Origin of the sequence: Pontibacter populi, from assembly GCF_040278685.1 — a bacterium.
Classification (GTDB): domain Bacteria; phylum Bacteroidota; class Bacteroidia; order Cytophagales; family Hymenobacteraceae; genus Pontibacter; species Pontibacter populi.
On sequence record NZ_JBEOKT010000008.1, the window covers coordinates 1 to 57,671 of the forward strand.

General features: G+C 46.3%; 55 protein-coding genes, 1 tRNA gene and 1 rRNA gene (1 of these 57 running past the window's edge). 26 read left to right on the plus strand and 31 right to left on the minus strand.

The features are described 5' to 3' along the window. Window positions 1-75: ribosomal RNA gene (gene rrf / locus ABS362_RS19165) — 5S ribosomal RNA — on the plus strand; the annotation flags it as partial. A gap of 185 nt (window positions 76-260) precedes the next feature. Here rrf and ABS362_RS10500 read toward each other — a convergent pair. The 6 genes from ABS362_RS10500 to ABS362_RS10525 form a co-directional block, all read right to left on the minus strand. Further along, complete coding sequence (locus ABS362_RS10500; RefSeq protein WP_350412426.1) at window positions 261-977, minus strand: SAM-dependent methyltransferase; 717 nt, start codon at window positions 975-977, stop codon at window positions 261-263. A 108-nt stretch (window positions 978-1,085) separates the two neighbouring features. Then, a complete protein-coding gene (locus ABS362_RS10505; RefSeq protein ID WP_350412427.1) occupies window positions 1,086-1,856 on the minus strand; it encodes an alpha/beta fold hydrolase in 771 nt (256 codons plus the stop codon). Between the two features lie 77 nt (window positions 1,857-1,933). Beyond that, a complete protein-coding gene (locus tag ABS362_RS10510) occupies window positions 1,934-2,422 on the minus strand; it encodes a hypothetical protein (protein ID WP_350412428.1) in 489 nt (162 codons plus the stop codon). Window positions 2,423-2,426: 4 nt separating this feature from the next. Beyond that, window positions 2,427-3,479: a selenide, water dikinase SelD gene (gene selD, locus ABS362_RS10515; protein WP_350412429.1), complete on the minus strand. Its 1,053-nt coding sequence runs from the start codon at window positions 3,477-3,479 to the stop codon at window positions 2,427-2,429. A 2-nt stretch (window positions 3,480-3,481) separates the two neighbouring features. Next, complete coding sequence (gene mnmH / locus ABS362_RS10520) at window positions 3,482-4,510, minus strand: tRNA 2-selenouridine(34) synthase MnmH (protein WP_350412430.1); 1,029 nt, start codon at window positions 4,508-4,510, stop codon at window positions 3,482-3,484. A 6-nt stretch (window positions 4,511-4,516) separates the two neighbouring features. Next, complete coding sequence (locus tag ABS362_RS10525) at window positions 4,517-5,230, minus strand: pyridoxine 5'-phosphate synthase (protein WP_350412431.1); 714 nt, start codon at window positions 5,228-5,230, stop codon at window positions 4,517-4,519. A 168-nt stretch (window positions 5,231-5,398) separates the two neighbouring features. Here ABS362_RS10525 and ABS362_RS10530 point away from each other — a divergent pair, with 168 nt between their 5' ends. From ABS362_RS10530 to ABS362_RS10600, 15 genes are all read left to right on the plus strand, one after another. Then, window positions 5,399-5,860 (plus strand): GatB/YqeY domain-containing protein, encoded by a 462-nt coding sequence (locus ABS362_RS10530; protein ID WP_350412432.1) that lies wholly within the window; start codon window positions 5,399-5,401, stop codon window positions 5,858-5,860. An 87-nt stretch (window positions 5,861-5,947) separates the two neighbouring features. Beyond that, complete coding sequence (locus ABS362_RS10535; protein ID WP_350412433.1) at window positions 5,948-6,505, plus strand: CvpA family protein; 558 nt, start codon at window positions 5,948-5,950, stop codon at window positions 6,503-6,505. A gap of 37 nt (window positions 6,506-6,542) precedes the next feature. Beyond that, window positions 6,543-6,971, plus strand: a complete 429-nt coding sequence (locus ABS362_RS10540) for a PH domain-containing protein (protein WP_350412434.1) — start codon at window positions 6,543-6,545, stop codon at window positions 6,969-6,971. A gap of 34 nt (window positions 6,972-7,005) precedes the next feature. Then, window positions 7,006-7,575, plus strand: coding sequence for an anthranilate synthase component II (locus ABS362_RS10545; RefSeq protein ID WP_350412435.1), 570 nt, complete (start codon window positions 7,006-7,008; stop codon window positions 7,573-7,575). A 28-nt stretch (window positions 7,576-7,603) separates the two neighbouring features. Then, window positions 7,604-8,377, plus strand: coding sequence for an alpha/beta fold hydrolase (locus tag ABS362_RS10550; protein ID WP_350412436.1), 774 nt, complete (start codon window positions 7,604-7,606; stop codon window positions 8,375-8,377). After that, window positions 8,374-9,039: a CBS domain-containing protein gene (locus ABS362_RS10555; RefSeq protein WP_350412437.1), complete on the plus strand. Its 666-nt coding sequence runs from the start codon at window positions 8,374-8,376 to the stop codon at window positions 9,037-9,039. Before ABS362_RS10550 ends, ABS362_RS10555 begins: the two co-directional genes overlap by 4 nt. Before the next feature lie 3 nt (window positions 9,040-9,042). Beyond that, the gene (locus ABS362_RS10560) at window positions 9,043-10,428 is read left to right on the plus strand and encodes a POTRA domain-containing protein (protein WP_350412438.1); all 1,386 of its coding nucleotides are present in this window, start codon (window positions 9,043-9,045) and stop codon (window positions 10,426-10,428) included. Between the two features lie 10 nt (window positions 10,429-10,438). After that, a complete protein-coding gene (locus ABS362_RS10565) occupies window positions 10,439-11,326 on the plus strand; it encodes an NAD kinase (protein WP_350412439.1) in 888 nt (295 codons plus the stop codon). Between the two features lie 116 nt (window positions 11,327-11,442). Beyond that, window positions 11,443-12,441, plus strand: coding sequence for a DUF6089 family protein (locus ABS362_RS10570; RefSeq protein WP_350412440.1), 999 nt, complete (start codon window positions 11,443-11,445; stop codon window positions 12,439-12,441). 48 nt (window positions 12,442-12,489) lie between these two features. Further along, window positions 12,490-13,257: a type IX secretion system protein PorG gene (porG, locus tag ABS362_RS10575; protein WP_350412441.1), complete on the plus strand. Its 768-nt coding sequence runs from the start codon at window positions 12,490-12,492 to the stop codon at window positions 13,255-13,257. 60 nt (window positions 13,258-13,317) lie between these two features. Beyond that, window positions 13,318-14,061, plus strand: a complete 744-nt coding sequence (gene uppS, locus ABS362_RS10580; protein WP_350412442.1) for an undecaprenyl pyrophosphate synthase — start codon at window positions 13,318-13,320, stop codon at window positions 14,059-14,061. A 7-nt stretch (window positions 14,062-14,068) separates the two neighbouring features. Beyond that, the gene (gene bamA, locus ABS362_RS10585; RefSeq protein WP_350412443.1) at window positions 14,069-16,552 is read left to right on the plus strand and encodes an outer membrane protein assembly factor BamA; all 2,484 of its coding nucleotides are present in this window, start codon (window positions 14,069-14,071) and stop codon (window positions 16,550-16,552) included. 15 nt (window positions 16,553-16,567) lie between these two features. After that, window positions 16,568-17,230 (plus strand): OmpH/Skp family outer membrane protein, encoded by a 663-nt coding sequence (locus ABS362_RS10590; protein ID WP_350412444.1) that lies wholly within the window; start codon window positions 16,568-16,570, stop codon window positions 17,228-17,230. Window positions 17,231-17,260: 30 nt separating this feature from the next. Next, window positions 17,261-17,881: an OmpH/Skp family outer membrane protein gene (locus ABS362_RS10595; RefSeq protein WP_350412445.1), complete on the plus strand. Its 621-nt coding sequence runs from the start codon at window positions 17,261-17,263 to the stop codon at window positions 17,879-17,881. An 84-nt stretch (window positions 17,882-17,965) separates the two neighbouring features. Beyond that, window positions 17,966-19,003 carry an RluA family pseudouridine synthase gene (locus ABS362_RS10600; protein WP_350412446.1) on the plus strand — a complete coding sequence of 346 codons (1,038 nt, stop codon included), beginning with the start codon at window positions 17,966-17,968 and terminating at the stop codon, window positions 19,001-19,003. Window positions 19,004-19,043: 40 nt separating this feature from the next. Here the strand turns inward: ABS362_RS10600 and ABS362_RS10605 are convergent, their stop codons facing one another. From ABS362_RS10605 to ABS362_RS10620, 4 genes are all read right to left on the minus strand, one after another. After that, window positions 19,044-19,256 carry a hypothetical protein gene (locus tag ABS362_RS10605; RefSeq protein WP_350412447.1) on the minus strand — a complete coding sequence of 71 codons (213 nt, stop codon included), beginning with the start codon at window positions 19,254-19,256 and terminating at the stop codon, window positions 19,044-19,046. A gap of 23 nt (window positions 19,257-19,279) precedes the next feature. Continuing rightward, entirely contained in the window at window positions 19,280-19,999 is a 720-nt protein-coding gene (locus tag ABS362_RS10610) for a methyltransferase domain-containing protein (protein ID WP_350412448.1), read from the minus strand. Continuing rightward, window positions 19,980-21,101, minus strand: a complete 1,122-nt coding sequence (locus ABS362_RS10615; protein ID WP_350412449.1) for a type III polyketide synthase — start codon at window positions 21,099-21,101, stop codon at window positions 19,980-19,982. The genes ABS362_RS10610 and ABS362_RS10615 overlap by 20 nt, the downstream gene beginning before the upstream one ends. Window positions 21,102-21,194: 93 nt before the next feature. Then, the gene (locus ABS362_RS10620; protein WP_350412450.1) at window positions 21,195-22,328 is read right to left on the minus strand and encodes an NAD(P)/FAD-dependent oxidoreductase; all 1,134 of its coding nucleotides are present in this window, start codon (window positions 22,326-22,328) and stop codon (window positions 21,195-21,197) included. Between the two features lie 138 nt (window positions 22,329-22,466). Between ABS362_RS10620 and ABS362_RS10625 the strand changes: the two genes are divergently transcribed. The 3 genes from ABS362_RS10625 (at window position 22,467) to ABS362_RS10635 (ending at window position 24,574) form a co-directional block, all read left to right on the plus strand. Next, the gene (locus ABS362_RS10625) at window positions 22,467-22,841 is read left to right on the plus strand and encodes a T9SS type A sorting domain-containing protein (protein ID WP_350412451.1); all 375 of its coding nucleotides are present in this window, start codon (window positions 22,467-22,469) and stop codon (window positions 22,839-22,841) included. 122 nt (window positions 22,842-22,963) lie between these two features. After that, complete coding sequence (locus ABS362_RS10630) at window positions 22,964-23,983, plus strand: alkaline phosphatase D family protein (protein ID WP_350412452.1); 1,020 nt, start codon at window positions 22,964-22,966, stop codon at window positions 23,981-23,983. A gap of 132 nt (window positions 23,984-24,115) precedes the next feature. Then, window positions 24,116-24,574 (plus strand): DUF4890 domain-containing protein, encoded by a 459-nt coding sequence (locus ABS362_RS10635; RefSeq protein ID WP_350412453.1) that lies wholly within the window; start codon window positions 24,116-24,118, stop codon window positions 24,572-24,574. Window positions 24,575-24,651: 77 nt separating this feature from the next. On the opposite strand, the gene ABS362_RS10640 is transcribed toward ABS362_RS10635, so the two are convergent. From ABS362_RS10640 to ABS362_RS10675, 8 genes are all read right to left on the minus strand, one after another. Continuing rightward, complete coding sequence (locus ABS362_RS10640; protein WP_350412454.1) at window positions 24,652-24,996, minus strand: SH3 domain-containing protein; 345 nt, start codon at window positions 24,994-24,996, stop codon at window positions 24,652-24,654. Window positions 24,997-25,080: 84 nt separating this feature from the next. Then, a complete protein-coding gene (locus ABS362_RS10645; protein WP_350412455.1) occupies window positions 25,081-26,103 on the minus strand; it encodes an LLM class flavin-dependent oxidoreductase in 1,023 nt (340 codons plus the stop codon). Window positions 26,104-26,180: 77 nt separating this feature from the next. Then, window positions 26,181-26,705, minus strand: coding sequence for a DUF421 domain-containing protein (locus ABS362_RS10650; protein ID WP_350412456.1), 525 nt, complete (start codon window positions 26,703-26,705; stop codon window positions 26,181-26,183). 69 nt (window positions 26,706-26,774) lie between these two features. Further along, window positions 26,775-28,001 carry a DUF2254 domain-containing protein gene (locus ABS362_RS10655; RefSeq protein WP_350412457.1) on the minus strand — a complete coding sequence of 409 codons (1,227 nt, stop codon included), beginning with the start codon at window positions 27,999-28,001 and terminating at the stop codon, window positions 26,775-26,777. A 258-nt stretch (window positions 28,002-28,259) separates the two neighbouring features. Next, entirely contained in the window at window positions 28,260-28,712 is a 453-nt protein-coding gene (locus ABS362_RS10660; RefSeq protein ID WP_350412458.1) for a hypothetical protein, read from the minus strand. 216 nt (window positions 28,713-28,928) lie between these two features. Next, a tRNA-Arg gene (locus ABS362_RS10665) sits at window positions 28,929-29,000 on the minus strand. Window positions 29,001-29,106: 106 nt separating this feature from the next. Further along, entirely contained in the window at window positions 29,107-29,517 is a 411-nt protein-coding gene (locus ABS362_RS10670; protein WP_350412459.1) for a hypothetical protein, read from the minus strand. A gap of 82 nt (window positions 29,518-29,599) precedes the next feature. Continuing rightward, complete coding sequence (locus ABS362_RS10675) at window positions 29,600-30,790, minus strand: Pycsar system effector family protein (RefSeq protein ID WP_350412460.1); 1,191 nt, start codon at window positions 30,788-30,790, stop codon at window positions 29,600-29,602. 307 nt (window positions 30,791-31,097) lie between these two features. On the opposite strand from ABS362_RS10675, the gene ABS362_RS10680 reads away from it, so the two are divergent. Continuing rightward, the gene (locus ABS362_RS10680) at window positions 31,098-34,913 is read left to right on the plus strand and encodes a hypothetical protein (RefSeq protein WP_350412461.1); all 3,816 of its coding nucleotides are present in this window, start codon (window positions 31,098-31,100) and stop codon (window positions 34,911-34,913) included. A gap of 88 nt (window positions 34,914-35,001) precedes the next feature. Further along, entirely contained in the window at window positions 35,002-36,033 is a 1,032-nt protein-coding gene (locus tag ABS362_RS10685) for a DUF6268 family outer membrane beta-barrel protein (protein WP_350412462.1), read from the plus strand. A gap of 798 nt (window positions 36,034-36,831) precedes the next feature. On the opposite strand, the gene ppk1 is transcribed toward ABS362_RS10685, so the two are convergent. The 4 genes from ppk1 to ABS362_RS10705 form a co-directional block, all read right to left on the minus strand. Continuing rightward, complete coding sequence (ppk1, locus tag ABS362_RS10690) at window positions 36,832-38,925, minus strand: polyphosphate kinase 1 (protein WP_350412464.1); 2,094 nt, start codon at window positions 38,923-38,925, stop codon at window positions 36,832-36,834. A gap of 82 nt (window positions 38,926-39,007) precedes the next feature. Further along, window positions 39,008-39,502: a SixA phosphatase family protein gene (locus tag ABS362_RS10695; RefSeq protein ID WP_350412465.1), complete on the minus strand. Its 495-nt coding sequence runs from the start codon at window positions 39,500-39,502 to the stop codon at window positions 39,008-39,010. A gap of 884 nt (window positions 39,503-40,386) precedes the next feature. Further along, window positions 40,387-41,574, minus strand: coding sequence for a GTPase HflX (gene hflX, locus ABS362_RS10700; RefSeq protein ID WP_350412467.1), 1,188 nt, complete (start codon window positions 41,572-41,574; stop codon window positions 40,387-40,389). A gap of 3 nt (window positions 41,575-41,577) precedes the next feature. Further along, window positions 41,578-42,309 carry a SirB2 family protein gene (locus ABS362_RS10705; RefSeq protein ID WP_350412468.1) on the minus strand — a complete coding sequence of 244 codons (732 nt, stop codon included), beginning with the start codon at window positions 42,307-42,309 and terminating at the stop codon, window positions 41,578-41,580. Between the two features lie 151 nt (window positions 42,310-42,460). On the opposite strand from ABS362_RS10705, the gene ABS362_RS10710 reads away from it, so the two are divergent. Then, a complete protein-coding gene (locus ABS362_RS10710; RefSeq protein ID WP_350412469.1) occupies window positions 42,461-43,579 on the plus strand; it encodes a glycosyltransferase family 4 protein in 1,119 nt (372 codons plus the stop codon). A gap of 22 nt (window positions 43,580-43,601) precedes the next feature. Further along, on the plus strand, window positions 43,602-44,144 hold the full coding sequence (rfbC, locus tag ABS362_RS10715; protein WP_350412470.1) for a dTDP-4-dehydrorhamnose 3,5-epimerase: 543 nt from the start codon (window positions 43,602-43,604) through the stop codon (window positions 44,142-44,144). Between the two features lie 76 nt (window positions 44,145-44,220). Here rfbC and ABS362_RS10720 read toward each other — a convergent pair whose 3' ends face one another. Both ABS362_RS10720 and ABS362_RS10725 read right to left on the minus strand, forming a co-directional pair. Then, window positions 44,221-44,436 (minus strand): hypothetical protein, encoded by a 216-nt coding sequence (locus tag ABS362_RS10720; protein ID WP_350412472.1) that lies wholly within the window; start codon window positions 44,434-44,436, stop codon window positions 44,221-44,223. A gap of 10 nt (window positions 44,437-44,446) precedes the next feature. Further along, window positions 44,447-45,733: a UDP-N-acetylmuramoyl-tripeptide--D-alanyl-D-alanine ligase gene (locus ABS362_RS10725; protein ID WP_350412473.1), complete on the minus strand. Its 1,287-nt coding sequence runs from the start codon at window positions 45,731-45,733 to the stop codon at window positions 44,447-44,449. Window positions 45,734-45,860: 127 nt separating this feature from the next. Here ABS362_RS10725 and ABS362_RS10730 point away from each other — a divergent pair, with 127 nt between their 5' ends. Next, window positions 45,861-48,056, plus strand: a complete 2,196-nt coding sequence (locus ABS362_RS10730; protein WP_350412474.1) for a T9SS type A sorting domain-containing protein — start codon at window positions 45,861-45,863, stop codon at window positions 48,054-48,056. Continuing rightward, a complete protein-coding gene (locus ABS362_RS10735; protein ID WP_350412475.1) occupies window positions 48,056-48,454 on the plus strand; it encodes a hypothetical protein in 399 nt (132 codons plus the stop codon). Before ABS362_RS10730 ends, ABS362_RS10735 begins: the two co-directional genes overlap by 1 nt. Before the next feature lie 297 nt (window positions 48,455-48,751). Here the strand turns inward: ABS362_RS10735 and ABS362_RS10740 are convergent, their stop codons facing one another. The 3 genes from ABS362_RS10740 to ABS362_RS10750 form a co-directional block, all read right to left on the minus strand. Further along, window positions 48,752-49,528, minus strand: coding sequence for an amidohydrolase (locus tag ABS362_RS10740; protein WP_350412476.1), 777 nt, complete (start codon window positions 49,526-49,528; stop codon window positions 48,752-48,754). A gap of 118 nt (window positions 49,529-49,646) precedes the next feature. Then, window positions 49,647-50,795 carry a methionine aminotransferase gene (locus tag ABS362_RS10745; protein WP_350412477.1) on the minus strand — a complete coding sequence of 383 codons (1,149 nt, stop codon included), beginning with the start codon at window positions 50,793-50,795 and terminating at the stop codon, window positions 49,647-49,649. A gap of 55 nt (window positions 50,796-50,850) precedes the next feature. Beyond that, window positions 50,851-51,432 carry a uracil-DNA glycosylase family protein gene (locus tag ABS362_RS10750; RefSeq protein ID WP_350412479.1) on the minus strand — a complete coding sequence of 194 codons (582 nt, stop codon included), beginning with the start codon at window positions 51,430-51,432 and terminating at the stop codon, window positions 50,851-50,853. A gap of 183 nt (window positions 51,433-51,615) precedes the next feature. Here ABS362_RS10750 and ABS362_RS10755 point away from each other — a divergent pair, with 183 nt between their 5' ends. Beyond that, window positions 51,616-52,188: a hypothetical protein gene (locus tag ABS362_RS10755; protein ID WP_350412480.1), complete on the plus strand. Its 573-nt coding sequence runs from the start codon at window positions 51,616-51,618 to the stop codon at window positions 52,186-52,188. A gap of 45 nt (window positions 52,189-52,233) precedes the next feature. Here ABS362_RS10755 and ABS362_RS10760 read toward each other — a convergent pair whose 3' ends face one another. From ABS362_RS10760 to ABS362_RS10775, 4 genes are all read right to left on the minus strand, one after another. After that, window positions 52,234-52,665: a hypothetical protein gene (locus tag ABS362_RS10760; RefSeq protein WP_350412481.1), complete on the minus strand. Its 432-nt coding sequence runs from the start codon at window positions 52,663-52,665 to the stop codon at window positions 52,234-52,236. Window positions 52,666-52,830: 165 nt separating this feature from the next. After that, the gene (locus ABS362_RS10765) at window positions 52,831-53,619 is read right to left on the minus strand and encodes a hypothetical protein (RefSeq protein ID WP_350412482.1); all 789 of its coding nucleotides are present in this window, start codon (window positions 53,617-53,619) and stop codon (window positions 52,831-52,833) included. A gap of 155 nt (window positions 53,620-53,774) precedes the next feature. After that, window positions 53,775-54,182, minus strand: coding sequence for a response regulator (locus ABS362_RS10770; protein WP_350412483.1), 408 nt, complete (start codon window positions 54,180-54,182; stop codon window positions 53,775-53,777). Between the two features lie 26 nt (window positions 54,183-54,208). Continuing rightward, window positions 54,209-57,671: the 3' portion of a PAS domain-containing protein gene (locus ABS362_RS10775; RefSeq protein ID WP_350412484.1), read on the minus strand. It continues 740 nt past the right edge of the window; only the last 3,463 of its 4,203 coding nucleotides appear in the window; its start codon lies off the right edge, out of view; its stop codon occupies window positions 54,209-54,211.

The window sequence follows — 57,671 nt, forward strand, 5'->3', positions numbered from 1 at the left end:
CCCGAACAGAGAAGTTAAGCCCGGACGCGCCGATGGTACTGGGGTCACACCCGGGAGAGTAGGTGGCCGCCAACCCTATACCTAAGCCCTGTCCTTCTAAAGAGGACAGGGCTTTTGCGTTTGAGGAAATGTTAAAGGAGTTTAGAGTATTAACTTATGCTATTGATTGTTAAAATTGATAGACTATTTCACAGAACAATAAAAAATGGCCTAAGCTTTTAAAAGCTTAGGCCATTTTTTATTGTAAATAAATTTCTTCTTTACTTATAAATTAAGAAAACTGCAGGTTGTTTATGAATGTCAGGTAATTTGCCTTTCCACTGCTGTATAGTTTTAGTCTTAACATATTCGTGATCAGGAGAAGTGATATTTGCTGCAATACAAAGCTTTGTTTCAGGGTGAAGTATGCTTAACAGATCTTCCAGTAATTTATTATTACGATATGGGGTCTCCATAAATATTTGAGTCTGATTACGCTGTTGCATTTCTTTCTCTAATTGGCGAAGCGCTTGTAAACGTGGGCCTTTATCAATAGGCAGGTATCCATGAAAAGCAAATTGCTGACCATTAAACCCACTCGCCATTAAACTTAAAAGTATGGCTGACGGACCAGCAAAAGGAATTACTTTAATATTTTGCTGGTGTGCATATTTCACTACTTCTGCCCCTGGGTCTGCAATACCCGGGCAACCAGCTTCTGAGATTATACCTGCATCAATACCTTTCTCTACTAATGGATTTAAAGATGCTTGTACTTGTGCTGGAGTAGCGTCTTTGTCAATCTGAATAAAGTTAAGTTGTTCAATTACAAGTTCCGGGCAAATCATTTTTACAAAGCGGCGTGCTGTGCGCAGGTTCTCAACTATAAAGTAAGTTAAGTTTTGCACGGTATCTTTTACCTGCGGAGAGATAACCTTATCTGCTGTTCCTTCTGCGAGTATAGTTGGTATGAGGTATAAAGTGCCGGTCTTTTTCATAATGCAAAAGTATAAAGTATAATGGACTTGAAAACAGAAAGCTGCCACCGCTACTTTGCAATGACAGCTTTCATACATAACTTTTTAAAAGTACCGATGAGTGCTTAATTATTCTGCACTCAGGAAAGTTGTAACTAAGTCGTAAACTTGGTCCGGCGCTTCGGCGTGTACCCAATGGCCGGCCTGTGGTATAGTTTCTATTTCTACTAATGTAAATAGATGCTCTATATTACTATATATATCTTCCGGCAAAATGTAACGTGATCTGCCACCCTTTATAAACAGTGTATGCTTTTTGAATGGAATATCAGAAGTTATTGGTGCTGCAATCTTCTCGTAATTTTTCTCAATAGCATCCAGGTTCATGCGCCAGCCAAAGGTGTTGTCCTCTTTGCGATACAGGTTCTTCATTAAGAATAAACGCACCTCATCTTCCTTTATAGTTTTTGCTAATTGTTCATCTACGTCACTTCGGCTTTTTACATTGTTGATGTCCAGGCCTTGTAAAGCATCTATGATCTCGTCGTGATGCGGTGGGTAGGCTTTGGGTGCGATGTCTACAACTATTAGTTTGGTAATGCGAGTCGGATATTTAAGAGCGTAGTTCATCGCTACTTTCCCACCCATTGAATGGCCCATAATAGCTGGCGTAGGAATTTGTAAGTCATCTACCAGTCGTAGTACATCTTCGGCCATGGCATCATAATCATGCTGTTCGGAATGTGGTGAGCGACCGTGGTTGCGAAGATCGACAAGGAATACGTTGTAATGTTCTGCCAGGCGTTTTGCTAAAGTTGCCCAATTATCTAACGTGCCAAACAAACCGTGCAGAATTAGCAGCGGCTGTCCATGACCCATTTCTTTATAGTGTAGTTTCATTTTGTCAATTAACAGTAAATAATAAATCCTTACGGTTGAATAGTAAGAATGATTAGGATCAATTAGACCATCCCGGATTAAGCTTTTGCCATTCCCCTATAGCTATTAGTAATGTTGCGAACTTTGTCTACGCCAGCTCTCTCGGATAAATAAATAACAAAATCTGCCACCTTATTCTGTTTAGCAAGCTCTGATAAGTCAAGAACCAGTTTACTTGTGTTGTAATTTACTATAGCCACTTCTGAGGTTCGTAGTGAAACAAGTAGTGCCGCAATTCCTGCAAAAGCTGGAATAACAGGAACGACTATTTCTTCAATGTAAATTCTTCCCTGTTCGTCTGATATAAAGAAATCAAATATAATATAAGAGTAAAATAGAGAGAAGACTAGACAACCAAGTCCAAATAAAAGTAATAAAAGCCAGTTTTTGATCACCTTCCCACGTTTAAACTCTATTGAAGCAATATCTGAAAACGGAATGGACTTATAGTTATATCTACTCCGCAGAAGGTGTATGCCATCATTGTTTATACCAAACTGCTCTGTAAAATGTATGTACTTGTCCATATTCCTACATTACTCTGATTAACTTCTGATTATTTAACTTTTCCTTCAGAACCCCCAACGGCTGAAGGTCTAAGTTATACTTTGCAAACAGCTGTAACACTTCTTCGCGGCCAGCAGGATCAACAGCGACTAATAAGCCTCCACTAGTTTGCGGATCGCAGAGCAGGTGTTTCTGATCTGGGGTAAGGTCTGCTATTTTGTGGCCGTAGCTGTCGAAGTTGCGGTGCGTGCCGCCCGGTATCGCTTTTTGTGCCAGGTACTCCAATGCTTCCGGTATTACAGGTACTTTATCAAAGTATACTTCAGCAGTTAAGTTGCTGCCTTCGCACATTTCGGACAAGTGGCCGAGCAAACCGAAACCTGTTACGTCGGTCATGGCTTTTACCTGTGGCAGTTGGCCTAAGTCAGCGCCTATCTTGTTTAACTGCATCATTTGCTGTGGTGCAAGTTGTGCATGCTCTGGTTTAAGTATTGCTTTTTTTTGGGCAGTGGTAAGTATGCCTACACCAATGGGTTTGGTTAGGTATAGTTCGCAGCCTGCGGTGGCTGTGTCGTTACGTTTCAGGTTGGGGATGTCGAGCATGCCGGTTACTGCTAAACCAAAAATAGGCTCAGGGCTGTCGATACTGTGACCGCCGGCTAACGGTATACCTGCTTCGTGGCAGATACTGCGGCTACCTTCAATTACACGCTTGGCAACTTCCGGAGCTAGTTTATCTATAGGCCAGCCAAGCACTGCAATTGCCATCATCGGGTTTCCGCCCATCGCATAGATATCCGAAATAGCATTAGCCGACGCGATACGACCGAAATCATAAGCATCATCCACGATCGGCATAAAAAAGTCGGTAGTGCTGATAACAGCGCGGCCATTGCCAATGTCGTACACAGCGGCATCGTCGCGGGATGAGTTGCCTACCAGCAGCTTATCGTTCTCAGGGTAGGTGATATCAGAATGAAGTATAGCATCGAGAACCTTTGGGGCAATTTTGCAGCCGCAACCGGCACCGTGGCTATACTGGGTAAGTTTTATATCTTGTGTGGATGTCTCTTCCATGGTTAAATCAGTTTGTTGGTTTGTGCAAAGGTTAGTATCTGCTGTGCGTTCTCTTCAGGGTCTATACTTTGCAATGGCAGCGTAAGCACCTGCTTTTTTGTGTTAAGCTGAAAATGATAAGCTTTGTCGTAATAGGTAAGCGCGATCTCTACCATCTTTTCCATATCGCCGGTGGCAATAGCATCCAGGGCTTCTTGTGTAGCTAAGCCTCCAAGTCGTTTCTTAATTCGAAGTATAGCTGCTTCCAGTATGGCTTTATCGGTGCGGCAATATTCGTGGGCCAGCTTTTGTACGCGCAGGTGTTTGGGTACATCGATAACTATAGTTGGCTGCTCCTGCATAGAAGTATAAAATGCATGCGGAAGTGTTATGCGGCCAATGGTTATACTTTCATCTTCGAGCCAAAGCGGTTTTTGCGTGTCCAGTTTCATCAGTTCAGAGCCAAGCAGATTCTCAAAATGCTCTGTAGTTGGCTGTGCCGGCATGCCTATACTTCCGAAAGAAGACCCTTTATGGTTTGCCAGTCCTTCCAGATCTATAGTTTGCTGACCGGACTGTTGCAGGTAAGGCAGGAGATCGGTTTTACCGCTGCCCGTAAAGCCGCTAAGTATAAGGATAGACCTTGGTTTAGCAAACTGCTCCTGTATAAAATGGCGGTAAGCTTTGTAGCCGCCCTGCAGCAAATGCACTTTAAAACCGGCAAAGCTCAGGAGCCAGGCCATGGCCCCGCTTCGCATACCGCCGCGCCAGCAATGCAGCAGTACTTCTTTATCCGGGGCAATTTTAGTAGCTTCTTTTACAAACTGAGACATCTTGGGCCCGAACAAGTCCAGACCTAATAACACTGCCGGATCGTGGCCCTGTTGCTTGTAAGATGTACCAACTATAGCCCGTTCTTCATCAGAGAAAATAGGGAAACTTTGCGCTTGAAGTATGTGGCCAGCTTCGTACTCTTTGGGTGCGCGCGCATCCAGTACAGGCAGCTTTTCAGCTTTCTGCAGAAACTCTTCTATCGTGATGGAGTTTATCAAAGTCGGTTATTTAAGCTGGCGCAGGTATAGCTGTATCGTGTTCTCCAAGCCAAGGTATAGCGCGTCGCAGATAAGGGCATGACCTATACTTACTTCAAGCAAGCCCGGTAGGTTCTCTTTCAAGTATTTAAGGTTGTCCAAGTCCAGGTCGTGGCCGGCATTAAGACCAATACCCAATTCCTGTGCTCTAAGAGCCGCTTTTAAATAAGGTGCTAGGGCTGCTTCGCGGTTGGTGTGGTAGTGGCGGGCGTAATCTTCGGTGTATAGTTCTACGCGGTCGGTGCCAACTATAGCTGCACCTTCAATCATGCTTTCTAGCGGGTCCACGAAAATAGATGTTCGGATTCCCAGGCCTTTCATCTCTGAAATGATATCCGTCAGGAAGTCTTTGTGCTTTATGGTATCCCAGCCGGCATTCGATGTAATCGCATCTGGTGCATCGGGCACTAAAGTTACCTGCTCCGGTTTTACGTCTTTTACAAGTTTCAGGAAGTCCGGAGTTGGGTTGCCTTCTATGTTAAATTCGGTAGTAACAATTGGCTTAAGGTCGTATACATCCTGGTAACGGATATGGCGCTCGTCGGGGCGGGGGTGCACTGTTATACCCTGCGCTCCGAAACGCTCGCAATCCTTTGCCGCCTGCACTACATTTGGCCTGTCGCCGCCACGGGCATTCCGTAGCGTAGCTATTTTGTTTATATTTACACTCAGTTTGGTCATGTTGCTGGTTGGCCGGTTATACTCCCGGCTATAGTTATTATAAACGAGATGACTAAATTAATGGAAATTTAAATAAGATGTTATGCCCGGTGCGTTGCCGCAATAGCAAAAGCTCCGTAGAAGTAGCATAAGACTTGTGCTGATACATACTATAAAACATTAGAAACTATGACCTTAAAAGAAAGAGTAGAAGGCGATATAAAGCAGGCGATGCTGGCGAAAGATAAACCACGTTTGCAGGCTTTAAGAAGTATTAAATCGCTGATACTGCTGGCTGAAACCGAAAAAGGCGGCAGCGAAGGCTTAACTCAGGACACTGAATTAAAACTGCTGACGAAAGCAGCAAAGCAACGCCGCGAATCGGCAGAAGTATATGCGCAGCAAAACCGTGAAGACCTGGCGCAGATCGAGCTTGGTGAACTTGTTGTAATTGAAGAATACCTGCCAAAGCAACTGGATGAAGGCGACCTGCGCTCAAGATTGCTGGAAATCATTCAGCGTGTAGGCGCAACCGGACCATCGGATCTGGGTCGTGTAATGGGAGTAGCATCTAAAGAGCTGGCTGGGCAGGCAGATGGCCGTGCTATTTCTTCGGCGGTAGGTGCCTTACTTAACAACACCGATTTTTAAACTGGAAGTACAAGTATAGCCCACTTTATAGTTGGCACACTATATTGATTATAGTTATATTAGCGCTGCTGCATTGGCTTTACACCTGTGCAGCAGCGTTTGTATTTATACTTATACTTTGCCATTGTGAGTACCTTCGATTATTTCCTGATCATTCCTATTTTGTTTGGTGCATTTATGGGCTACCGAAAAGGTTTGCTCCTGGAGTTTATGTCGCTATTTGCTTTGGTGGTAGCTATAGTTGGCGGACTAAAGCTGCTGAATGTGGCATTACCTATAGTTAGAGATTTTGTTGGCGATGTGGGTGGCGTGCTGCCTTACCTGACTTTCCTGATCGTTTTCATCGGGATCATATTGCTGGTTTACCTGCTAGGCTTCATCCTGAAAAAAATTATCGACTTTACACCCTTTGGCTTTTTCGATAATTTCCTGGGAGCTGTACTTGGTGCTATAAAGTGGTGCTTTGCCATCAGCCTGTTACTCTACGTGTCCGAAATGGCCGGCATCAGCATCACCACCGAAACCGCTGCTGAATCTATAGTTTACCCGGTGGTATTAAAAGCTACGCCTTACGCCTTGGATATCCTGAGTTATGTGCTTCCGTTTGTTAAGACGTTGATTTCTTCGTTGAAGGGGTTCTTTTAGGAGGATTAGTTATAGTTGTAACAATGCATAAGCTTCAATGAAAGTATACAAGGCAAAACGTAAAGGCCCTGTTCCCTACATGATAGCGGTTCTTGTGTTATTGCCGCTCGTGGTTTATAGTTTAGATGTAGAGGCTTTTTCGGAGCGGCCGTACATGCTTCTGCCTTTGCTGGTTCCACTGGTACTGCTTTTGTCGATATTCTTTGGCACCTGGTATAAGATAGGCGATGGAAAGCTAAAGTACAGATCCGGATTTATTTGGGGCGAAATCAACATCAGCGACATCAGGCAGCTTATAGTTGGGGATACCATGTGGTCGGGCCTTAAGCCAGCAATGGCAAGTAAAGGCATTATTGTGAAGTATTACCGCTATGATGAAATTTATATTGCCCCTGAAAACAATGAGGAGTTAATTGAAGATCTGAAGGTGCTAAACCCAAGTATAGAAGTTGTTTATAAGAAGTAAAATATTCCCTCATCTCCAAATCTCCAAATTACACATGCTTCTCCTGCTCGATAACTTTGATTCGTTTACCTATAACCTGGTAGATTACTTTGGGCAGTTGGGTGTGGAAGCGCATGTGGTTCGGAACGATGTGCCATTGTCGGAGATAAAGAAGCTGCCAATTGAAGCTATAGTTCTGTCGCCGGGGCCGGGAACACCGAAGGGGGCAGGTGTGCTGATGGATGTGATACACGAATACCACGAGCGTGTGCCAATGCTGGGAATCTGTTTAGGGCACCAAGCGCTGGGCGAGTTCTTTGGGGCAAAGCTGGAAAAAGGCGAGAAACCGATGCATGGCAAGATCTCAGAAATAATCTGCGAGCCCGATCCGATCTTTAAAGACCTGCCAGCAAAAATGCCGGTTGTGCGGTATCATTCGCTGGTTTTGCGGCACACGCCTCCAACTATAGTTCCGCTGGCGCATACGGCTACAGGCGAACTGATGGCATTTAAACATAACTCGTTGCCACTGTATGCGTTACAATTTCATCCGGAAGCAGCGCTTACTACTTATGGCTTAGAAATGCTTCGAAATTGGGTTAGTATTGCTAATATTGCAGTATAATTAATATCTTTTGTATAGTTTACCCCTTATGGATCTACAAGTAAGACAAGAAGGCGAATTTCAGTATATTGATGAAGGACAGGGTGAGGTATTATTGTTGCTTCACGGATTGTTTGGGGCGCTGAGTAACTGGAAAGGTGTTGTAGACCATTTTTCGCAGAACTATCGTGTGGTTATTCCACTGATGCCGATCTATGAAATGGCCTTGCACAAAGCCGGCGTACCCGGTCTGATGCATTTTGTAGAAGACTTTGTGAAGTTTAAAAAGCTGGATGATCTTACCTTGTTAGGTAACTCGCTTGGCGGACACGTAGCCCTGGTGTATACCTTAAACAACCCCACAAAAGTAAAGCGTTTGGTACTAACTGGCAGCTCCGGTTTATTCGAAGACTCGATGGGTGGCTCGTTTCCGAAGCGTGGTAACTATGAGTATGTGAAAGAGCGCGTTGCCTACACGTTCTATAATCCTGAAACGGCAACTAAAGAACTGGTAGACGAAGTATTCAATATCACGAACAGCAATGCCAAGTGTCTGCGCATTATCGCGATTGCAAAATCGGCGCAGCGCCACAACATGGCCAAAGATATTACAAACATTAAAGTGCCTACCCTGTTAATTTGGGGACTGAACGATACCATTACTCCACCGCTGGTGGCACATGAGTTTAACAGGCTCATGCCAAATTCGGAACTATACTTTATAGATAAATGCGGCCACGCGCCGATGATGGAACATCCGGAGAAGTTTAATAGTATCTTAGAGAAATATTTAAGTAAAACTCCCGTAGAACAGACTACATGATAGCAGAAGAACTCATCAACCAAATGATACCACCGCTTAAACTCTATGATACTGTAGAGAAGGCGTTGCGTTGGATGGATGAGTTTCGGGTAAATGACCTGCCGGTGGTAAGCAACCGCAAATACCTGGGCATGGTTACCGAGCAAAACTTAGTGGATTTGCTGGACCGCAACCAGACCCTTAAAGATGTTGAACTGGAACACCCGGATGTGCATGTCATGCACTTTCAGCATTTTTATGATGTGATGGAAGCTGCTATCAAAAATAAAGTGCAGGTAGTGCCCGTGCTCGATGAGATACAGGAGTACATGGGTATTATAACTATAAACGATACACTGGCTGCTTTCGGGCAGATGTCGGCGTTACAGGGGCAGGGTAGTATACTGGTACTAAGTATGCCCGAGCGCGATTATAGTTTAAGCCAGATCAGTCGACTGATTGAAGAAGAAAATACCAAAATTCTGAGTGCGTATGTGTCGCCGGATGAACTGGATCCTTACAGTATAAAACTCACCCTTAAACTAAACGCTACCGATCTTTCGCGCATCATAGCTACTCTCGAGCGTTTCGAGTACCGTATTACCGCCCAGTTTCACGATAGTAGCACCTTCGATATCGGAAAGGACCGGCTGGATATGTTATTTAAGTACCTGGACATATAGCCGGTGCTGCGTTACGGTCTGCTTCTGGGTCTGCTTTTTAGCTGTATAGTTGCAGTTGCATCGCCATGTATAGTTCCGGTAGCCGTTATCCAGGAAGTAAAGTTACAGGGCAACGAAGTAACTAAAGACTTTGTACTGCTGCGCGAACTCACTTTTAACATTGGCGACTCCGTTCAAACTGAAAACCTGGAAAACCTGCTCGAAGAAAACCGGAAGCGTATCTATAATCTCCGCCTGTTCCATGCTGTAAACTATAGTTATACCTGCGACAATGGTCAGGTTGTAGTTACATATCAGGTAAAGGAGCGGGCCTACTTATTTCCTATTCCCATCTTCGATTTTGCTGACCGTAATTTTAATGCCTGGCTCGAGAAAAAAGACCTGCGCCGTATAGATTATGGCTTTATGTTAACCCGACGAAACTTCAGGGGTCGTAACGAAGATGTGCGCCTTCGCCTACAACATGGCTTTAACCGCCGGATTGAACTGTCTTACCGGGTGCCCTACCTGGCAGGCAGCCAGAATCTGGGGTATGAAGTTAGCGTAGCCGACTACCGCAGCCATACTATAAGCTACGACATCCGTAATAACCGCCAGTATTTTTATGAACAGGAAGAGGGGATGCCGATAAAGCGCACAGGTATAGGTGCTGCAGTTATTCACAGGCAAAGTGTTCAACGGCAATCGGCACTAAGGCTTTCCTATTACTACGAAGAGGTCTCAGATACTATCTCTAAGCTCAACCCGGATTACTTTAACACCAACTATACCAACCGAAACTATATCCGGCTGGACCTTACCCGGGTAATAAACCAGCGCAATACATTCGCGTACCCTTTAAGCGGCAGTTATTTCGATATTGGCATAGGCCATGCTTTTTTCCTGAACAATACCGGAACCGGTTTTACCACTGCCCGTGCCAAGTATGTAAACTATAGCGCATTGCCTCATAGGTTTTATTATACCATAGGCGCAGAAGTGCAGGCAAGGTTGGGGAGTAATTTTGCGGTCACCGATAATACGGCGCTGGGCTACAGGTCGCTGGTGCGTGGCTATGAACTATACGTGGTAGGTGGACAGCATTATGGGCTTTTTAAACAGGGGTTTTCCAAAGAGTTATTCAATTTAAAAGGCATCCATCTTAAATTTATCCGTAACCCAAAACTGAACACGATACCTTTGGCTTTATACCTGAATGCCTTTACCGATGCCGGCTATACCATAGATAACACGTACGGAGACCAGAATCCTTTAACAAACCGGCTGCTGATCGGTGGTGGTATTGGGGTGCATGTGGTAACATTTTACGATATTGTGCTGCGCGGGGAGTACACAGCCAACCGCGAAGGCAACCGTGGTTTATATCTGAACATGGGTTATCCTTTTTAAAGACTTGCTTATGAAGATTGCTATACTCGGAAAACCATTCAGCGAGCAGATCGCACCATTTATTCAGAAACTATTTGATGAGCTGTTGCGCCGCAATACTGACCTTATGCTGGTGGAGCACTTCCAACTATACCTGCAAAACACCTTGGATATACCCGGCGATATACCAACGTTTAAACGAGGCGATGACCTGACCGGGGTAGATGTAGTACTTAGTATTGGCGGTGATGGTACCCTGTTGGATACGGTTACTTATGTAGGCGCACAGCAAATTCCGATACTAGGCATAAACACTGGCCGCTTAGGCTTTTTAGCTACCATTTCGTACGATAGTATTAATGTTGCTTTAGACGCACTCTATAAAGGCCATTACACCTTAGACGACCGCGCACTAATACGGGTAGATTCCGATCAGGAGATTTTTGATGGCATTAACTTCGGATTAAATGAGTTTAGCGTACTAAAACGCGATAGTTCATCTATGATAGCCGTGCATACGTATATTGATGGTGAATATTTGAACTCTTACTGGGCGGATGGGTTGGTGGTAGCCACACCTACCGGATCCACAGGTTACTCGCTGAGTGCCGGAGGTCCGTTAGTGCTGCCACAGACCAACAATTTTGTCATTTCACCCGTATGTCCGCACAACCTGAATGTGCGACCCATGATCGTGTCAGACAGGAGCGTGATCTCTTTTGAAGTGGAAGGCCGTAGCAGCAGCTATCTTGCCTCTCTCGATTCCAGGTCAGTGCCCGTTGATATGAATGTCCAGTTAGCAGTTCGTAGAGAGAACTTCGTGGCCAGATTAGTAAAGTTACATCATGTTAACTTCTTATCTACGCTTCGTAGTAAACTCAATTGGGGTATGGATAACAGAAATCTCTTCCAGAAGTGATGTAGATTAAATATATGTAATATTATTTCTTTAATAATACATAATCTTTATTTTTGTCTTTGTAACTTAAGGAGAGGTATCTGTAAGTAACAGGAACTCACATAGCGTTTATTAATATGAGAAAACTTTGTACCCTTGTTCTGCTGCTTACTATAACCATGACCCTGGTGTCTACGGATGCAGAGGCTCAACGCTTTACGCTGAGAAAGCGGTACGCATCTGTTGGAGTGCACCTCGGTGCTATGAACTACTTCGGTGATATTGTACCTGAGCCGGATTTTACCAGTCTTCGCTTTAAGTCAACAAGACCAAACATTGGTATCAGTTATACGTATCGCTATTTTCCTCGTATTTCGGTGCGTGGTAGTTTTCATTGGGGACGTATACTTGGAGATGATATCAAAAGTGCTGCCCTCAACGAATCTGAGAACGCAGGACGTTACAGACGTAACCTGTCTTTCCGTAACGATATTAAAGAGCTGAGCGCAGTTGCTATAGTTGACCTTTTCGAGAACCGCCAAACATACCGTCGTCGTCCTGATTTTGTGCCATATGGTTTTGTAGGTATAGCTGTACTGCACCATAATCCTAAAGCATACTACGAAACAGGTTCACATCCAGGCTTAGTCGGCGATCAGGATATACCAACAGGCTGGTACGAGTTGCAGCCACTAGGCACAGAAGGACAACATGTTGAAGGAGGAGGTAACCCTGAACCCTATAAACGCGTTCAGGTTTCTATTCCGTTTGGTTTAGGTGTACGCTACAAAGTAGACAGATATTGGGATGTGAGCTTTGAAGTAGGCTGGAGAAAAACATTTACAGATTACCTGGATGATGCAAGTTCTGCCTATGTTGATAAATCTACCTTGTTAAGTTCTACAAATAATAGTCCTAATCGTCAGGCATCAGCTATTTTCTCTGACCGCAGTGCGGAAGGAGAATTTATACCAGTTGCAGACCCGAGCGGAACACCATATAAACACTTGAATGGTTACGGAACACCTGCAAACACACGTCGGGGCGATAAAACGGACAAAGACTGGTACATCGTTTCGGGCGTAAACATTAACTATATTTTAACACCTAGAATCAGAAGCCCTAAGTTTAGATAATAGAACACAGTACTGTGCGTTGTTACCTAAACTCTGTTTAGCGAATACATGACTTTACATAGAATCCAACTGGCACTCCTTATTTGTGTAATGCTGCAAATAGGGAGTGCTTTTTTTAGCACACAAGCTTACGCTCAGTACAAAGTATCTACCAGCGAAATAGGAGTAGGTATAGGTGGTGCCAACTACAAAGGTGAACTTGCCCCGGAATACCGTTTCCTGAATAACCAGCCGGCGCTTACAGTCTTTTACCGCAGAGACCTTACAAACACGTTTACAGCAAGAGGCGGGGTTATGCTCAGCCATCGTATTGTTGATGATAACACCATAGGTGACGGCGTGCAGGATCTTCCGCTTCCGGATTACAGGCAGGCAGAGTTACGCCTGAGTTTAGCCGAAGTATCGGTGGTAATGGAATATAATTTCCTTGATTATTATGACCTTTCACAAAAGGTAAGATTATCGCCTTACTTCTTTGCCGGTTTTGCAGGGCTTATCTATAACAAGAAGCTGACAACAGACAACCCAAGCCTTCCAAACCTGGACAAGCCTTTCGATACAGACCTTACAGTAAGTGTGCCTTTTGGTGTAGGTGTAAAATATGCCCTGAGCAAACACTGGAACCTGGGGCTGGAGTTTGGTACCCGCATTCTATTTAATGATAACATGGATTTTCTGTCGGAAGCAGATGGAAAGCATGTAGCCAATCCTTACGATAAAGACTGGTATTACTATAATGGCATCAGCATTTCCTACACTTTTTACAGAGCAAATTGCCCACCACCATACAGACGTCAGCCTGGTATATTAGATTAGCCATTTAATTTTTAATTAATTTATCTTGCTTTTTGTAACTTGCAAGGAAATTGTGGTTAAATGGAGCTTAAGGAGAAAGTAGATATAAACAATTTACCCAAGCACATTGCCGTTATAATGGACGGTAACGGGCGCTGGGCTAAGCAAAGAGGTGGTTTACGCATTTTCGGGCACAAGAGCGCTATTACGGCTGTGCGCGAAACAGTAGAGGCCGCCGCCGAACTTGGAGTACAATACCTTACGCTTTATGCTTTCTCAACAGAGAACTGGTCAAGGCCAGCCAGTGAAGTATCTGCGCTTATGCAGTTGCTGGTAACCACGATCCGGAAGGAAACTGCCACACTGAACAAGAATAACATACGCTTACAAACTATAGGTGATACCGAAAGTCTTCCGAAAAGCTGCCAGCAGGAACTTATGGAAGCTATAGAAATGACCAGTGGTAATTCGCGCATGACCTTGGTGTTGGCACTTAGCTATAGTGGCCGCTGGGAAATAGCGCAAGCTATGCGCAAGCTGGCAACCAAAGTAGAAAAAGGAGAGCTGAAGGCCACAGAAATTACGGAAGGTATGATAGCTGAAAACCTAGGGACGGCCGGTATGCCAGACCCGGAACTGCTTATACGTACCAGTGGCGAAATGCGGATCAGTAACTTTTTGTTGTGGCAGTTGGCTTATACCGAACTATACATAACAGAACTGCTTTGGCCGGACTTCCGGAAAGAGCATTTATACGAAGCAATAATATCTTACCAACGTCGCGAAAGGCGCTTCGGAAAGACCAGTGAACAACTAATCAAGTAAAATATTAATGACAAGATGCATCTGGGTGCTGTTTTTCCTGCTTCTGGCAGGCACAGCCTCTTCCCAAGTTCTTAACAACGCTACGCAGACAAACCCTGTTGATTACATGCAGCCGCGCCAGTATAAAATTGGCGGTATTACTGTAAGTGGAGCCAATTTTCTAGATCCGAATGCCCTTATCGGTGTAACAGGCCTGCAGGTTGGTGATGAGATTACAGTGCCAGGTGAAGATATCAGCCAGGCCATCCAGAAACTTTGGGCACAAGGTATTATTGGTGATGTGGATGTAAGCATCACAAAAATAGAAGGCGAATTGATATTCCTGGACTTTAACCTGAAGGAGCGACCACGTCTTTCACGCTTTACTTTTTCTGGCATTAATAAATCGCAGCAGGAAGCCCTGAGCGAAAAGATAAGCCTGCAGCGTGGAAGAACTGTAAACGATGCTACCCTGAACAGCACACGTACAGTCATTAAAAACTACTTTGCTGAGAAGAGCTACCTGAATGCTAAGGTAAGCATGACCCAGCGCCCTGATTCGCTTCTGCCGAACAGCGTGGTGCTTAACATCAAGATCGACAAAGGAGATAAAGTAAAGATCGGCGAAATTGAGATTGTGGGCAACGAAGCTTTTTCGGATAGAAAACTGGAAAAGCAGTTGAAGAAGACAAAGGAAAAAAGCATTCGTAACACGTTTTCTTCGTCTAAATTCCAGCGCTCAGAATACGAGAACGATAAGCAATTGCTATTGGATTTCTATAACTCTGAAGGCTACCGCGATGCTATTATAGTTTCTGACTCTGTTTACAGAATAAGCGATGACAGGCTGGGTATCAGAATAACAGTAGATGAAGGCAACCGCTATTATTACCGTAATATTACCTGGAAAGGCAACTACCTGTATGATGATGAATACCTGACTAAAGTGCTGGGCATCGAAAAAGGTGATGTTTACGACCGCCAGGAGCTTGATAAGCGCCTTACATTTAACCCGACAGGTATCGACGTATCAGCACTTTACCAAAATGATGGTTACCTGTTCCAGAGTATTGACCCTGTTGAAGTTCGTATTGATGGTGACTCGATAGACCTGGAAATGCGTGTGTACGAAGGTCCGCAGGCAACTATAAAGAATGTGGTTGTTACCGGTAATACCAAGACTAGTGAGCACGTGATCAGAAGAGAATTGCGTACACTGCCTGGCGAAAAGTATAGCCGCGAAGACCTGATCAGAACAAGAAACGAACTGGCTGCCTTAGGATATTTCGATCCGGAATCTATTGGCTTGCAGCCGATTCCGAACCAGGCAGATGGTACTGTAGATATTCATTACTCTGTAGTGGAAAGACCAAACGACCAGATCAGCTTATCTGGTGGCTGGGGTGGGCCTATTGGTGCCGTTGGTACAGTTGGTTTAACACTAAATAACTTCTCTACCCGTAAATTCTGGGATCTGGATGAGTGGACTCCGGTACCAAGCGGTGATGGCCAGCGCCTATCTTTAAACCTGCAGGCAAACGGTAAGTATTACCAGTCCTATTCGTTGTCGTTTACAGAGCCATGGTTAGGTGGCCGCAAACCAAACTCTTTATCGGTGAGCTTGTTTAAAACAGTTTATCGTCGTCCGGCTATTATGGAAGAAGAGTCGAAACTGGATGTGAACGGTGCATCTGTTACGCTTGGCAGAAGACTACAGTGGCCTGATAACTATTTCAACATAAGCCACTCTTTATCTTACAGCCGCTATACACTTAACAACTACCAGCAGCTGTTCCGCGATTTTACAGACGGTAGCTCTAACAGTATATCATTTATAAACACACTTTCACGTTATAGTATAGATAACCCGACGTTCCCGACACGTGGTTCGCAGTTATCGTTAAGCGTAAATTTAACACCGCCTTATTCGCTATTTAAAGAAGATGCAGGCAAGTATGAGTACATAGAATTCAACAAATGGATGTTTGATGCATCGTACTTTATAAACTTGGCAGGAAAATTGGTATTGAATACCAGAGCGCACTTTGGTTTCCTGGGCAAGTATAGCTCCGATGCAACTATAGGTCCGTTTGAACGCTTTAAAGTAGGTGGTGCAGGTCTTGGTGGTGGTAACGTGTTTGTAGGTACCGAGTACATTGGCTTACGTGGTTACGACGACGAGAGCATTGTAAATGAGAATGATCCTAACTTGCTGCAGGCAGGTGGTATTGCGTATAACAAGTTTGTAATAGAAATGCGTCAGCTTATATCGCCAAGCCCGGCTGCAACTATTTATGGTTTAGCGTTTTTAGAGGCAGGTAACAACTTTGGCTCTTACGAGAACTATAATCCGTTTAAGTTGTACCGCTCGGTGGGTGTAGGTGCCAGAATATTTATGCCGGCATTTGGCTTGTTAGGCTTTGACTATGGTTGGAGACTGGATGATGTGCCAGGTCAGCCGGATGCAAAACCAGGCATGTTCCACTTTATTATTGGCCAGCAGCTGCGCTAATTAAAAGGAATCAGTATGAAGAAATTTTTGTTCATCTTATTGGCAGGCTTTTTTCTGACCCATGTTTCCATTGCTCAGAAGATTGGGTATATTGATTCGAACTTTATACTTAGCAAAATGCCTGCTTACAACAAAGTACAGCAGGAGATGGACAAATATGCTGAGACCTGGCAGAAAGAGATAGAAGTGCTGCAGCAACAGGCTGATAAGCTGAAACAGGAATACCGTGCCGAAGAAGTGCTGCTTACTGAAGAAATGAAGAAGAAGCGCCAGGCCGAGATCAGTAAAAAAGAAACAGAAGTGCGGGATTACCAGCGCAAGGTTTTTGGCTACGAAGGCATGATGTTTAAGCGCCGCCAGGACCTGATGCGACCGATACAGGATGAAGTTTTTACAGCTGTAGAAAAAGTATCTAAATCGAAGCAGATCGCGATAATGTTTGACAAGTCCGGTGACCTGGTGATGATCTATACCAACCCGATACACGACTATACAGAATATGTGTTGGAAGAACTGGGGCTGGCATCTGATAAAGCAAATGCAAAAGGCAAACAACCTGCCGACACGCTGAAAGAGAATCCGGGTGATTTGCCGGCAGTAGGAGAAGAACAAAAGGAAGAGCCGCAACCGGCAGCACAACCTAAAAAACCAGCAACTAAAAAGAAGCCTAACAACTAACCTTTATACTTATTATTAATTAACCAACCAATGATGAACAAAATCAAAACCTTAGTAGTAGCGTTTTTACTGATCAGCTTTGCGTCTTTCGCACAAAGCAGCGACCAGCCCCTGAAGATTGGTTATACTAACGTTGAATACATTTTACTGCAGCTTCCTGAGAGCAAGCAGATAGAGTCGTCGCTTAAAGACCATAGCACACAGCTGGAAAACCAGCTGAAAGGCAAGTATGCTGACTACGAAGCTAAACTACAGGCTTACGAAAAAGGTGCTGCTACTATGGATAAAACTATCCGCGAAGACAAAGAGAAAGAACTGATGAGCCTGAACACTTCTATCCAGGAGTTTCAGCGTAACGCACAGCAGTCGCTTCAGCAGAAAGAAAAGTCTTTAGTTGACCCGGTTATCGCTAAGATCGACAAGGCTATTAAAGATGTAGCAAAAGAGAATGGTTATACTTACGTTATCAGCAACCAGGCGCTACTGGCAGGTCCTGAGGATGGCGATATCTCTCCGCTTGTACTTAAAAAATTAGGTGTTGACCCAACTAAAGCGAAGGCTGCTGAGCCAGCTGCTGCTAAACCAGCAACTACACCAGCTAAGACGCCTGCTAAAACACCAGCAAAATCTAACACCAAGAAGAAAAACTAATAACGTATTTTCTTATAGTTTTGAAAGCCGATGTGATAAACTTCGGCTTTCTTTTTATTTATAGTCTATAGTAGCACAATACCCGTGGCAGATTACGAAGAACAGGATATAACAGCAGAAGATTCGGACGAACTATACGAGCACCATCGCATTGTGGTGGATAAAGGGCAGGCCCTGCTCCGCATCGATAAATTTCTGATGGACAGGCTGGCAAATGTTACCCGCAACAAACTGCAGGAAGCCATTCGTGCAGAATCGGTGCAGGTGAATGATAAGCCGGTTAAGGTTAGTTATAAAGTAAAGCCGCTGGATGTTATAACTATAACGCTGGCTGAGCCTCCGCGCGATACGGATATTGTGCCGGAGAATATCCCGCTAACTATAGTTTATGAGGATGAGGAGTTGCTGCTGGTAAACAAAGCTGCCGGCATGGTAGTGCATCCTGCTTATAACAACTGGACGGGCACCCTGGTAAATGCGCTTACTTATTATCTGCAAAACCTGCCAACAAGCCGCAATGGCGAAGGCCGTCCGGGCCTGGTGCACCGCATCGATAAAGATACTTCCGGGTTACTGGTAATCGCTAAAACCGAATATGCCATGGCTTTTCTGGCGCGTCAGTTTTATGAACATACTATAGAAAGGACTTATTATGCTTTGGTATGGGGAATACCAAAGTCTGATTCCGGAACTATAACCGGGCATGTGGGGCGCAGCGCTAAAGACCGCAAGGTGATGACGGTTTACCCGGATGGATCTTACGGCAAGCATGCTGTGACGCATTATAAGGTGCTCAGACGCTTTAAATATGTGTCGTTGGTGCAATGTAACCTCGAGACCGGAAGAACGCACCAGATACGCGCGCACATGAAATACATAGGTCACCCGCTTTTCTCGGATGCTACCTATGGAGGCGATAAGATTGTATATGGCACACCAAAGGGCACATACAAAGCTTTTGTAGATAACGCCATGAAACTGATGCCCCGGCAGGCGCTACATGCCAAATCACTGGGCTTTATTCATCCGGTAACCAAACAGGAACTGCATTTTAATTCAGAGCTTCCCGAAGACTTTACAGCTGTGCTGGAGAAATGGGAATTGTATGAGAATGAGTCGTAGAACTATAGTTGTGACATTAAATAATTAACAATCAAATAATTTAATGTCGCTTCCCAAGTTTATCGTCTTCGTCAACAGTTTTCTGGCCGGGGATGATCAGGCGTAATACAAGATAAACTACAGGAGCTAAGGCAAGGATCAGGATAACCATCAGAATTACTTTCAGCGCCTTTACAAAAACGGAGATGATGATAGCAGAAAGTATGATGGAGATGATAAAAAGTACCCAGAAGTTGATGGTTTGCCGGCTCATGTTTAGAGGAGTTGGTTTATAGTTTATACTTGAGTTTCGGGGATTGGTTTGTTTAGCACCAATTGCCACCTGAACGCCCACATCCAGCGCAAACTATAGTTGGTAATACCAGCCTGGTCCAGCAACTGCTGTAGTTCACCTCTCTTAAAAGCCCGCCAAACCGAAAGCGGAGCATCGTTCTGCACTAACCTGGATCCTGAAAAAAGCTTTGTAATGTATTTAATGGAGTAATAAGCAAACCAGTGGCGATGCAGATCATTGACGATAACAGCAACCTTAGCCTGGCTGTATAGTTGCCGGAATAACTGCACCAACTGCTTATCGGTGAAATGATGGCAGAAAAGGCTGCAAACTATAATATCGTACTGTTGCTGGGCAAATTCTGATGAAAAGACGTCGTGCTGGGCTATGGTGATGTTGTTATAGTTGCGGCAATGCTCCCGGGCATAGTTTACCATAAAATTATTGGCATCTATTCCGGTTAGCTCAACAGCAACACTTTTGCGTTTTGCCCATTTGGCTATAGTTGTAAGCGTATCCCCGCCGCCGCACCCGATGTCAGCTATAGTTACAGGTTGGTTTTTATAGTTGTTAGTTAGCTTATCCAGCGCATCCAGCACTACTTTGTGGCCGCCCAGCCAGTTGTTAATTATCTCCAGTTCCCGCAGGTTTTTCCGCAGTTCCTCCCCGCTCAGGGTAAGGTCATCCATTAACTCAGGTTGGTTACTCCGCAGCGCCAGCATAATGTACTTTTAGTAACATCGATTCCAGGGTAAGGCCGGGGCCAAAGGCAAAGCTCAGTACCGGCTCATCTTTCTCATCACGTGTCAGGTTATCCATCAGCGCCTTCAGTACAAACAGCACCGTTGCCGACGACATATTTCCGAACTCTCGGAGTACCTGGTAAGCATAGCGGTTATCGTCGCGGGTCATGCCCAATTCCTGTTCTATTACTTCCAGTATGCGGCGACCACCCGGATGAATAGCGTATAGTTTAACTTCTGCTAATGTGGTTTTCAGGCCTTGCAGTAAACTATCAGTCAGTTGTTTTATACCGGATTTGATAAGGTCAGGCACGTAGGAGGAAAGCGTCATCTCAAAGCCGGTATTACCAATGTGCCAGGCCATGTCGCGCTTGCCGGCCGGGGCCAGGTCGCAGTGGAAAGACTGTAGTTCCAGGCTTATTTCGTTACACGGTTTTCCTTGCATCAGTACGGCTGCGGCGCCATCTCCAAACAGGGCATTCGATATCAGGTGGTCCTCTTCGGGGTTGTTCTGGAAATGGATGGTGCAGATCTCGGTACAAACTAACAGCACATTCGCATCAGAGTTGGCTTTACAGATCGCATCGGCAAGTTTTATAGCGTTAAAGGCGGCATAGCAACCCATAAAGTTTACGGCAGTGCGCTGCACCGTAGCCGGCAGTTCAAGTCGCTCTACCAGCTCAATGTCCAGGCCGGGCGCATACATGCCGGTGCAGCTAACCGTTATCAGGTGCGTGATGTCGGAGAGAACTATAGTTGGGGTTTGTTCTAAACAATTACGTACTGCTTTTTCAGACAAGTCGACAGCGTGATGTTTGTACACATCCATGCGCTGCTGCACCGTCGGGAAAGGCGCTAAAGTTGGGGTATTCGGGTAAAACGTGAAATCTCCGTTCTGGCGGGTATAATCCTGTAACACACTGTAGCGCTGCCCAATGCCCGACACACGGTAGAGTGCTTTTAATTTCCGGGTGTCCTGCTCATCGAACTGTAAGGCACTAGCCATAAAGTCGGCTACCTGCATCTGCGGTATTACATGTGGAGGGTTGGCCGTTCCGATGGCGCAAATGTAGCTTTTCATGCAGGTTTCAGGTGATAGATATACAGTACGGTTGTATAGTTGCCTGTTGTACGAATGCCTGTGCACATTAGATATAATGCTACCAAACTATAGTTAGAAAGGTACGCCGTGAGTCTTGCGCATTAACAGTTGTAGGGCAGCAGGTAATCGTCTCAGAGTTTTTATAGTTACTTCAGAAAGAACAGGGTGGCCGAACAAATGTTGTATCGTTCTGCCTGCCTGCAGCCGGTTGGCAAATTGCTTTTTCCAGGCGTGGCTATAGTTGGCTTCGAGTTGCTGCCGGTCATGGCCGTTCTTAAGATATTGCCATGTGTGCTCTGCTGCCAGTTTGCCGCCGTGTATGGCCATAGCCATGCCGTTTCCGCAAAGTGGCGTTATCATGCCGGCTGCGTCGCCGCACATCAGCATATGATCTTCAATACAGGTTTTGGTTGCAAACGATATTTCATTGATCACCTCGGGATGGGCGTATAAAAATTCAGCTTCGGCAAATATCCGGCGCAGGTGTGGATTTTGGTGAAGTACAGCCTGTTCCATAGCAGCTATAGTTCCGTGCTGTTTCAGGTTTTGGCGGGTAGTAAGGTAGCAAAAGCAGTAGGTGTCGTTCTCTATAGCCGAGATGCCCGCGTATCCATCTTTAAAGTTATGTAGTGCAATTACGTCTTTTGACTGACTATACCTTAAGTGATATTTTACGCCGATGTACGGGGAGCGCTTTGTGAAAAAACTGCGATTCAGCTGCCGGTCTAAGGTAGCACGTTTGCCGTAGGCCCCTAACACTATAGTTGCCGTCAGTTGCTCCCCATTACTTAACCTCAAAAGAAATCTGTCTTTCTCGAAAACAACATCCTGCACTGCTGTGTTAAGTTTAAAAGTAACCCCTTTTGCCTCAGATAGTTGGTATAAGTAATTGTCTAATGTGTATCTGCTGATGCCAAAGCCGCCAAGGTCCAGGTTTGCCTCTAAACTATAGCCGGAAGGGGCGGTAAGCAGAAAGCGGTTGATGTGGGCAGGTTGCAGTTGATCGAGGTCGGCGCCAAGGCTTTTTAGGTAAGGTAGCACCTCGTTGGATACATACTCGCCGCAGACACGATGGAAAGGATATGTTTTTTTCTCGATAAGCAGCACCTGTATACCCTGCTGAGCCAGGAAAAGCGCGCTGGTAAGCCCGGCAAGGCCTCCGCCAACAACTATAACAGGCCAGTGAGGTATATTTGTTTTATGCAATATGGCAGGTGCTAAAATTTGGTGAATAACCCCTTTTTATAGGGTATAATGCAATAACTATTTAAAAGCTTGTTCGTTTTAATAAATGGAACGACTTTTGTAATTCCTTTACGTAGAAATACTTGTTAACGACTCTCTATGAAACAATTTTTACTTACGATTTTAGTGTCTTTCTCACTGGTTGCAGTGCAGGCGCAGGAACAACCGGCCGCGCAGAAGCCTGAGAAAGAGAAAACACTTACAGTAAACCAGGACGATAAGGATTTTACTATATATCCGAACCCTAGTAATGGGGTATTTACGGTATCGCTTGCCAATATGACTTCACGAAAAGCAGATCTGCGGATTATGAATGTTATCGGCAACGAAATCTATCATGAAACGATAACCCGGGAAAATTCAGTACTTTCTACTACCGTAGACCTTAGCCGCTATTCCAAAGCGAAAGGTTTATATTATGTAAAACTCGAAACTGATAATTTTAGTGTGGTGCGTCGCGTAATAGTGCGATAAAAACAACTATAACAAAACAGAAGCGGCAGTCTCTTAAAACGGGGCTGCCGCTTTTTTTGTGCCTGTTAAGCAATTAACCCTGCGTTTCCCTAAATTTACCACTTACCAATATTTCAGATCAGATGCAACGTTTTACCAACCTGTTCCGCTTTTTACCGCTGCTGTTCTTGCTGGCCACCGCCTGTAAAGAACCTTTCGAAGCAACCAAAGTTAAGCCTGTTGATACCATAGCGTTCGGGTCATGTAATCGCCAGGATCTGCCGCAGGTTATTTGGCCGGCTATAAACCAGAACAACCCCGATGTGTGGATATGGCTGGGCGATAACATTTATGGCGATTCTGAGAACATGGATGTGCTGAAACAGAAATATGATATGGTGCTGCAGGAGCCGGGCTACCAGGAACTCAGGTCAAAAGCCAACATTGTGGGAACCTGGGACGACCACGACTATGGCCTGAACGATGGCGGTAAAGAATTTAAAATGCGGGAGCAAAGCCAGCAGCTTTTCTGGGATTTTATAGGTGAGCCCGCCAACAGCCCGCGCCGCAACCAGCAGGGAGTTTATAGTTCGCATACGTATGGCCCCGAAGGCAAACAGGTAAAAGTTATTTTGCTGGATAGCCGCTACCACCGCGATTCGCTGGCCCGCATAAACAAAGTATACCAGACCAACTATACCGGCGATGTGCTGGGCGAAGAACAATGGAAGTGGCTCGAAAACGAACTACGCAACAGCAAAGCACAGGTCAACATTATAGGCAACGGCATACAGGTGCTCCCCGAAGAACAGGTTTTTGAGAAATGGGCCAACTTCCCGGCATCACGCCAACGATTGCTTAACCTAATTGTGGCTACCAAAGCGCCGGGGGTTATACTTTTAAGTGGAGACCGCCATATTGCTGAGATATCTAAAACCGAGCTACCTGGTATGAGCTACCCGCTTTACGAGATTACCAGCAGCGGCATGACACACGTGTACAGTGGCAACAACGCAGAGCCAAACAAGTACCGCGTAGGCGAGCTGGTCAATCAGCTTAACTTCGGGGAGTTGCGGTTTAACTGGAATGATAAGGTACAGGTAGAGATGCTGGTAAGAGGAAAGAATAACGAAGTGTTTCTGCGGGAGAGCGTTGTGTATTAAGTACTTCTGAAAAACCTATAGTTACAGGCGGCTAGCTTTAAAAAGTTGGCCGCCTTTTTGTTATAGTGCAGATAGCATGTTAAACCTTACGGTCTAGCAGTTGTCAAACTATAAAATTTAAAACGAATAAACATGAAGACTAACATCATCCTTAAAAAACTCTTTGTATTAGGCTTAGGTGTTTTCCTTTCGGTAGGAGCCATGGCACAAACTCAGCAGCAGGGCACCCCTAAAAAGCAAATGACGCCGGCCGAGCGCCAGGAAAAAATGCTGGAGAACTATAAAAAGAACCTGAACCTGACCGATGCGCAGGCTAAAAAACTGAAAGCCATTCAGGAAGACAGAGTGAAAGACATGCAGGCCATCCGTAACGACCAGAACCTGACCCGCGATGCAAAACGCGAGAAAATGCAGGCGTTACAGGCAAGCCATCAGCAGGAAATTGTAGCTATTTTAAATGCCGAGCAAAAGCAGAAGTTTGCAGAAATGCAAGCCAAAAAAGAAGCCCGTAAAAGCGAAATGAAAGGTAAGCGCGGTGAACACCGTAAAGGTGGCAAAATGCAGCAGCACAGAATGCAGCGAGGCAGCTAAGCTTTTTTAACTGAGCAGTAGCTTATAGATTACATTTGTAAAAAGCCTCCCGGATCAACATCCGGGAGGCTTTTGTTTTACAGTTGCTCTGGCAAAATGGCTTTTGAGATATAGCCCGTGTACGTTTCAGCATTTTTCCCTATCCGAACCTTAACAAACAGTGCATCTGCCGTATCTAAAAGATGTACCTGCTGTGCCGTGTCGAAATAAGCCAGCGTTGGGCTATTAAAGTCTGGCTCGCTGTATAGTTCACCTGCTATCAAAGGCTTTGTTACGGCCAGTACATCAGCAGGTAACGACACTGGTTCGCTGTTTTCGTTGGCTATAGTTTCCTCTGCAGAGTCGTGGTTTTCCGCATCAGGTTGGCAGGCTATGCAGGCTATAGTTACAGCAATAAATAGTACGTTAAAAAGTTTCTGCATAGCGGGTAAGTAGTAATGGCGTGAACTATAGCGTTTATCAAACTATGGTGTAATTACGCTGCTATACCTGTAAGAGTTAATCAGTTAGCCTCTCGTACCTTTCTTAAGCTCAGATATTATCTCATAAGAGCGCAGGCGGGCTGCATGGTCGTAAATATGCGAGGTTATCATCACTTCATCTACCCCGGTGCTTTCCACAAACTTATCTATTTCTGATTTTACTGTAGCAGGGCTCCCGATAAAACTATACAGCAGCATCTGTTGCACCGCATACATCTCCGACATATCCCATTTATCATCCATGCTATCTACTGGCGGCTGCATCTGGCGGGCGGTGCCGCGTATTACACTCAGGAAAGACATGTATAGCGAAGTAGCCAAGTGGCGGGCTTCGTCGTCAGTTTCGGCGGCTACTACGTTTATGCCTGCCATAGCATAAGGCTCTTTCAGGGTTTCGGATGGCTGGAAGCTGTCGCGGTAAATTTTAAGGGCTGTGTGCAGAAGCGTAGGCGCAAAATGGCTGGCAAAGGCAAAAGGTAACCCTAAAATACCGGCCAGCTGCGCACTAAACGTACTGGAGCCCAGCAACCAGATCGGTATGTTCAATCCTTCGCCGGGTACGGCTCTTACGCGTTGCCCGGCACTAGCCGGGGCCAGGTAACTCCTCAGTTCTTCCAGGTTGGCCGGAAAATCTTCGCCGGCACCTTGCAGGTCGCGGCGCAGTGCCATAGCTGTTACATGGTCAGTGCCCGGAGCGCGGCCTAAGCCCAGGTCTATACGGCCAGGGTAAAGGGTCTCAAGTGTTCCGAACTGCTCAGCTACTACCAAAGGGGCGTGGTTGGGTAGCATTATGCCACCGGAGCCTACGCGTATAGTTTTAGTGCCGTTGGCAACGTAGCCTATCAGTATAGAGGTGGCAGAACTGGCAATGCCGGGCATGTTATGGTGTTCGGCCATCCAGTAACGGGTATAGCCCCATTTTTCGGCATGCTGTGCCAGGTCTAAGGTGTTTTTAAAAGACTCGGCAGCGGTTTTACCGGATAGTACCGGCACCAGGTCTAGTATCGAAACAGCGGTATCAGCTAGAGTTAGCTTTTTATTGCTCATGGTTATTTTGATGTTATAGTTACCTCAACTATAGTGCGACTGGCACAACTATAGAACAGGCTGTTTTAAGTAACAAACTATAGTCGGTTTGGTTTTACATTCTGCAAAACAGATCCGCTTCCTTCTTCTATAGTTTGTATAACACTTAGGTTGCCCTGCGTTTCAAGCACCACAGCATCTACTTTGTCCACGTTTCCTATTCCCTGGCTTCGTATGGCTGCCAGAATTTCTTCTTTGGTTATCCGCTCACGTTGCATATCCTTTTCCATAAACTGCCCTTTGTAAAGCAGCAATGCCGGTTGTGCCTTAATAAGGTGTTGTATCTTCTCTGACCGTACTGAGAGCCAGGTGATAATATATTGCAGCAAAATTAGCAAAGCGAACGCCGTCGCTCCATCTGCCAGTGGTACATCTTTTGATAAAAGCATGGTTGCCAGCGTAGAGCCCAACGCTATAGTTACCACAAAATCAAAGGCATTCATTTTAGAGAGCGTACGTTTGCCGGATAGCCTGAGCTGCAGTATAAGTATCAGGTACGATAACAGACCTACGCCTAACGTGCGGAAAAAGCTTGTCCAGCTGTCAAATAAATATTGTTCCATAGTGTTCTTTTTTACAGTAGTACCTGTCCGGTAATTTGTGGGTTATGCTAAGCTATAGTTGCGCCCTGCTTACAGTTGCTCTGTTTTCTGAAAATAAGCCTGTATCAGTTCTTTGCCTTTTTCGGTTTTAGCAAGCGGTTTCATCTGCAGCAGCATTTGCTGCAAGGTCGTTCTTAGTAGCCTGTCTTCGTTACCATAGTCCCAGATCGGAAGTATCGATTTCTCGAACAGTTCTTCTATCGTTTCTTCCTGCAGTATAACTCGTTCTGTACCGTGCTCGTCGGTTATAGTCTGGGCCGGATGGTGGTTTATGCGGTAGGTCAGCAGATCGATGAGGGCATGCAGGCTGAGTATAGCAGTGCCGGGGTCGTTTATGCCCGGGCTAAGCGCTTTAACTGCCACTTCGGTAAGTTGCTTAAAGCCGTAATAGGGGTTGCGTTCGATGGGCTCGCCCCTGTAAAAATTCAGTGCCACATCCAGCTGTTTTTCCATGTCTTCTGTTACCGGGTTGCTTGTGTAGATGGTAAGTATGGGCGTGCCGTAAACTATAAAACTACCCACCGGGTAATGAAACCTGATGATCCAGTTATGCCGCCTGCAAAGGGTAAGCAACATTTCCTCTTCAATCCCCTGGAAATAACCTGATTCGCGGGCTGTAAACGTGGTATGTGCATTAGGCAACTCCAGTAACGACGGTGCATCACTTTTCAGGTGGCAATGGCTTTTAAGTTGATCCAGGGTTTTAATATAGATGCGTGCAATAATGGTTTCGTACTTTACTGACTCCGTGATGTAGTGCAGAAAGTAGATGAAAAGAAAGATATCGATGATAGTGAGCAGGATGAGCAGGTACACACTGAGCGCTGGCACATATACCCCGGAGTCGATGTCGCGGATAGTGCTTAGCAGGAACAGGGCGTAAACTATAGTTCCGATGTAAAAGCCCAGTACTACCTGTTGAAACCGGTTGCCGATCAGGCTGCCAAGTACGCGGTTGGTCATGTTAGAGGCAGCCTGGTTTAGCAGCAGCATCACCATCGAGAAGCTGAAAACAGTAAGTGACAAAATGCCACCGGCTATAGTTGACGCTATAGTTCGGGCAGTGCTTGCATCTTTCAGGCTGATAAAATCGAGCAGTTTGGCTTTCAGGTTTTTGCCCGGATCCGAAAAGTCGAACATCAGCAACAGGTACGACACCACCAAAAAGCTAAGCGCAATAAGTGCCGGGTAAAAAGCAATGCTGTTTACTACATTAGAATAATAGCGCCGAACCCACTTCAGGATGCGTTTCTTCATAGTGCCTGTTTTAGCGTGCGTGTAGATTTACTACACTTGTGTTAGCTATACTTGCACTAATGCGGTGGGGTTATGGGAGGTAGTATAGTTGATATAATAAAAGTATCTGGTAAGAGGGTGATGTTAGAAATAACAAATGCTTATCAGGCACTTATTTTTAAAATTAAAGAAGCCGCCATACCCTTTCATACAGCGGCTTCTTTAAAGGCCTGAATTTAATGTTGCCAGGTTTTATGCAACTCTTGTAACTATGTTTGATTACTGTCTTTTTATGATAACATTTCTCCATGCGAGTTCCTGGCCCATTTTGAAGTACAGGCGATACGGTCCGGGAGGTAATGCAGTAATGTTAACATCAAAGGATACATTGCCTGCAACATCCATGTCTGCAGCAAATTCCTGTGCGACTGTGCCTGGCGTACCCGCAGGTGGCATGTAATAAGTAGTTGTTTTCAGCGACTGATCCAACTGCGCAAAAGTAAGCCAAACCGACATTTTAGATGGAGTGGAAGAGGATACGCTTACCGTTATTACATTCATTGTTGGGTTTGGGTAGGAACTGACTGCCACGCTGCCGCCTGTAAAATGTTGCTCATTTGGCTCCCCTATATCTTGTATTGGGTTATTATCAGGATCAATGATTACAAAGCCTGTTATAAGTTCTTTTGCCTGCTCATTTTTAGTTGCATCATCTTCTTTTTCACAAGCCATGAGAACGAGGCAGCAACATGCGAATAGTATATACTTTTTAAGCATTGATTTATAAAGGGGGTGTGCTTTAAGTGAAAAGTAAAAATAAGTAAGAATACATAATAAATTTAGTAGTGATGCAAGTTAAAGTATGAGCGTATCGTCCAATTTACCATCTGAATCGTTTCCGAAGAAAATAAAAAAAGCCGCATTCCGTTGTGGATTGCGGCTTTTTTGTGGCCCCGACAGGAATCGAACCTGTATCTAAAGTTTAGGAAACTTCTATTCTATCCATTGAACTACGGGGCCGGAATGCTTAGCGGTAAAGCTACTGAAAAACGAACTATAGTAAAAGCCGGTTTAAGGATGCCTGTCCCGGTAGTTGTGCTTTTTAACGGTTGCAAACTATAGTTGCTTAATCTCTGGTAAGCCAGTTTAGCGCTTCCGCCCTGGTTGCAAACGTCTGTAACTGGTATGGCAGCAAGCCAGCTTTGTGCAGGTCCTTAATGTTTTCCTGTGCTCTTGCCTCATCCCGCAAATTTATCGGCTGCACACGCGCCAGCTTTTTAATTCGGGTCGATGCAAGGTCAGCAGCCAGTTTTGACGTTAGCTCCCTGCTTTCTTCGTGGCTCACGTTAATGGAAGTGCTGCTGGCATCAAGCAAAAGCTTTTTAACATCATAGTTCCTGATCGCTTCCACCATAAGTGTTAAACTATGCCTTACCTCAGACAACTGGGCACTTTGCAGGTCCGGGTAATCAACCTGTAAAATGTCTGTTGCAGGGTTATAGTCCAGTTGTATGATATAATCTCGGTGAAGGATCATTGGTAAAAGTTACAAAATATTTGTACAAACTTACGCGTTTGATACCTCTTTTAGTACTTTAAAATCAGGTACTATAGTTTGACTAAAAATAAGCGATAGCAATACCGAATGCTATAACAGTAAGCACAAGGCCCACCATAAATATGGTATAAGAAATGCGCAGGATCTTGTATTTGCGATTCAGTACCTCGCCCAGGTAATAAATGTCGGTTATCATGTTGTTGTAAAGCGATTTTTTGTCGCGCATGATGTTGTGCATGCCATGCTGGAAATCTTCGAGCGGGATGTTGGTGAAGTTACCGAAGAACAGTAGGTTAACCTTCCGGCTGTTTATTTTTTCTTTCTTGAACGAGAAGCTGGTAATCTCGGGCTGTGCCGAAATAATAGCGAAAACAACGGAGCCAAGCGCGGTTAGCAGCAGGGTGCCAATAGGTATAAGCAGCGAACGGTGCTGTGCAAATTCAGGCCCCGATACAGACGTTTTAGTACTCAGGTACGTGATTACCACCGACAGAATAATCGCGTTCAAACTGATCATCATGTTGGCTTTGTTATCGGCGATGGCGCTCAGGTTAAGGTGCGTACGGTAGGTGTTCCGGAACATGGTTTCGATACCGCGCTTTGGTTGCGCCAGTGTTTCGCGATGCTTCTTCTCGTCCTTTTTCTTCTTTTTAACCTCTTTGCTCAGGCGGCTGCGCTGCTCCTGTATGTTTATGCCAAGCTGCCCGGCATATTTGCGCTGCGCCTGGTACGTATGAAACGTGGTAGATAACAGGAAATCCATCTGGAACTGCGCCCACTCCCTATCCGAAAAAGACTTGTCCTGGAAAATTTCCCACTCTACGCGCAGTAGTTCGGCCGTACTAAAAAATGTATCCTTCCCAATATTCGACATGTCGGCATCCACAAGCAGCTCCTGCAGCAGTGTTTCGGGCTCTACGCTGTGTTTGGTGGCGTGTATACATTCCACAATTCGCTCTATGCGGGGGGCGGGGTGTTCTTGTTGTTCCAGCCATTCGCGGGCAAAACGTATGCTCTCTTCTTCGTGGCCTTCGTATGTATTTACATAACCTGTGTCATGAAACCAGGCGGCAAGCAAAAGGTCCTGTAGTTCGTCTTCAGGTAAGCGCTGCATTTCACCCAGGTCGCGGGCTTCGTTTACAGTTTCAAAGGTGTGTCTGTAGTTGTGGTATACAAGCTTTCTGGATAGCTGATTTTTAAAGAGTTTAAAAACGTACTCTCCGGCTTGTTTTACGATTGTGTTATTCTCCATAATACGGCTTTTCTGCAGGGGCCATGTGTGTTGAGGCAGGCAGCATATTCTTAACTATGCAAAGCATTTGCCTTGCATAACCTGCGTTACGGTTTAATTATGTTTTTGTTAGCTACAGGCGTTGTAGCTACATTTTAATGAGCAGCCATCAGTGATAACTAAAAAAACATTACGCTCGTTATTTACATCAGTCCGGCCGTATATACCTGCTGTAAGATATTTGGCAGGCTATAGTTCGGCTTACCTGTTTATAACCGGGCTATGCCTGCGCGCTGCACCAGCTCAAATGGCTTTGCTTACCATAACTATGAGAAAAAAATACACTTCATGGCACCCCGCCTGCTTTAAGTATGGTGTGGTGATGTTTTTATTTATACTGAGTGCCTGTGCCCCGCACGATGTATACTTTGGGCCACAGGCTGCAAACTGGGAAACCGCCAAGCCGGCAGAGAGCAACAAAGTAATTTATACCGTCTTCCTGATTGGTGACGTAGGCGCACCCGACCTGGAGAATGGCGAACCCTCTATGAAGATGATGCGCCAGCAAATGATGGAAGCCGGTGTACAAAGCACAACTATATTTTTAGGAGATAACGTGTACCACAACGGGTTGCCCGAACCTGGCGCTTACGACCGCGAAGTATCTGAAAAACGCTTGAATACCCAGCTCGACATTCTGAAAGGCTACCCCGGCGAAAAGTACATGATACCCGGAAACCACGACTGGAACCATAGCGGCCGCGGCGGCCTCGAAGCAGTTATGCGTGAGCAACGTTATGTGAACGAATATCTTACAGACGAAAATATAGTTGTAGGTGGCGACTTTTTTGTGCCTGGCAACGGCTGTCCTGGCCCTTACGAAGTAAAGATAAGTGACGACCTGGTACTGATTGCCCTGGATACCGAGTGGTGGCTGCACCCCTTCGACAGGCCTTATGGAGAGAACAGTAACTGCGGCGCTGCCACCGAAGTAGATCTGCTCATCCAGCTCGAAGATATTATCGAAAAAAATGCCGGCAGCGATATCATGATCGTGGGGCACCACCCGCTTAAAAGCCGTGGCGTGCATGGCGGTTTCTTTACTTTGAAAGATCACATCTTTCCTTTTACCCTGCTCCGCGACTGGTTGTATATACCCGTTCCGGTAATAGGCTCTATTTACCCTTTTGCGCGCAAGTATGGTGGTATTTTGCAGGATATTCCGCACCCACGTTACCAGGCGCTAATCCAGGGGCTTTACAATATCTTTGATAAGTATGATAACATTATCTACGCTGCCGGCCACGAGCATGCCCTGGAGTATTTTAAGCACAACAATGCAGCGCTTATAGTTAGTGGGTCAGGCTGTAAGATTCAGCATATTAAAGGTGGCGGCGATGCGCACTATGCCGAAAAAGTAAAGGGCTACGCCAAGGTATTATACTATGAGAATGGCGAAGTATGGACGGAATTCTGGACTCCGGAAGGCGATGGCTCTACAGGCAAGATCACATTCAGGACGCCGGTATATGCCAAAAAGCCGCGCAAGGAGCAACCATTGGTGCAGGACGAAACCAACTATGCAGACAGTACTCTTACGCTTGCGGCTAACGCCAGCTATAAAGCCGGCGGTGTAAAGCGCTTCTTGCTGGGCGACCATTACCGCCAGGAGTGGGCAACACCGGTACAGATACCAACCCTGGACATGAAGAATGAACAGGGCGGCCTAAGACCATACCAGAAAGGCGGCGGACGACAGACTACATCTCTGAAAGTGCGCAACCCGGATGCCCGTGAGTACACCCTGCGAAGTGTAAACAAAGATCCAACTATGGCCCTGCCGGAATACCTGCGCGAAACTGCAGCCCGAGATCTGTTACAGGACCAGATATCGGCGCAGCACCCGTACGGCGCTCTGGTAGTTCCTAAACTGTCCGATGCAGCTGGTGTGTACCATACTAACCCCAAGCTGGTATATATTCCGCAAACGCCTTACCTGCGCCAGTACATGGATGAGTTCAGTAACTCGATAGCCTTTCTGGAAGAGGATGCCGACGAAAACCACGAAGATGTAGCAAGCCTGGGTAATGCCGAAAACCTGGTAGGCACCGATAAAGTGCTGGATGAACTGCACCAGGATAACGACAACGAAGTAGATGAAAAGGAATTTGCCCGCGCCCGCTTACTTGATATGCTCATCGGGGACTGGGACCGCCACGAAGGCCAGTGGCGCTGGGTTGAAAAGAAGAAAAAGGGCGAGAACGGAGATATTTACATACCCGTGCCCGAAGACCGTGACCAGGCTTTCTTTAAAGTAGATGGGTTGCTGCCTTGGCTGGCTACCCGCAAATGGAGCATCCGGAACATACAGAACTTTGAATACGACTATGGAGACCTGGTCGGCCTGAACCTGAGTGCCCAGACCGTAGACCGTACGTTCCTGTCCAGTGTGTCGAGGCAGGACTGGATTCGCATTGCCGAAGACATAAAGGCCAACATGACCGATGCTGTAATAGAAGAGGCTGTGCGCGAGCTGCCCGAAACGATAGAGCCGGTCTCGGGGCCCGAAATTATTGCTAAACTCAAATCCAGAAGAGATAAACTGCCGGAAGCCGCTGCACAATACTATAGTTACCTGGCCAAACTGGTAGATGTAGCCGGCAGCGACAAACACGAGCGTTTTATAGTTGACCGGGTAAATAATGAAGAGACCAGGCTTATAGTTTACAAGATAACCAAAGAAGGAGAACTGCGCGACACCCTTTACAAGCGCACGTTCTATACCAACGAGACCAAAGAGATCAGGCTATATGGCTTGGGTGGTGAAGACGAATTTATAGTTAACGGCAATGTGGACGAAGGTATAGTGGTCCGTATTATCGGCGGCGATGGCGAAGACGACATAACCGATAACTCAAACGTTAGTGGCTTTAAGAATCATACTGTTGTGTATGACCTCGAAACAGGTAATAACATCGTATTAGGTCCTGAAACCAGGAACGAGACCGCCCCTTACACCGATGTAAATATTTACGACCGCGACAACTATAAGCAGCCTTATTTTGGCCCACGTTTATCGTTCGAGTATAACGTTGATGATGGTTTGTTTATAGGGGCAGGCATACTGGCACGCACACACAAATTCCGGAAAGACCCATATGCATCTGAACACCTGCTGGAGGCTAACTATGCTTTCCTTACCAACTCCTACAACATCCATTACAGCGGCGACTTCAGGGAGATAATGGGCAGCTGGCACCTGATGCTGGATGGTAAAGTACAGGGCCCGCAGTATCAGCGTAATTTTTATGGCTTAGGCAACGAAACAGAACCAGCCGCTGGTGTAGATGAAGCTTATTACCGGGTAAGGTTTGAGCGCCAGCGGGCAAGTGCTATGTTGTATAAAGATGCGACATCGTTCTTTAAAATAGGTGTTGGCCCTACTTACGATCGCTTTAAAGTAAACACCCCCGACCGTGAAAGCTTTTTAGTGGATGAAGCCAGGGCAGGTAACCTGAAACCAGACACATACGACGAAGAAACCGGCACTTTTAACTCACAGGAATATGTAGGCCTGGAAGCGTTTGCCAACATGAACGTAGTAGGCGGTGGCACAGATGCTAACCCAAGAATTGGTCTGCGCTGGTATAACAGCATCAACTATAACTACCAACTGGGAACTACATCGTTAGACTATATGCGCCTTAGTTCCGAATTCAGGTTTTACCTTACCCCAAACTTCCCGTTTCAGTTAACCTGGGCCGGGCGTGTAGGGGCAACGCATAATATTGGTGAGTACAGATTTTACCAGGCCAGCGTATTGGGCGGCACCGAAAACCTGCGTGGCTACAGGCGTACCCGCTATTCCGGGCGCAGCGCTATTTATGCCAATGCCGAAGGCCGTATCCAGTTATTCGACTTTAACCTTTACCTTGCCCCGGGCAGGTTTGGCGTGCTGGGCTTATACGATACAGGCCGCGTATACCACGACGATGACCGTCCGCAAAGCTTCATTAAGAGCTTGCATAATGGCTACGGAGTTGGTGTCTGGGCTGATTTCCTGAACCGCACGGTGTTTACGCTTACGCACTCGTGGAGTAAAGAAGATAAGCTGTGGATGCTCAACTTCGGCTTCCAGTTTTAAAAAATTACACTTAAATAAAATAGTGCCGTATGTAGTACATGCGGCACTATTTTATTTACAGACAGGCTATACTATACACAACAAAACTATGAAGATCGCAAAGCTACTTTTAGGAGCGGCAACTATATTTTGCACTATAGGTCAGGCGCAGGCGCAGGGCCCTGAAACAGAAATACTGGAAGAATATGCCAGCCCCGGCGTGCGTGGCATGGGCAAAGGCAAAGGTATAGTTATAGGCTACGAACGCCTGCCACAGTTCGATATAGAATCAGAAGCCCGGGACAATCGCCTGGAAAGTGGGAGCGGGCGTATCAGGCGACATAATAAATTTGATGTCAGGATCAATGCGCCCATTCTTAACAAGCCTCAAACCAAACTCATTTTTGGCATAGACTATAAGTTTGAAGAATTCAACTTTACAGATGTTACGCCAGCGGCCTACGACCTGTACGAATACCTGGAAGATAAGAACCTGCAAAGCATAGGCTCTCAGTTAGTTTACCTGCGCTCAATAGATAATCGCCGTTTTTACCTGATCAGGCTTAAAGGGGAACTGAATGGCGACTTCACGAAAGATGATCTGGATACCGATCTTATCGATTACTTTAAGTCCACTATAGATGTGGCCTATGGCTGGAAAAAGTCTCCCGATTACGCTATTGGTGTTGGCTTGCAGTTTGGCTACACCTTCGGGCGTAAAAGCGTTTACCCGGCCATACTTTACAATCGCACCTTTAACGATCGCTGGGGTGTGGAAGCCATTTTCCCGGCAAATACGCGTGTGCGCTACAACCTGAACGAGAAAACCCTGCTCTTTGCCGGTTACCGCCTGGAAGGTGCCAGTTATAACCTGACAGTGGACAAAGGTAACCTGTCAGAATTTGGCGAAATAGAGCTTCGGCGAACGGATGTTAAAGGTATACTGCGCCTCGAACGCGAGATATATGACTTCCTGTGGTTTGGTGTAGAAGGTGGGTTCAGGCAGTATTATCGCAACCGGGTATTCGATGAAGTAGGTTCCCGCGACGAGATACTTGATAACGACCTGTCTGGTGCCGGTTTTGTTCGCGTGGAGTTGTTTGTTGTACCGCCAAGGAGGTTTATGGAGAAGAATAAGTAGTAGTAAAGTTTGTCATATCTAACCAAATTGTCATTTCGAAGTCAGCCGAGGAATCTTATATATCCTATAGTTTCGCTATTGTCATTTCGACGAAAGGAGAAATCTGATTTCTATAGTTTGTTTTTTTAACCTGAACCAAGCTATAGTTGCAAATCACTTCTAATCCTGGGAGCTCTAGTTACCTATAGTTTCAATTCAGCTTTGGTGCCCTCACGGCCGGGAGGCCCCGTCTTCGGGCATCGCGCTGTGCGAATCTCTTTTGTTCGTTCCTCACAATGCCTAACGGCACCAGATATTCACAAGGCGCTCAACCCAAAGACTGAGATATTTCTCATAGCAGATGCTTTCCTATAGTTTGAACCGGTAAGCTTCGAGATTTATCGTGGTCATAGTTCCGTAGGGACAGGTCGCGACCTGTCCGCGTGATAGGCTGAAGCTATAGAACTAAGAAGTAAACTATAGGAATAGCAGAAACTGTCCCCTTGAGGGGACTATAGGGGTGTTAAAACGCCAACTATGAAATTATAAATTAAACTATAATTATGGCAGAAATGCTCCCCGCCTTAGATAAGGAGGGGTTGAGAGTGGTTGGACCACGGTAACTATAGAACTATAGCCAAAACCACTACTATGCCTGTCCCTATCGGGCCAGTTGAGTCAGGAGACTCAACACCATTTTAAGTCACGAGTCTGGAGACTCGCGCCAGTAAAGTGAACTATAGAACTATAACCCTTCAAAACAAAAAAGAGCAGGCCGGGAATAAACCTGACCTGCTCCTTAAAAAGTATTCTAAACTATTACTCCCGTTCGGCTTTCATGCCATTAGGCACAAGGCTGCGGAGGTAATCGTAAGTGGCGTATTGCGATCTGGTTTGTTCATCCGTCGATTTTTGTACGTAACTGTTGTCCACAAATCGGGCTTTGGTGTTGTCTGAACGTTGCAGGTCTATTATAGTACGCACCTGGTCGATCAAATCCTGCTGATACAATGGGAAAGCAACTTCTACGCGGCGATTCAAGTTTCGGGTCATCCAGTCGGCGGAGGCTACATAGTATTTCTCTTCTCCGTTGTTATGGAAGATGTAAACGCGGGCATGCTCCAGGTAACGGTCTACAATACCCTGCACGGTAATATTCTCGCTGAGGCCTTTTATACCAGGCTGCAAGCAGCAGATACCACGTACCAGCAGCTCTATTTTTACACCGGCCTGGCTGGCCTCGTATAATTTTCGGATCATGCGGTCGTCCTGCAGGGCATTCATTTTTAGGATCATGGAAGCAGGCAGACCTTTCTTCGCATTCTTGATCTCCTTTTCGATTAACTCTACAAAACGCTCGCGCATACTGATCGGAGCCATCAGCAGATGTTTGAATTTCTTGTCTGGCTGACGATCTATAAAAAAATTGAAAACCTGTTCCACATCTTTTGTCAGGCGTTTGTCGCAGGTAAACAGGGCGTGGTCGGCGTATATTTTAGAGGTGTTTTCGTTATAGTTGCCCGTGCTCAGGTAAGCATAGTTTACCATTTTTCCATTCTCGTTTCGGGTTATCAATCCTAGCTTGGAGTGCACTTTCAGATCCGGAACACCCAGTATAACATTGGCTCCGGCTTTCTGTAGCTTACCGGCCCAGAAAATGTTAGACTCCTCATCAAAACGGGCTTTAAGCTCCACTACAACCGTTACCAGTTTGCCGTTTTTAGCAGCCTTGGTAAGTGCTTTGGCAATTTCAGAACCATCAGCAACACGGTATAAGGTGGCACTAATAGCTGTAACAGCAGGGTCGTTAGCAGCTTCGTTAAATAGCTTCACCACATAATCAAACGATTGGTACGGGTAATGAACAATGTAATCCTGCTTCTGCATGGCTGCCAGTATACTTGGCTCCTTCTCCAGTAACGGGTGCACCAACGTAGGTTGTGATTCATACTTCAGGGCAGGCAGGTCAAAGTCCGGGAAGCCGAAAAAGTCACGGAAGTTATGGTATTTGCTTCCCTCAACCAGTTCCTCATCTGTTATGCCTGTGTGGGCCATGATGGCATCAAGCAAAGATTGCGGTGTTTCAGGATCGTAGAGCAGGCGGGCAGGCGTACCAATTTCACGTTTCTTCAGTCCCTTCTTGATCTTGGTCATCAGATTAGCCGAAATGTCTTCTTCAATATCCAGTTCTGCATCCCGGGACACTTTTACTGCATGCGCTTCGAACTGGCTATAGTCCGGGAACAGCAAAGGCAGACAGGTGCGTATGGCATCATCTATAAACATCACGTACCTGTTGTTTTTCTGGGTAGGTAATTTTATAAAGCGGCTTCCATGCTTTTTAGTTGGTATTTCCAGCATAGCGTATTGCTCTGCTTTAGCACCTTTTTTAGCGTCGCTCATTTGTATGCCCAGGTAAACGGTCTGGTCTTTCAGGAAAAAGTGCGTTTCCGTATCGTCCATTACCATAGGCAAAAGCAGCGGCTGCAGGTTTTCCTTAAAATAAGTGGTAATAAACTTCTTTTGGGTGGCAGTAAGGTCGCTCTCTGTTAGCAGGTGTATGTTCTCTTTTTTGAGATCAGCCAGAATGCCTTCCCGAAATACTTCTCCGAATTCATCCTGCTGGCGTTTCACCTCTCCAAGTACCTGGCTCAGCGTTTCTGCCGGGTCTTCATCAAGCTTCTCAATGGTTTTGCGCTTTAATTTTACCAGGCGCTTCAGGGTGGCCACGCGTACTTTAAAATACTCGTCCAGGTTAGACGAGAAAATAGCCATAAACTTGATACGCTCTAATAAAGGCACCTTTTTGTCTCCGGCTTCCTGTAATACTCTATAATTAAAAGCAAGCCAGCTGAGCTCCCGGTTTATAAACTCGGGCTCTGCCTGGTGCTTCTTTTTTTTCTCTTTTTCCATTGTAGTAAGGTTTGTGCTGGCAACTATAGTTTTGCAGGTTGATGTAATTGCAGCAATGTGGGTGAAGTGTAAAGCGGATACTCTACTCGTAATTTTTCGGGAAGTCGAAGAACAGGAAGTCAGCGTTGTCGCGGCTTATCTCGTACCAGCTTTCGCATTCAAATGTTAAAGCAACTATACCCGCTGTAGGTATGCTGCCCACTGCTTCCGGCGACAGCATGTTGGCAAACTCAGTGAGTGCGTCGTTGTGGCCTACCAGCATCATGCTTTCAACTTCTAAAGGCGTTTCCTGCACTACCTCCAGCAGTGTGTTCTTGTCAGCGCCATAAATGCGGTCATCAATTACAATGTCGTCGGGGTTATAGCCAAGTTCTTTACCTACCAGGGTAGCTGTAGAAATGGCACGCACGGCAGGGCTCGACACGATCAGGTTAGGTAAAATGCCACGCGATGACAGTTCCCGACCGATCAGGGGTGCATCGTTGCGTCCGCGCTTGTTCAGGGGTCTGTCGTGGTCGCTTAGTTCTTCAAATTCCCAGCTCGACTTGGCGTGTCTCAGGATATATAATGTCTTCATGGGATCAATAATCATTCAAACCGATAGCATATTCAAAAGTCACTATGGTTCTGTGTCTTTACTGAAAGTGTTGGCAAATAGTTGTGGTAAGGGAGGTTGGTTGATTGACTTGTCTGCCTAAAGGAAGTTGAGGTATTTTAATTGTTCTATAGTTTCTCTCATGTTATTTCGAGCATAGTCGAGAAATCTTATTTGTCTTATAATTGAAAAAACTTCCAATCTGAACCAAGCTATCCTTTCAAACCATCTCTAATCCAGGGAGCTTTACTTGCCCATCGTTTCAATTCAGCTTTGGTGCCCTCACGGCCGGGAGGCCCCGTCATTGGGCATCGCGCTGTGTACATTTCCTTTTCTCGTACCTCGAAATGCCTGACGGCACCGGAAATCTACAAGGCGCTCAACCCAAAGACTGAGAAATTTCGCATAGCAACCACCTATCTATAGTTAGACCGGTACGCTCCGACATTTATCGTGGCTGTATTTCCGTAGGGACAGGTCGCGACCTGTCCGCTCAATAGTCTGAAACTATAAAACTATAACTCCAACTATAGCAAAAGCAGTAAAACTCCCCTCTTTGGAGGGGCAGGGGTGGGTTAAACCGTACCAGATCTCTCAAGCTGTTCGAGATGACAAAATGAAGAGGAAAGATATAAAAGCTCCCTCTCCTGTTTTGGGGTAGGGGGCTTCTTTAAAAGGAGAGGGCTGGGGTGAGGTAATTTCCGGGAGGGGCAGGTAATACACCAACTATAAAAACACACCCTCAACTATAGCAAAAGCCCAAGCCTGAAAGACAATCTAGTTCCTATCAATCTGTAGTGCAAACATAAAACAAAAAAGAGCTACCATATAGGCAGCTCCTTTTCATATTTCCTTAAAATGTAATCTTATACATTATTCGGGTAGCGTTCATAATGGATCTCCGCTACACGGCGGTGCAGTTCATCACGCAGGCCTTCGATGTTAATTTTATTCGTAGCTGAAATGAAAAGCGCCGGGGCATGAATTTTAGCCATGTAGGTCGCTTTCAGATCTTCAATAGACGGACGAACCTCGTGGCCTTCTTCCTGCATTTCCTGTTCACGCTTCTGTAAGTAAAGATCCACTTTGTTGAATACCAGCAATACCGGTTTTTCGGCTGCATTAATATCCTTCAAGGTATCGTTCACTACCTCAATATGCTCTTCAAATGATGGATGCGAAACATCTACCACATGCACCAACAGGTCTGCTTCACGGATCTCATCCAGCGTAGATTTAAACGACTCTATGAGTTTAGTAGGCAGTTTACGAATGAACCCAACCGTATCAGAAAGCAGGAACGGAATATTATCGAATACAACTTTGCGCACAGTAGCATCTACAGTAGCGAACAGTTTGTTCTCCGCAAATACCTCTGACTTCGAGAGCAGGTTCATGATGGTTGATTTACCAACGTTGGTATAACCCACCAATGCTACTCTAACCATAGCGGCCCGCGACTTACGTTGCTCAAAATTCTGCTTCTCAAACTTCTTGAGACGCTCTTTCAGCAAGGTTATTTTTTCGCGAACTATACGACGGTCAGTTTCAATTTCCGTTTCACCGGGACCTTTCATACCGATACCACCTTTTTGCTTGGATAAGTGAGTCCAGAGGTTGGTAAGGCGTGGGAGCAGGTATTGGTACTGGGCCATTTCTACTTGGGCGTGTGCCTGGGCAGTTTTGGCTCGCAGCGCAAAAATATCGAGTATCAGTAAGCTGCGGTCTACAATCTTTATCTGTAGTTCGCGCTCAATGTTACGTACCTGCGAAGGGCTAAGGTCATCATCAAAGATCACCATATCCACGTTGTGCTCCTGCACATAGGCTTTTATCTCGTCCAGTTTACCACTACCCACAAAGGTGGCACGGTCTGGTTTCTCGAGCTTCTGAACGAAGCGTTGTATAGTTTGTGCGCCGGCAGTCTCCGTTAAAAAAGCTAACTCATCGAGGTACTCGTTGGTCTGCTCATCTGTCTGGCGGTAGGCTGGTACGGCTACCAGCACAGCAGTTTCCTGGGGCTTGGCGGTTTCGTAAAATTTCTGTTTGGCCATTAATTATTTTTTAAACGTCATGGTATAAGCCGCTACTTCTTCGAGCTCCTGTTCGCTTAGTTGCTCTCCGTAAGGCGGCATCATGCCACGGCCTTCCGCAATTACTTGCTTTCGGTCGTTAAGGTTAAGCTGGCTTAATGTAAGGTCGGCGGCACCGCCTAGTCCTTTCGTTCCGTCTTCGCCGTGGCATGTGGCGCACTGTTGTACGAAAATTGTTTGCGCATTGGTTAACGCCGTCTGGTTAAGTGAGGCAACTATAGCTTCCGGGGCAGTTTCAGTTTCTTTAATAGAGGTGTCTTCTGCTTCCGGAGAGCTTGTTTCTGTAACTACTGTTTCAGGTGTGGTAATAACTGTGGTGTTTTCAGTGGCTTCTTTCTGCATAGCCAGGCTGTCGGTTTCGGCAATACCATATACATACACAAAAAGCAGCAACGCTAAAACAGCCAGCACTTTATTCTCGCGCTTCAAACCAACTATACCCACCGGAATCGCTATTAGCACGAATACAACTTTTGTGATCAGCCAGCCTGGTATGCCGCTATAGTTGAGCAACATCCAGCCGCCTGTTACCAAAATCAACGTGCCGAGTATCATCTCAACTACCTTGGTCTTATTGCGCAGGTTGGTGAGCGCAGCACGTTTGTTCAGGAGAAGCAGCGCCGTTTTTGTGGTAAAAAGCAGCAGGAACAAGATCACTACCAGAACATGGGTGTGTAAGAAGGCTGTGACCGGCATAGTAAGTTTTATTTTAAAGGCAAAAGTTTAAGAAGAGTGGATGCAATTTAGGGTATTTTTTTCAGATGATAGGCTTAATTTAGGTAACTTGGCACGTTAAAAGAGTACAAAAGCGGCAACCAAACCAGCCTCCTGCTCCCGTAAAGCATTTATGCGCATAGCTATCGTTATCAATACTTCCTGGAACATCTTCAACTTCCGGCTGAGCCTGATAAAGGCATTGCTGGCAGAAGGTCATGAGGTAATAGCGATTGCCCCCCGCGATAATTATTCGCAGCGCCTGATAGAGGCCGGTTGTAAATTTGTACCTGTTACAATGGAGAAAGGAACGAACCCTTTTAAAGATATCTGGCTGACCTGGCGCCTGTACCGGGCCTACTCCCGCGTAAAGCCCGATGTGGTGCTGCACTATACTATAAAACCAAATATTTACGGGGCTTTTGCTGCGCACTTTGCTGGAATTCCGGCTATTAATAATGTGTCGGGGTTGGGTACGGTGTTTATCAAGAAAGACTACATCTCTAACATTGCGCTAAAACTATACAAGCAGGCATTTCAGTATCCGGCTAAGGTGTTTTTCCAGAACCAGGACGACCGCAGGCTTTTCCTGAAGCATAACCTGGTAAGAGCAGGCATAACCGAAGTGTTGCCGGGTTCGGGGATTGATCTGCAGGCGTTTACACCTATACCAAAACCTGACTCAAATGCTCCGTTCACTTTCCTGATGATTGCGCGGGTGCTCTATGAAAAAGGTGTAGCCGAGTACATGGAAGCCTGCAGGTTACTGAAAGCTAAATACCCAACTATAAAATGCCAGTTGCTGGGACAGGTTGATGAACTCAGCCGTTTCGGGGTGAAGCAGACAGTGCTGGATGCCTGGCTGGCTGAAGGTAATGTAGAGTATTTAGGAACTACTGATGATGTGGCAACTATAATTGCACAGGCCAATTGTGTAGTGTTGCCGTCTTACCGTGAAGGCACACCACGCACTTTGCTGGAGGCTGCTGCCATGGCAAAACCGCTGATAGCTACCAATGTGCCCGGTTGCCGCGAAGTGGTCCAGCAAAATATAAATGGTTTGCTCTGCCGTGTGCGCAATGCCCCCGACCTGGCCGAGAAAATGGAACAGATGCTGCAGATGCCACCCGAGCAACTACAAAAAATGGGTGAGGCCAGCCGACATATTGCCGAAACAAAATTTGATGTGAACTTTGTAATTCAGCGCTACCTGCACGCTATTGCCGAGGTCACCACTTTTAAGAAAGTATAAACTATAGTTACTTAAAGTATAAATGGATTTTAAGACGTTTGAGATTGAAGGGTTAGTTGAGTTTCAGCCACGGGTGTTCCGCGACGACAGGGGTTATTTTTTAGAGACGTTTAGTATGAAATGGTTCGAGCCGCTGGGTATTCAGCCAAACTTTGTGCAGGATAATCAGTCGGTTTCTAAAAAAGGAGTTCTGCGCGGCTTGCATTTCCAGAAGCCACCTTATGCACAAGGCAAACTGGTACGTGTTTCTTCAGGCCGTGCTTTGGATGTAGCTGTTGACCTGCGTAAAGATTCGCTAACCTATGGCAAACACGTTACCTGCATTTTAGATGCCGAACAGCAGAATGTGTTTTATGTACCCGAAGGCTTTGCCCATGGCTTTGTAGCCCTCGAAGACAACACGACTTTCCTGTACAAGTGCACAGATTATTACCAGCCATCCGCAGAAGGTGGCCTGCTTTGGAACGACCCGGAACTAGGCATAGACTGGGGAATTGAAAACCCGCTTGTTTCTCCGAAGGATGAAGTGCTGCCGATGCTAAAGCATTTTGAGTCGCCTTTTTAAGCGACGAAAAGTGTATAAACAGAAAAGCCAGCAACTATAAATTGCTGGCTTTTCTGTTTATATATAAAAGGGTAAGTTAACCTATATATTTATTACCTGTGATTTTTAGTTTGGCAACTACTACGCTTACAATCAAAAATATAAGGCCTGCTATCAGATATTCATTTCTATTTATCGGAGATGATGCTTCATGCTGAAAAAAGGAACTTACATAGAGGAATAAATTTAAAATACCTGTAAAAGCTAAGATGCTTACTAAGGTCCATCTTAATATTTTGAAAAGCTTTTTCATATTTGTAACTCTACAACAACTCAACAAGTGTTTCCAACCCCATACCACGAGAGCCTTTAATCAAAATATAGCTATCGGAAATCGGGTTTTGCTGAAGCCAGTTCTGTAGTTCCTGCTTTGTTTCAAAATGTTTGAAGTTAGGGTTGGCTTTAGCGGCAAACTTCATGTCTTTTCCGCAAAGCAGGACGGTATCGAAAGGTTGTTCGGCGGCTATAGTTCCTAAGGCAGTGTGCTCGGCTATACTTTCATTTCCCATCTCAAACATATCTCCCAGTATAACCACTTTGCGCGGCGCATTCATGCTGCCAAAGTTGCGGATGGCAGCAGCCATTGAGGTTGGGTTGGCGTTATAAGCATCAAGTATAATAGTGTTACTCCCTTTTGTAATAACCTGCGAGCGGTTATTTACCGGGCTATAGTTGGCGATGGCTTCGTTGGCTTTGCTAAGCGGCACTCCAAAATATTTACCGATGCAAGCTGCTGCGGCCATATTTTCATAGTTATAGCTGCCTACCAACTGCGTGTGCACCACGTTGCCTTCTTCGTCTTTATACACCACGTATGGCGATGCTTCCAGCAGTTCGCTGTGGTAAAAGTCGCCGGTGGCAGGGTAGGTTACTTTACTAGCGATGCGGCGGCTCATGCGCATCAGGTGCTCGTTTCCGGTGTTCACAAATACGGTACCTGCGGTATTATCCAGGTGCACGTATAGTTCGCTTTTGCCTCGGGCCACACCCTCCAAACTACCAAATCCTTCCAGGTGCGCCTTGCCAATGTTCGTGATCATGCCGTGCGTTGGATGAGCAATCGTGCAAAGCAATTCTATCTCGCCGATGTGGTTGGCACCCATCTCGATGATTGCTATTTCGTGCTCCGGTTTTATACGCAGCAGGGTTAGCGGCACGCCAATGTGGTTATTCAGGTTGCCCTGTGTATACAGCGTATTAAATTTCTGGCTCAGTACGGAATAGATCAGCTCTTTGGTAGTGGTTTTACCGTTGCTGCCAGTTATGCCAATTACGGGTATGCTTAATTGTTTGCGATGATGGCGTGCCAGGTCCTGCAGCGCTTGCAGCGTATCTTCTACTACAAAAACATTTGCAGCAGCCATAGTCGGGTCATCTACAACAGCATATTTCGCACCTTTCTCCAGGGCCATAGTTGCAAATTTGGCTCCTTTAAAATTGGGGCCATTCAGGGCAAAAAACAGGCTTTGATTCTGGTCGGCGCGCGAGTCGGTGCTAACGTGGCTGCACTCCAGGTATTTTTGATATAGAAATTCGATGCTGGTCTGCATGAAATGGTTAAATTTAAAGTATAAATGCTGTAGCGGCCACGTACGTAAACTATAGCTGCCATACACGGTGCAATATACACCCAAAACAGCAACGGCGCCACAGCACATCACCGCTCCTTCTATCTCTATGAAAAAGTTGTTGACCCTGTTTTTACTCTTTGCCGCAGTTACAACTATGGCCCAGCAGCCATTGCAGTTTGTACTACGCCACGATGTGCCGGTAACTATAGCGCAGGGTAAATTGCCCCAACCCTGGAGCGGCGGACTGAGCGCCCCCCAGTTTTCAACTATAGACCTGAACAACGATAACCAGCCTGACCTGTTTGCTTACGACCGTATGCAGCACAAAGTATTTACGTGGCTGGCCGTGCAGCAAAATGGCACCTGGAACTATAAATACAGCCCTGAATACGAAATCCTTTTCCCGGGTGACCTGACGGCCTGGGTGTTGCTGCGCGACTATAACTGCGATGGACTGAAGGATATTTTTACAAGCACACCACTCGGCATTAAAGTGTACCGGCAGGAGAAAGGTGCTAACCAACTACCCAAATTCGTACTTGCCGAGGAGGCCATACTTTACAATCAGGGCGTAAACCTGCAACTGCAAAGCGCTGATATTCCGGCGATAGAAGACGTGGATGGCGATGGTGATCTGGATGTGTTGGTGTCAGAATTCTCGCATGGCCAGAAGCTGGAATATTACCAGAACATGCGCGTGGAGAATAAGCTGAATTGCAATAGCCTTAGTTTTGTGCGCAGCTCCAACTGGTGGGGCGGCATTACCGAGTGCGATGGCTGTAACAACTATGTTTTCGGGGCGGCCTGCCGTGTTGCGGGGCCATTGCATACAGGCCACACGGGTAGCTCGTTACTGTTGCTGGATATGGATGGCGATGGAGATAAAGAACTACTTACCGGAGCTGTGCAGTGCGATGACCTGGTGCTGATGGAAAACAAAGGCACCGCGCAGCAAGCTGTTATGGATGAGATCTCGGTGAGCTTCCCGGCAAATACGCGCCGCGCCAGCTTTAGTAAATTTCCCGCTGCCTATTACGAAGACGTAACGTTTGATGGCATCCCCGACCTGCTGGTAGCGCCAAACTTAGCCAACACCAACGAGGCAAAGCCTGAACTGCAGCGCTCGGTATGGCTCTACAAAAATAACGGAACTATAGACCAGCCGGATTTTGAGTTTGTTCAGGATGATTTTCTGCAGGAGCAAATGCTGGATTATGGAGAAGGCGCTTACCCGGCTTTCGCAGATATGGATAATGACGGCGATTTGGATATGCTGGTTGGAAATATAGGTGCTTACAGAAACGGGAAATATGTGGCTACGCTAAGTTATTTTCAGAATACCGGAACGGCTGTAACCCCGGCTTTTACGCTTGTAACAGACAATTACCTGGACCTTGAAAGTCAGCAACTGCTCAACATAAAACCAACCTTCGCCGACATAACCGGAGATGGAAAACCAGACTTAGTGCTTACTTACAAATCTACCCAGACCAATGCTACAGCTATAGTTTACCTGCCTTACACCGGTCAGGCTATATCTTATAACTGGGCAGATAAAAGGCAACTACATACAGCTACAGATGGCGATGCGCCAGCCTTTTTTGATGCGGATAAAGATGGCGACCTGGATATGGTGTTGGGGAAAGCATCCGGAGAGCTGCAACTATACACCAACACAGGTACAAACTATAGTTTAGCAAAAGCAAATCTGGGTGGTATCAGTTTTAGTTTTGATAAGCGCTATCTTCACCCCACAACTACAGATATTGACGGCGACGGAACTATAGATCTGATCACCACCGACGATAGCGGAACTATAAAAGTATACCGCAACCTGGTAGCTATCCTGGAGCAAACCTTCACACCCGAAACAGACATCCTGGAAAACCAGTTTGCTGAAAGTTTACTGTCAACCAAATTAGGGAGAGGCACAAGCATAACTGCTGCAGCACTTGGCGGAGCAGGCAAACTATACTTAGTTGCTGGTACGCAGGGCGGCGGACTATACTTACTGCAGCAAACTTCGGGCTACCAGCAAAACCCTGACACACCAACCGAGGAACTTATAGTGGAGGTATACCCTAACCTGGCAGCCCGGAACGGAACTATAGTTCGGGTGCAGGCCTCTGCGCCGGTAAAATTTGTGGTGTATGATGCCATCGGCAGGAAGGTTTACAACAGCGGTAGCAACTATAAGCAATACAACAGCCTGCCGGTACATAACCTGAAAGCGGGTATGTATTTCGTGAGAGCTGTAAACAGGCAGGGCAACTTTAAAACCGCCAAATTTGTAGTTCAGTAATGAAAGCGCTGCTATACCTCCGCCTGCTAGCTGATGACCAAACTATAGTTTATGGCAACCCGGTGCTGGAAGGGTTAAAAAAGCAGTTACCAGATGTGGCTGTGTTGGATGTGGATTCCCGATCAGGGGAGTTGGTACTGCACTATGCGAAACAATTGCTACAGGGCTCAGAGCAGGTTATAGTTTGTATTGATAGTGCCAGTGCAGATGCTGGTTTTGGGAGTGTGTTTCCGTTGATTGAGTTGGTACTGGAAGGTCAAAAAGAACAGCTTATAGTTTTCAGGAATGATCATGGCCGCTTACAGCGCATGGTGCAGGCTCGCTCTGAATTGAAGATGAAAGTGGTTCAGGATGATATAGATTTGATGCCGGTAGTAGCTGGTTTCCTTTTTACTTGAATTATGGCTTTTTTGGACTTCCTTGTCCGAAATAAAGGCTGCTGCGGACGTCCACGTCCGCGTTTATTTATGGTATAACGGGGACGGGGACGTCCCCGGCAGATGGCTTTCGGACTAGGAAGTCCGAAAGAGCGAATGACTTAGTAAGCTTATTCTAAAGTTCCATGGCGCGAGCGTCCTCGCTCGTGACTTACTATAGTTAGGCCTCTGGCCCAAGCGAGTCTAGAGACTCTGGCACACTCTACGACACGAGTCTGTAGACTCGCGCCAGTAACATAACTTCTGAAGTATAAAGAACTAATCCTTCAACTCAAACTCGTCCGCATCCAGGTGTGCCGGGAAAGCCTCTCTGAAATCCAGTAGTTCCTGTTTGCTTAATGTGATGGTATGAATGCCTTCCTGTTCCGAAGATTCTAAAAGTTTGTGGCCTTTGGGGTGGATGATGGCGGAGTCGCCGGAATAGGGGTGATCGTTGCCATCGGTGCCGATGCGGTTCACACCAACAGTGTAAGCAATATTTTCGATAGCCCTGGCTTGTAGCAACGTGCGCCAGGCCAGGCCGCGCGCTTTCGGCCAGTTGGCTACATAAAGCAGCAGGTCATATCGGTTGCTGGTGTTGCGGCTCCAGACCGGAAAGCGCAGATCATAACACACCAACGGACAAACCTTCCAGCCTTTCAATTCAACCGTCAAACGCTCATCTCCGGAAGTATAGGTATGGTGCTCCTTTGCCATCCGGAACAGGTGTTTTTTGTTATAATGCTCGTAGCTGCCATCCGGTCTTACCCAAAATAAACGGTTATAGTATTGGTCATTCTCCTTTACAATAATACTCCCGGTTATTACAGCGTTATAGTTCGCTGCCTGCTCTTTCATCCACTGCAAGGTTTCACCTTCAGGATGTTCAGCCAGCTTAGCGGCATCCATACTAAAACCAGTCGTAAACATTTCGGGCAACACGATCAGGTCTGTTTGCGGATTGGCCGCAGCTAACTTTTCAGCAAACATCTTCCTGTTCGCTTCCGCATCCTGCCAGTGTAGTTCAGTCTGTACTATAGTTACCCGAAGATCCATAGTTTGGGAGTTAGAGAGTTTGTGAGTTAGAAAGTTAGAAAGTTAGAAAGTTAAAAAATTGTAGGGGCGCAATACGTTGCTACTTATACTTTAACAATTCAACCATCAACAATTCAAACTATAGTTTAACCAGCTTCTCGGCGGCGGCGCATAGTGTTTCGTCTCCTTTGGCGAAGCAGAAACGCAGGTAATGGTGGTCAGTCTTGTCGTGGTAAAAGGCTGAAACCGGAACGGCGGCTACGCCAACTTCCTGGATCAGGCGTCTTGCAAAATCCTGGTCATGCTCCTTCGAAATGGCATCATACTTCAGCAACTGGAAATACGTGCCAGATGATGGCAGAAACTCGAACCTGGATGGTGCTAAATATTGACAGAAGGCATCGCGTTTCTCCTGGTAAAAATCCGGAAGGCTAAGGTAATGTGCCTCGTTATCCATAAAATCGGCGATAGCCAGCTGCAAGGGTGTGACGGTACAGAACGTAATGAATTGGTGCATTTTACGGAGCTCTGCCGTTAGTGCAGGCGGTGCTATAGCGTACCCAATTTTCCAGCCGGTGGTGTGGTAGGTTTTCCCGAACGATGAGATCACAAAACTACGCTCACGCAGGATAGCATTTTCCAGGGCGCTGTGGTGTTTAATTCCGTCAAAAACCATGTGTTCGTACACCTCATCACTGATAACCAGAATGTCACTTCCATCCACAATGTGGGCCAGTTCATCCATGTCGGCTTTGGTCATAACGGCGCCGGTTGGGTTATGCGGTGTGTTTATGATGATCAGTCGCGTTCTGGAAGAAATATTGCGCTTTACCAGGTCCCAATCTACATTAAAGCCAGGTAAGGCTAAGGGCACATACACCGGAATACCTCCATTTAACCGGATGGCAGGCGTATAACAATCGTAGCAAGGCTCCAAAACTACTACTTCATCGCCGGGTTTAATTACAGCCGTAATGGCAGCAAACAACGCTTCGGTAGCGCCCGATGTAACTGTTATCTCGGTGTCCGGGTTAGGCTGGTAACCATAAAGCTTCTCGGTTTTAATACTGATCTTCTCGCGCAGTGATACCACACCAGGCATAGGCGCATACTGGTTAAAACCTGCGTGCATATACTTTGTAACCAGCTCCATCAACTCCTCGGGGCAGTTAAAGTCCGGGAAGCCCTGCGACAGGTTGATGGCCTTATGCTCGTTGGCCAGTGCCGACATTACCGAGAAAATACTGGTGCCTACATCAGGTAGTTTGCTGGTTGGGTAATTTGCCATGGTTTTGGTAGTTATATCAGTGGGAATTCTTGCAACGAATATACTATAGTTAGGGTTAGGAGAGCAACTGTTTTACCTGCTTCTGCAAATAAGGTACGGCATCCTGCTCAAACCACGGGTTATGCTTTACCCAAAACTGGTTTCGCGGCGAAGGGTGCGGCATCGGCATAAACGCAGGTAAATACTCGTGCCAGTTGGTTACCGTTTGTGTAAGAGTTGGTCTGGCTTTATCCTTCAGAAAATAGTCCTGCGCATACTTGCCTACCAGTAAGGTTAATTCAATGTTTGGGAGTAGAGTCAATAATTGCTGATGCCAGTGTCGGGCACATTCGGGGCGTGGCGGCAGGTCGCCACTTTTGCCTTTGCCCGGGTAGCAGAAACCCATCGGAACTATAGCTACTTTGCTTTCATCGTAAAATACTTCGGGCTCCAGACCCAGCCACAAGCGAAGGCGTTTTCCGCTCTGGTCGTCCCAGGGTTTGCCGCTTGCGTGTACTTTAGTACCCGGCGCCTGACCAACTATAAGCAGCTTTGCCGTAGTGCTGGCACGCAATACCGGTCTCGGGCCTAACACCAGATGCTCTTCGCAAATGCGGCAGGCACGTATCTGTTGTAGTAAGTCTTCGAGTTGGTTCATATACTGGTGCAAATGTACTAAGTTGTTAATTGTTGATAGCGTTATTTTGAGGCTATAGTTTGGGCAGGCTCTCGCGGCTCGCTCTGTAGTTCGTGCTCTCACTATAGGAGCTCAAACAACTGCTCCATCCCTCACGCATGCTGGTTCTATAGTTTAAGCTTAACTTCCGTATAGCAGTAACAGATGCGTTGCTTCACGATCATATTGCTCTGGACTATAGTTGCTATTCCATGCCTGGCGCAGGATGCGGAGTACAAAAATGCGTTTACGGCAAAGCTATTTGGCATATCGGTGCATCTGAAAGAAAGCCCCCATCCCGAAATTTTCCCGAACCGGCTCGATGATAAAGGCTACATCACCTTTAACTACGGCGCTATAGTTGGCTATGACAGGTTTATAGTTGGCAACAAACATGCGATTAGAGTAGAGCAGGGGCTGTATGCCGATTGTGCCGCCTCGTTGGCTGGGTTCACGCATATTGGTTGGCGAGCCCTTATCTTCCAGAAAAACAGGCATTCGCTGAACGGTGGCATTGGGCCTACATTGGTGTATCGCAAAGACTGGAACCGGTTAGAGGGTTATCAGGATGATGGCTATTTTAACAGGCGCGGCGAGTGGCAGTATAAATTTTACTGGTACGCCGGCGAGCTCGAGTACAACTATAAATTATCAGAGCAGACAGACTTTTCAGTAAACCTGGTGCCCGGCCTGCCCGAGCTTATCTCTTTTGGCGTAGGTGTAAGGCAACGGTTTTAAACTATAAAAAAGCCCCCGGCATTGTGGTGCCGGGGGCTTTGGGTTTTACCAGTTTCTTCTACGTTGTTCACTGTAAAATCTTTCTGATGAATGGCGTGGATGATGGTGTTGCTGATGTGGCATGTGTTCGTCCTGCGTCCAGCGGTCGTTGGCATGTTGGTTAAGGCTGCTGTGGTCTTCATTTCTGTTCCAATCCGGACGTTCATTTCTGTAAGTGCCATAGCCGCGCTCTTCGTGCCGGAATTGGCGGTTCTCGGGTTGGTTAAAAGGTCGCCAGTCGTTTCGGTATTCGTTCTGCTGCCTGTTGTAATCGGCATCGTGCCTGCGCCATTCGTCTTCGCGCGGGCCCATCCGCGGATCGGGTTCTCCCCAGCGGCTGGCCGTATTCTGCTGTTCGCGTGGCCGGCGGTTTCTGTCCTGGTTATATCTCTCGCGGTCGCGGTAATTTCTATCGTTATAATTCTGTTCGTGTCTCATAGCTTTTTTAGGTTTATATACTATTTTGTTTACGATGGCAGGTAAAGGATGTTCACAGGTGTGGTAAGGGCATAAAAAAAGCGAAGCGGGTGTTGTTGCCTGCTTCGCTTTTACTAACTAAAACTAATCTATAACCAATCTATCTAACCTGCTCCATATACGTTATTATCTTCTATAACGTTGGGTTCTGTCGGCGTCATCGTAATAATTATCATTGCCCGAGTCTGTTTCGTCTGCCCAGCGCGGACCACCTTCGTAGCCACGGTCAAACTGCTGCCTGTTATACAGGTCGTTGCCGTAGCGTTTTCGTTCGTTTATGCGGTCTTTGTGGGTCGGGTAGCCGTGGCTCGGACGATAATCCGGGTCATCGGAATGCATGATGTCGTTCCAGGTATCTTTTATGCGTCCAAAAAAGCTTCTGTGATCGCGTTGCGGTTCCGGGGTGCTGTCCGGTGTAAAGCGACCTTCCTGGTACCAGTTATGCGTACCGCTGCCATACCTGAAATCAGTTTCTTTGTAGCGGCTTCTGCCTCCGGGCACATCGTTATACTGTTCGTAAGAGCTTGTTGGCGGTTCGTTATAGTTGCCGGGCTGCGATCTGCCTGAAGCATACTGCGGGTTGTATTGTGACGAGCCGAATGAGTCGCCGTGGTCTAAGTAAGAGCGCTCGTTGCGGTAAGCACTGTTCGGGCGGCTGCCGTAGTGGTCGTTCAGGTGTGCGCTTTCGCCACGGTTATAGGTGCTGTGCTGGTTTGGCGCAGGGGTTCTATCCCGGTGATCTCTGTCCTGAGCGCCTCGTTTGCTTGGGCCGGTATGAAAGTAATTGCCTTCGTCCCATTTCTGATCTTTCGGGGTTCTGTAACCATAACGGTGCTGGGGCAGATTCTGCTCCATACCACCGCGGTGCTGTTCCCGATTTACGCGTTTGTTTTCTTCTTCATTATAGTTTGCCATTGTCTTTCAGTCTTTTAATCATCAATTGCTACCTTATGGCAGGTACTTAACAATACGAGGCAGGCAAAGCTATAGTTAATGCTAAAGGCATAAAAGCAACGGGATGCCCTTTGTGTAAAAGGCATCCCGCTATAGTTGCAGCTATAGTTTAGCTGCTAAAAATGTTCTTCTATAATTTCTCTTACATCGGCCTCAGCCAGAGGCTTGGAGTAATGCTTCAGTACTTCCGGGAACTGCTTCAGCTTCTCGAGGTCGTAAAAGCTGGCCGAAGAGGTCAGCATCATCATAATGGTCTGGTTCTTATTTGTTTCATCAAACTTCTGGTACTCCTCCAAAAACTCGAAACCATCCATCACCGACATTTTAATGTCAACAAAGATCAGATCTGGGCGCGGATAACCTTCTACACCTGCAAAGGCTTTCTCAAGGTATTCCAGTGCTTCCTCGCCGTTCGTCACTACCCGTATGTCTTCTGCCGTATTCATGCGCGAAAGCAGGCGGTGGTTCAGGTAGTTGGTCGTCTCGTCGTCGTCGATAAGCAGAATAGTTTTTAATTGCCTCATGTTGCTGATTATATTTTCAGATTAGCTTACGCGTTCTTTTGTTTAAAGTAAAGTAAAAACGTTGTTCCTTCGTTTAAAGTACTCTCAATGGTAATGTAGCCGCCGCTGTTTGTCAGCAGCCTGTTAACTATATACAAGCCCAGCCCGGAGCCGCTTACGTGGTTATGGAAACGTTTGAACATCTGGAACAGTTTGTTCTGGTGTTTGTTCATATCAATTCCAATGCCGTTGTCCTGCACCTTTAGTTCTACGTAATCGCCCTTTCGGGTGGTGCTTAAAAATACAGCTGGTTTCTGGTTTGGTTTGCGGTACTTAATGGCATTGCTTAGCAGGTTGTAAACTATACTTTTAAGGTTTGCCTTCGAGAAAGCAAGCGACGGTACTTCCGAGAAATCAGTAGTTATGCTGGCCCCCGTATTGTGCAGTACATCCTGTATACTCAGCTTCACATCTTCTGTAAGTTTGTCAAGGTCAACCAATTCATTATCCCTGGTCTTGTGTTTCTGCATCTTCACCACATCCGACAGATCAACTATAGTGTTATGGATCTGGTCCAGCGATTTATTGAACAGGCTCACCAGTTTCGGGGCATCCGGATCTGTGAACTCCACACTTTGCGTAAGTTCTTTAAAGATACCGGCCATGTTAACGATAGGCAGTTTCAGGTCGTGAGAGGCGGCATACACAAAGCTGTCGAGGTCTTGGTTTATGCGCTCCAGTTCCAGGTTCTTTTCTACCAGTTCTTCTTCCGCTTTTTTGTGATCTTCAATGTCGGTGCAGGTACCAAACCAGCGTACTATGTTGCCCTCGGCATCGCGCATAGGTATGCCCTGGCCCAGGAACCAGCGGTAAGGCCCATTCTGGCCATTGCGTATGCGGTATTCCAGTTCGTAGTATTCGCCGGTGCGCACCGAGTACTGCCAGCGCTCAAAGGCCATTTTATGATCATCGGGGTGCAAAGCCAACAGCCAGGCATCAGGGCCTACGCTTTCTTCAAAAGACAGCCCGGTATAGTTTATCCAGCGTTTGTTAAAATAATCGGTAGCTCCGTCCGGTGTTGCCGTCCAGACCATTTGCGGTATAGACTCCGTAAGAAAGCGGAATTGCTGTTCCGACTCCTGTAGCTGTTCCTGCAGTTCTTTCAGCTCGTTTATGTTCAGCCCTACGCCATACCACTTTATGATCTCTTCTTTTTCGTTACGCAGCGGCTGCGCTTTTATCAGGAACCACTGGTATTCTTTAGTTTTTACATTACATACCCGTACTTCTACATAAAATAGTTTTCCGGTAGTAATGGACTCTGCCCATAGTTCCATCAGAACAGGCAGGTCGTCGGGGTGGATGGCAGGAGCCCAGCCATAACCCAGCGAATCCTCCAGCGTCATTTGGGTATAGTCCAGCCACTGTTTGCTGGTGTAGTCTATATTTCCATCGGGGTTGGCGCTCCACACAACCTGCGGGCTAGACTCAGTCAGGAACCTGAATTTGTTCGTGCTTTCTTCAAGCGCCAGCATCGCCTGTTTCTGATCCTCGATCTCGGTATGCGAGCCAACCCACATCGTTATTTCGCCTTCGGAGTTACGGATTGGTACGGCACGCGCCAGGAACCAACGGTACACACCATCGGCAGCAGAGCGCCACCTGTTCTCAGTCTCAAATGGTTTGCCTTTTTGTATCGCCTCTTCCCATAGTCGGATCGTATGCTCCATGTCTTCCGGGTGAATGATATCTGCCCAGCTTATAAGTTCAGCATACGTATTGCCTGTATAGTCGTACCACCGCTGGTTATAATAGTTTACCTTGCCATCGGGCGTGGCGGTCCAGGTCATGAGTGGCAACGACTCCAGTATCTCGTGGGTGCGGGCATTGCTTTCGTGCAGTTGCTGCTCAATTCTGCGTTTTTCAGTTACATCAAGCATAGAACCAAACATCCTGATCCCTTTGCCATCTGTGTTGCGCAGCACATGTCCTTTATCGTGTATCAGCTTATAAGAACCGTCGGCACATTTAAAACGGTATTCATCTTCCCAGGTATTTGTATCTGAATCGATAACCTGGTGGATGGATGCTTTTACCCGGTTTAGGTCATCCGGGTGGATATTAGAGGTCCAGGAGTCGATCGGAAGATCATGTGGAATAACCTGGTATCCGAAAAGTGTTGTGTAGCCTTCGTTCCACCAGATGGTGTCGTCCTGCAGGTTCCAGTCCCATAGCACGTCGTTGGTGGCCATGGCAATACGCTTAAAGCGTTCGCTGTTGTATTGCAGTGCCAGTTCGTGTTTCTTTTGCCGGGTAATATCTACCAACGAACCCAACATGTGTTCGGGCTTGCCCTGGCTATTGTAAACTATAAAACCATGGTCCAGCACTGAGGTATAGCTGCCATCTGCCTTTCTGAAGCGATACTCACCTGTCCAGGTGCGCTGGCCTTTTGCTATAGTCGCATCTATGCTTTCCCGTATAGTTTTGTAATCGTCGGGGTGTATGTTTCTGTCCCAGGTGCTGGATTCGGCTTCCAGGTCGCTGTCGGAGTAGCCAAAAAGCTCTTTGTAAGATTCGCTCCAGGTTATGGTTTTACGGGGTACGTCGCACTCCCAGGTGGCACAACCAGCCGCTTTGGATAACAGGCGCAGGCTGTACTCGTTGTAGGCCATGCGCTGTTTGGTTTTTACCAGTTCGGTCACATCTACTGCCGAAACAAGGATGCCCTCGACGCGGTCGTTCTTGATAAGTGGTCTGTATTCCAGGTTAAGGTATATTTCAGCTGTTTGCCCGTTGCGCATGCGGTCGGCTATCAGCTTATATTCCTGGGTCTTTATTTTGTTGCCGGTCCTGTAAACTTCATCCAGTATGTTGAAGAACTCGGTGTGTTTTAGTTCATGCCAAATGTCACGCACGGTTCTGTTCAGGTACTGCCTGTTCCCGAAAAACAAGCTTATGCCCGGGGTAATGTAAGTGCACACATGCTCCGGGCCTTGCAACTGGCAGAAATGTACCGGTGAGTGGTTTAGTATGTTCTCAAGCTGAAGGTCTTTTTCGCGGATGCGCTCCATTACCTGCTTCTGGTCATCAATATCGGAAAGTGTTCCTATCCAGAACTGCAGCTTACCATCAGAGCTGTACATAGGCACGCCGCGTTCCAGGAACCAGCGATAGCTTTTGTCGTGATAGTTATGCAGGCGGTATTCAATTTCGTAAGGTGCACCAGCTGCCAGGGTATTATGCCATTCCATTAAAACAATGGCGGTATCTTCGGGGTGTATAACGCTGGTCCAGCCTTCTGTTTGGTCTGGCGTCATGCCGGTGTAACTATACCAGTTCTTGTTAAAGTAAATTACTTTGCCGTGCGCGTCTGCCATCCAGGCCATATGCGGCAAAACTTCCAGCAGGTGCCGGAAACGCATGTCGCTTTCTTTTAACTCTTCCTGCGATTTTTTATGCTCTGACAGATCTATAATAGAGCCAAGCGTGCGGAGTGGCCTGCCATCG

Excerpts from the sequence above, each read along its gene's own strand:
- ABS362_RS10550 (WP_350412436.1), top strand. The coding sequence starts at position 7,604 with ATGGATCTACAAGTAAGACAAGAAGGCGAATTTCAGTATATTGATGAA.
- selD (WP_350412429.1), bottom strand. The coding sequence starts at position 3,479 with ATGGAAGAGACATCCACACAAGATATAAAACTTACCCAGTATAGCCAC.
- ABS362_RS10670 (WP_350412459.1), bottom strand. The coding sequence starts at position 29,517 with ATGATCCTTCACCGAGATTATATCATACAACTGGACTATAACCCTGCA.
- ABS362_RS10610 (WP_350412448.1), bottom strand. The coding sequence starts at position 19,999 with ATGCTGGCGCTGCGGAGTAACCAACCTGAGTTAATGGATGACCTTACC.
- ABS362_RS10660 (WP_350412458.1), bottom strand. The coding sequence starts at position 28,712 with ATGGCTTGTGAAAAAGAAGATGATGCAACTAAAAATGAGCAGGCAAAA.
- ABS362_RS10530 (WP_350412432.1), top strand. The coding sequence starts at position 5,399 with ATGACCTTAAAAGAAAGAGTAGAAGGCGATATAAAGCAGGCGATGCTG.
- ABS362_RS10675 (WP_350412460.1), bottom strand. The coding sequence starts at position 30,790 with ATGGAGAATAACACAATCGTAAAACAAGCCGGAGAGTACGTTTTTAAA.
- bamA (WP_350412443.1), top strand. The coding sequence starts at position 14,069 with ATGACAAGATGCATCTGGGTGCTGTTTTTCCTGCTTCTGGCAGGCACA.
- ABS362_RS10605 (WP_350412447.1), bottom strand. The coding sequence starts at position 19,256 with ATGAGCCGGCAAACCATCAACTTCTGGGTACTTTTTATCATCTCCATC.
- ABS362_RS10730 (WP_350412474.1), top strand. The coding sequence starts at position 45,861 with ATGAAAAAGTTGTTGACCCTGTTTTTACTCTTTGCCGCAGTTACAACT.
- ABS362_RS10500 (WP_350412426.1), bottom strand. The coding sequence starts at position 977 with ATGAAAAAGACCGGCACTTTATACCTCATACCAACTATACTCGCAGAA.
- ABS362_RS10745 (WP_350412477.1), bottom strand. The coding sequence starts at position 50,795 with ATGGCAAATTACCCAACCAGCAAACTACCTGATGTAGGCACCAGTATT.
- ABS362_RS10635 (WP_350412453.1), top strand. The coding sequence starts at position 24,116 with ATGAAGACTAACATCATCCTTAAAAAACTCTTTGTATTAGGCTTAGGT.
- ABS362_RS10505 (WP_350412427.1), bottom strand. The coding sequence starts at position 1,856 with ATGAAACTACACTATAAAGAAATGGGTCATGGACAGCCGCTGCTAATT.
- ABS362_RS10720 (WP_350412472.1), bottom strand. The coding sequence starts at position 44,436 with ATGAAAAAGCTTTTCAAAATATTAAGATGGACCTTAGTAAGCATCTTA.
- ABS362_RS10740 (WP_350412476.1), bottom strand. The coding sequence starts at position 49,528 with ATGGATCTTCGGGTAACTATAGTACAGACTGAACTACACTGGCAGGAT.
- ABS362_RS10545 (WP_350412435.1), top strand. The coding sequence starts at position 7,006 with ATGCTTCTCCTGCTCGATAACTTTGATTCGTTTACCTATAACCTGGTA.
- ABS362_RS10765 (WP_350412482.1), bottom strand. The coding sequence starts at position 53,619 with ATGGCAAACTATAATGAAGAAGAAAACAAACGCGTAAATCGGGAACAG.
- hflX (WP_350412467.1), bottom strand. The coding sequence starts at position 41,574 with ATGGCCAAACAGAAATTTTACGAAACCGCCAAGCCCCAGGAAACTGCT.
- ABS362_RS10750 (WP_350412479.1), bottom strand. The coding sequence starts at position 51,432 with ATGAACCAACTCGAAGACTTACTACAACAGATACGTGCCTGCCGCATT.
- porG (WP_350412441.1), top strand. The coding sequence starts at position 12,490 with ATGACTTTACATAGAATCCAACTGGCACTCCTTATTTGTGTAATGCTG.
- ABS362_RS10710 (WP_350412469.1), top strand. The coding sequence starts at position 42,461 with ATGCGCATAGCTATCGTTATCAATACTTCCTGGAACATCTTCAACTTC.
- ABS362_RS10595 (WP_350412445.1), top strand. The coding sequence starts at position 17,261 with ATGATGAACAAAATCAAAACCTTAGTAGTAGCGTTTTTACTGATCAGC.
- ppk1 (WP_350412464.1), bottom strand. The coding sequence starts at position 38,925 with ATGGAAAAAGAGAAAAAAAAGAAGCACCAGGCAGAGCCCGAGTTTATA.
- ABS362_RS10625 (WP_350412451.1), top strand. The coding sequence starts at position 22,467 with ATGAAACAATTTTTACTTACGATTTTAGTGTCTTTCTCACTGGTTGCA.
- ABS362_RS10540 (WP_350412434.1), top strand. The coding sequence starts at position 6,543 with ATGAAAGTATACAAGGCAAAACGTAAAGGCCCTGTTCCCTACATGATA.
- ABS362_RS10770 (WP_350412483.1), bottom strand. The coding sequence starts at position 54,182 with ATGAGGCAATTAAAAACTATTCTGCTTATCGACGACGACGAGACGACC.
- ABS362_RS10760 (WP_350412481.1), bottom strand. The coding sequence starts at position 52,665 with ATGAGACACGAACAGAATTATAACGATAGAAATTACCGCGACCGCGAG.
- ABS362_RS10525 (WP_350412431.1), bottom strand. The coding sequence starts at position 5,230 with ATGACCAAACTGAGTGTAAATATAAACAAAATAGCTACGCTACGGAAT.
- ABS362_RS10555 (WP_350412437.1), top strand. The coding sequence starts at position 8,374 with ATGATAGCAGAAGAACTCATCAACCAAATGATACCACCGCTTAAACTC.
- ABS362_RS10735 (WP_350412475.1), top strand. The coding sequence starts at position 48,056 with ATGAAAGCGCTGCTATACCTCCGCCTGCTAGCTGATGACCAAACTATA.
- ABS362_RS10630 (WP_350412452.1), top strand. The coding sequence starts at position 22,964 with ATGCAACGTTTTACCAACCTGTTCCGCTTTTTACCGCTGCTGTTCTTG.
- rfbC (WP_350412470.1), top strand. The coding sequence starts at position 43,602 with ATGGATTTTAAGACGTTTGAGATTGAAGGGTTAGTTGAGTTTCAGCCA.
- ABS362_RS10645 (WP_350412455.1), bottom strand. The coding sequence starts at position 26,103 with ATGAGCAATAAAAAGCTAACTCTAGCTGATACCGCTGTTTCGATACTA.
- ABS362_RS10615 (WP_350412449.1), bottom strand. The coding sequence starts at position 21,101 with ATGAAAAGCTACATTTGCGCCATCGGAACGGCCAACCCTCCACATGTA.
- ABS362_RS10650 (WP_350412456.1), bottom strand. The coding sequence starts at position 26,705 with ATGGAACAATATTTATTTGACAGCTGGACAAGCTTTTTCCGCACGTTA.
- ABS362_RS10570 (WP_350412440.1), top strand. The coding sequence starts at position 11,443 with ATGAGAAAACTTTGTACCCTTGTTCTGCTGCTTACTATAACCATGACC.
- ABS362_RS10685 (WP_350412462.1), top strand. The coding sequence starts at position 35,002 with ATGAAGATCGCAAAGCTACTTTTAGGAGCGGCAACTATATTTTGCACT.
- ABS362_RS10705 (WP_350412468.1), bottom strand. The coding sequence starts at position 42,309 with ATGCCGGTCACAGCCTTCTTACACACCCATGTTCTGGTAGTGATCTTG.
- ABS362_RS10755 (WP_350412480.1), top strand. The coding sequence starts at position 51,616 with ATGCGTTGCTTCACGATCATATTGCTCTGGACTATAGTTGCTATTCCA.
- ABS362_RS10510 (WP_350412428.1), bottom strand. The coding sequence starts at position 2,422 with ATGGACAAGTACATACATTTTACAGAGCAGTTTGGTATAAACAATGAT.
- uppS (WP_350412442.1), top strand. The coding sequence starts at position 13,318 with ATGGAGCTTAAGGAGAAAGTAGATATAAACAATTTACCCAAGCACATT.
- ABS362_RS10565 (WP_350412439.1), top strand. The coding sequence starts at position 10,439 with ATGAAGATTGCTATACTCGGAAAACCATTCAGCGAGCAGATCGCACCA.
- ABS362_RS10640 (WP_350412454.1), bottom strand. The coding sequence starts at position 24,996 with ATGCAGAAACTTTTTAACGTACTATTTATTGCTGTAACTATAGCCTGC.
- ABS362_RS10590 (WP_350412444.1), top strand. The coding sequence starts at position 16,568 with ATGAAGAAATTTTTGTTCATCTTATTGGCAGGCTTTTTTCTGACCCAT.
- ABS362_RS10655 (WP_350412457.1), bottom strand. The coding sequence starts at position 28,001 with ATGAAGAAACGCATCCTGAAGTGGGTTCGGCGCTATTATTCTAATGTA.
- ABS362_RS10695 (WP_350412465.1), bottom strand. The coding sequence starts at position 39,502 with ATGAAGACATTATATATCCTGAGACACGCCAAGTCGAGCTGGGAATTT.
- ABS362_RS10725 (WP_350412473.1), bottom strand. The coding sequence starts at position 45,733 with ATGCAGACCAGCATCGAATTTCTATATCAAAAATACCTGGAGTGCAGC.
- ABS362_RS10680 (WP_350412461.1), top strand. The coding sequence starts at position 31,098 with ATGAGAAAAAAATACACTTCATGGCACCCCGCCTGCTTTAAGTATGGT.